Source organism: Pasteurella oralis, assembly GCF_002850605.1.
GTDB classification, from domain to species: domain Bacteria; phylum Pseudomonadota; class Gammaproteobacteria; order Enterobacterales; family Pasteurellaceae; genus Pasteurella; species Pasteurella oralis.
Genome location: NZ_NXGB01000010.1, coordinates 1 through 44398 on the forward strand (window position 1 = coordinate 1; position 44398 = coordinate 44398).

The window sequence follows — 44398 nt, forward strand, 5'->3', positions numbered from 1 at the left end:
AGGCTTGTAGGCTTGTAGGCTTGTAGGCTTGTAGGCTTGTAGGCTTGTAGGCTTGTAGGCTCATTTTTCGTCCTTAATTATGGTTGTCAAGAGTTATTTAATTATTTCTAATCTAATTAAATTGTTTGATTAAATTCTTTGGTTTGAGAGAGTGCCTGAATATTTAATTCAGCTGCTTTTTTCCCTAATGAATTACATTGTCTGAAATGGGAAAGTAATTGTTTTTCCTGATCGGCTAATTCAATGGCATCTTGGGTAAACATTTCACCTACACCACTTACTAACCAATTCAAGTTAATACCGACTTTCGCAATCGCAGTCATACCTTCGGCATTCGGCTCACGTTCGCCACCGATATATCCTTGCATGGTGCGGTAGGGTAATTCTGTCATTTCAGCAAAATCCTTGATCCGCCAATGTTTCAACTCACAGATTTGTTTCAATCTCTCTGATATACGCATTTGCACGTTCCTTATCAAAATTAAGATTGACAATTATCGCATTTGAGCGTATAATTGCAAATTATGGTCATCATTATATCGCATTTGAGCATAAGCTAGGTAGTGGTATTTATTCGATGAGTTTATTTTTTATTGTGCGTTTTATGTACATTTTTTCATTTTGGGTTTATGACACAGCACTTTTTACTGAGTTCAAAATCTCGTCAGTTATCGCCACTTCAGATAGCACAACTCTCTGATGACGAAGCTCACGATTTGCTTTGTCAAGCCAGATGGCAAAGCATTGATGAGCAGATTTGCCCGAAGTGTGGTATCAAGCATAAATGCTATATTTATAAAACCAGACGGCAATTCCGCTGCCGCCACTGTAAACATCAGTTTTCAGTGACATCTAGCACCATTTTTGCCAATCGAAAATTACCTATTCAAACCTACTTATTCGCTATTGCGTTATTTGTGAATGCGGTAAAAGGCATTTCCGCTTGCCAGCTTTCTCGTGATTTGAATGTACAGTATAAAACCGCTTTTACTTTATCACATAAAATCCGAGAAAGCCTGATTGTACAGCGTGAGCTTTTTCCCTTGTCAGGCGAAATCCATATTGATGGTACTTACGTGCATTCCGCTCCACGTCCAAAGAATAAGAAAGCAGACCGAGTAGATAGACGCTTAAAAGAAAATGCCAATCCAAATAAACGTGGCGTACTGGTAATGCGTGAACGTTACACTGAACAGGACACTTTATCTAATCCGCAACTAGTCGGTGCAAAGAGAACCATCACGTTTCCTATTTTGTCAGAAAATTCAGAAACCGTGAAGAAATTAGCCACTGCATATATTGAGCCAAACAGCCGTATTCATGCAGACGAAAACTCAGCTTATGATGAATTGATAGTGGATTACGACTTACAACGTGTGAACCATCAAAAAGAATATCGTAGCGATGAAGGGATTACCAACAACCTTGCCGAAAGTTACTTTGCACGTTTCAAACGAATGTATTACGGACAAGTCCACAAGATGAGTAACATCTATCTTGATAATTATGCGAACGAAGTCGCCTATCGTGAAGATACTCGTAAACTGGATAATTTAACCATTTTCAATGATATCACCAGTAAATGCCTCAGCACGTCATCAGATAATGTTTGGAAAGGCTATTGGCAAGGTAATCATCGACAAGTAGAACGGCTGGTAATGTAATGGCAAAGAAAATTTATTTAAGCCAAATTCAGGCAAAAATTGACCGCTTGCAACGTGAACGAAAACAAGTGCTAGAACATCTTGCTTTGGTGGAGAGTAAGCTTGATAAACTACAAGCAGCCCTTGAGGTTATGCAATCAGAAGCCCTAACTGATGAATATAATACAGAGCTTTATACCTACCGCACTTATCAGCATCGTTTCAAGGGAAAACTACGCCAAATGGTGCTTGCTGAAATGAAAGTAAAACCAAATCATTACTTTACTGTTAATGAATTAACGGAACTTGTCCTTATGCGAGATGGACAAGAGCCAATTATTCAACCGCAGCATACCGTTTCCGTGCGTGGTGCATTGAAGCATTGGCTTAATAAAGGTGTGGTAGAACGAATAGCATTAAAAGCAAATGATGTGCGGTGGAGATTGAAAGCGTAACTGTTAATTAGTTTTCAAGGTTTTTAAACGCCAATGAAACCCTGTACGCTCAATCAATCCTTTTTTCTCCAACCGCAACAACATTCTTTTGACTGCTTTATAATGGTTATCCCCCACATCAACAAATTGTAGCTGCCCCACTAATCGTAATGCCTGTTCTGCTATATCTCCACATACCAACCACGTACCCTGATTTTCCTTTAATACTTGTGCGATTAAACGAGCGGTAATCACAGACTGGCTTTTCGGTGTTTTCGGCATAAATGGATCTGCCAACTCGCTAATCTCTTGAGCTAAAAGCTGCATTTGCACCGTTAATAAATCTTGTTTTTCTTTCAGTTGAAGCAACCGTTCAACTAACTCGTGTTTGAGTAACTTTTGTGTCATAATAAAAATCCCTATTGAGTGAAAATTTCAATAGGGATGTTAATGTTTTCAAGCGGTTAAATCTTTGTGCAACTGCTACATAATACCTAAAATTTCTTGTAATTATGCAGCAACCATTACCATTGCAGGACGAATAACACGACCATTCAATAAATAGCCTTTTTGTAGCACAACCGTAATTTGATTTGTTTCAAATCCTTCCATCGGCTGCATAGAAATTGCTTGATGTAATTCAGGATTAAAGGTTTCACCAACAACACCGACAGGTTCAACACCGAAACGAGCAACGGTCGAAAGCAGTTCTTTCAAAGTTAGTTCAACGCCATCAAACAATGCTTTCACACTTTCATCTTCTAAATTTGCAGGCGTCGCTAAAGCACGTTCTAAATTATCGATCGTATTTAAAATATCTTTAGAAAATTTTTCTAATGCAAACTTATGTGCTTTTTCAACATCTTGTTCTGTACGGCGGCGGATATTATCAATTTCAGCACGTGTACGTAACAATAAATCTTGTTCTTTCTTTACTGTTTGCTCTAACTGAGCCTCTAATTCTTGAACACGAGCAATAGCTTCTTCTAAAGGATCTTCTTCTATTACTTCTTCGATTGGTTGCTCTAACTCAACTTCTTCTTGAATAACTTCTTCATTTTCAATTTGTTGTTCTTTTGCTGACATTGCATTCTCCGTTAATAATAAAATTTTGATTGATTCTAGCAAAAAATATAAAAGTTAGCACATCTATAGATACTTGCTGACAAATAAAAGGTTTTGTGTGTAATATAGTGGTTGATTTTTTGAATTCAAGTGCGGTCAGTTTTTTCGCCAAATGGAACATGCAATGAAATACCAAAATGCGGTTGATATTAAAGCGCTACAATCCTCATTTCAAATCATCGGATTATTAGGTAAACCTCGCCATGATTTGACCTTACAAATGCATAAAAATCTTTTTCAATGGCTCATCGAAAAAGGCTATCAAGTATTGGTTGAACGCCCAATAGGTGAACAGCTTGGTTTAAACGAAGACTATTTAGCTTCCGTTGAAGATATTGGACAAAAAGCACAATTAGGGATTGTGATTGGTGGTGATGGTAATATGTTAGGGCGTGCGCGTATCCTCGCAAAATATGACATTGCCCTAATCGGTATTAATAGAGGCAACTTGGGCTTCTTAACAGATATCGACCCTAAAAATGCTTACGCGCAGTTGCAAGCTTGTTTAGAGCAAGGCGAGTTTTTTGTTGAAGAACGTTTTATCCTAGAAGCTAGTGTAGAACGCGATGGACAAATTATTGCCAGTGGCAATGCAGTCAATGAAGCCGTTATTCACCCTGCCAAAATTGCTCATATGATAGATTTCCATGTTTATATTAATGATAAATTCGCTTTTTCACAACGTTCTGATGGCTTAATCATTTCTACACCAACAGGTTCAACCGCTTATTCACTCTCCGCTGGCGGTCCTATTTTAACGCCTCAGTTAAATGCAATTGCCTTAGTGCCAATGTTTCCGCATACGCTTTCCTCACGTCCTTTAGTCATTGACGGCGACAGCAAAATTTCTATCCGTTTTGCAGAATACAATACTGCACAATTAGAGGTAGGTTGTGATAGCCAGATTGCGCTAGAATTTTCGCCTGATGATATTGTACATATCCAGAAAAGCCAGTATAAATTACGATTGTTACATCTAAAAAATTATAATTATTACAAAGTACTGAGCTCAAAATTGGGTTGGCTTAGAAATCTAGTCTAAAAAACACAAAAAATGAACAAAAATCGCTTTACTGTATATAAAAACAGTTATAAACTGATAAATATACAGTAAAGAGGGTTTATTATGCTTATTCAACTGACAATTAATAATTTCGCTATCGTTCGCCACCTCAATATTGAACTCACTGAAGGTATGTCTGTCATCACTGGAGAAACTGGTGCTGGAAAGTCAATTGCGATTGATGCACTAGGCGTTTGTCTTGGTCAGCGCACTGAAATCAATATGTTACGAGAAGGGCAAGAACGTGCTGATATTTGCGCCACATTTTCACTCGAAAAAAACACTCCTGCTTTCCAATGGCTGCAAATGCAAGAACTACAAGATATAGAAAATCCTAATGAATGTATCTTACGCCGTATTATTAATCATGACGGGCGTTCAAAAGCCTTTATCAATAGTATTCCTGTTTCAGCAGCTCAACTCAAAGAACTGGGACAATATTTAGTGCATATCAATGGACAACATGCCTCACAATTATTGCTCAAGACAGACTATCAATTACGATTGCTCGATAATTTTTGTGCCCACACAAACTTATTGGCACAAATGCGAGCTGATCACCAAACATGGCAAGCTCTGCAATACCAAGTTGAAACTTTTCAACAAAAAGTCACTGAAAATGAAGCAAGAAAACAACTTTTACAATATCAAGTAGAAGAATTAGATGAATTTAATTTACGCCCAGATGAATACCTCGCATTAGAAGAAGAGCAAAAGCGCTTATCAAGTAGTGAACAATTAACCACGCTTTCACAGTCAACTTTACAGTTATTAAGTGAAAATGAAACGGTAAGTATTGACTCACTACTCTATAAAGCCACCCAATATTTAGACGAGCTTTGTGAATTAGATTCTCGTTACAATAATGTATCAAGTTTATTACAAGAAGCATTAATTCAAGTGCAAGAAGCAACAAGTGAAATACAGCAGCTTGCTAGTGATATAGAACAAGACCCAACATCACTCTATGAAATAGAACAACGCTTAGGGCAAGCATTACAACTGGCACGTAAACATCATGTGAAACCTGAAAACTTAGTAGAATTACATCGCTGTTTAAAACAAGAATTGGCGCAATTGATTGACTTTTCCGATAGTGAAGAAATGTTAATTGCCCAAGAAAAAGCAGCATATGCACAAATGCAAGCAACGGCACTAGCATTACATCAAAGTCGCCAAATCGGCGCCACAAAATTAGCCCAACAAGTCACACAATCAATTAAAAAACTCGCTATGGAAAATGGTGAGTTTTTCATCGAATTAAATGCAGATTACAATAAGATCAACCAGCATGGTGCAGATAATTTGGTCTTTATGTTACGTAGTAATTTAGGTCAGATGACACAACCATTAACTAAAATTGCTTCTGGTGGTGAACTTTCACGTATTTCTTTAGCAATTCAAGTATTAACTTCTGATAGATCAGCGATTCCTACCTTAATTTTTGATGAAGTTGACGTTGGAATTAGCGGAGCAACTGCGAGTGTTGTTGGTAAATTACTACGTAAATTAGGACAACGTTGTCAAGTGATTTGTGTGACACATTTACCACAAGTCGCTTGCCATGGCCATCGACATTTCACTGTCGAAAAACAAACAGTAGAAGGCAAAACTGAAACAAAAATGACAGCACTTTCGCCACAACAGAGAGTAAAAGCCTTAGCTAAACTATTAGGTGGTAGCAAAGTAACAGATAGCGCATTAGCAAATGCACAAGAAATGCTCGATTTGGTTTCTTAACTCTGAAATGATTAGCGCACAAATGGGCAATGTATTTGCCCATTTGTGTAAATAAGAAATGAAAAATTACATTGAATTAAAAGCGATAACCCAATCCCAAAAAGAATACTGTAGGATCTAATTTTACATCGACTTTATGTTCATCATTACCTAATTTAAATGTAGCTTTTGATTTAATTTTTGCATACCAAACAGCTGTATTTAAAAATAAATTATCGGCTAATTTAATATCAACGCCAGCATTGAATGCCATGCCCCAAGAATCTTTTAATTTGAGGTCGGTCACACCATTTAATACTGCTTTTTCACTAAAAAACGTGGTGTAATTAACGCCCGCGCCAACATAAGGACGCGCACTTGAGTCCTTATTTAGGAAATAATACTGCGCATAAAGGCTCGGTGGTAAATGTTTTGTTTTACCAACAAGTGTATTACCTAATGTAATCTCATGACTAAATGGCGTTGCGGCTAAAAGCTCAATACCAATATTATCAGTTGCCATATAAGTCGCGGTTAAACCCAATTGTGCATTGGAATTCACCTCAAATTTGAACGTATCACTGTTAGTTGATGTTTTTGGAACGACAACAATTGGACCACCACGAACAATAATGTTACCCGCTTCATGCGCTACAGCAGAAGTTGCCACTAATGATGCAACTATACTTAATGCCAATATTGCTTTTTTCATAAAAAATACCTCATCTGTCTATTACCTAAAGGAGAATATCCCCCTAAAAAACGATGTCTTTTTAGACGCTGGGCAGAATACCACCTTCAAGGTACTATTTTTCTGATCTTTATCAAGTTTTTAAAATTTCGTTAAAAAAATTAATATAGACTTAACGCATTTTTACATTTAATTCTCAAACAAAGTAAAAATGATATAGATCAAAGTAATGGTTTTTATGAATTTCACGCCAAAAAGCAGTATAATATTTCCATCTTTTTTGAGTCCAAATCTGAGTCTTAATCAATGCCTATAAATTTTACGAAAATTTTGCAAGATAGTTGGAATTTTATTCAAAACCAGCGTCAACTTGTCTTAACATTTGTACTTGCTTTTTTTATAAGCGATTTATTCATCAATGTATTGTTAGGTCTAATGACCCCAATAGAAGCTGTTACAAATAATAATGAAGAATTAACGCAAATATTTGGAATGGATTCTGCAACCCCAAATATTGCAATACTTTTATTAGTCCACCAATTAATTTACTTATTTATCGCCACGTGGTGCTTACTTTCCATTCATCAAGTGAGCCAAAATCACTCATTTTCACTTAGTATCAGTATTACTATTGTATTGAAGCGATTCATTGGAGTACTTCTAATCAATATTATTTTATTAGCGCCAATAATTATTGGGGTTTCTGAAATTTTCCTCGCTTTAGTCGTGAATAAAACACAGCCATCGATTTTTTCTTCGCTGTCAATGGGATTAGGTCTTTATTTATTTATCCGTTTTTGTCTCACTTCTGTACATTATATAACTAATCACATCACGATTAGCCAAGCTTTTCAGACTACATGGCAAGCAGGAGTCAAACGTGTTACGCCTTTATTTTTATACTATTTAATTATTCATTTTCTATTGCCATTATTGATGCGACATATTTCTATCTTCAATATCAATTTAATTTTTGAAACGATTATTGATGGTATAAGAGCATTTTTAACCCTATTCTCATTAGTCTTTACTTACCGTTTTTACACTATTTTTATGCAAAAGGCGTAATTTACTATGAAACAATTACTCGAATTTATCCCACTTATTTTATTTTTCGCTGTTTACAAATTAGTCGGTATTCGCGAAGCCGCTTTAACTTTAATGATTGCCACTGTCATCCAGTTACTTATCCTAAAAATTAAGTATGGCAGAATTGAAAAACAGCAACTGATCATGGGAATTGCAGTCGTTTTCTTTGGCGCATTAACTGCTTACTTTAACCAACTCGAATACTTAAAATGGAAAGTCACTATCGTTTATGCCATCTTTGCGTTAGTCCTGCTCGTTAGTCAATATGGTTTTAACAAAAACTTGATTAAACTAATGTTAAGTAAAGATCAAAGCCTTGAATTGCCTGAACAGGTTTGGCATAAACTCAATCTTGGCTGGGCTGTTTTTTTTATTCTATGTATGCTAATTAACATTTATATTAGCCAATACCTCTCCGATGATATTTGGGTTGATTTTAAAACCTTTGGCATTATTGGTATGACGTTAATTGCCACGCTAATTACGGGTATTTATATTTATCGCTATCTTCCACAAATCAATAGCAATAATAAGGAATGATTATGACAACGATGATTGATACATCAAAAAGCTGTGATGTAAGAGGCACTCTTTTATTGCGTACGCTTGCAATGCCTTCTGATACGAATGCTAATGGCGATATTTTTGGTGGCTGGATCATGTCACAAATGGATATGGGTGGTGCAATTTTAGCCAAAGAAATTGCACATGGGCGAGTTGTCACTATTGCCGTAGACAGTATGACATTTATACGACCTATCTCAGTTGGTGATGTTGTTTGTTGTTATGGTAAATGTCTCCATATTGGACGTTCATCAATAAAAATAAAAATGGAGGTTTGGGTCAAAAAAGTATCAAGCGAGCCAATAGGTGAGCGTTATTGTGTCACAGAAGCTGTTTTTACTTTTGTTGCAGTCGATAAAGACGGGCGACCTCGCTCAGTACCAAGAGAAAATAACCCTGAATTAGAAAAAGCATTATCCCAAGTTAACTCATGAGGAAAAAACTATGATGTACTACGTTATTTTTGCACAAGATAAACCCAATACATTAGCACAACGTTTAGCTGTACGTGATAAGCACCTTGCACGTTTAACACAACTTCAAACAGAAGATCGATTATTGGTCGCAGGTCCAAATCCTGCTATTGATGATGAAAACCCTGGTGAAGCTGGTTTTACTGGCTCAACTGTAATTGCGAAATTTGCAAATCTAGAAGATGCCAAACGATGGGCAAGCCAAGATCCTTATATTGAAGCTGGCGTTTATGCTGACGTAATGGTTAAACCGTTCAAACGTGTCTTCTAACCTCTTTCTTTTCATCACATGTTTGGGCGAAATTGAACTTTCGCCCATTTTTGCGTAAATAGGGCAAGAAACATCAAATGCACTTTTAGTTAAAACTGCGGTCTAAACTGTATAATAATTAAACTTTAACAATTTTAGAGAACTTCATGAAATTCCCTGCTTTGACATTCGGTTGCTTATTTACGTTGCTTTCAATTTCGATATTGGCTAAAAATCAGCCTTCCCAAAATTCAGAACAAGTAATAGAAAATACGATATTGGAGCAACATTCCAAAGTAGTTTCACAACAACAAAAAGCACGCCAAATCTATCAAAAAATCCAACAATTGCTCAGTCGCTCACAAAGTGAAGCAACATTAACACTTGTTAATGCGCTATTAGTTCAAATTGAGGACTATCCACTTTATCCTTATGCACAATATCAATATTTAAAAGCCACACAAGATAAATTAACCTTAGAACAAATCGATGCTTACCAACAACGCTATTCGGCACTTCCTTTTGCCATCGAATTAAAAAAACAATGGCTACAACAAGCTCAAGCCAAGTCAGATTGGCAGAACATTATTGAGAATGTATCAAATCTACCTCAAGATGTTGTTTCCCGTTGTATCATTCTGCAAGCAGAATACGAAACTTTGCCAAAATCGACCGCACTTTCAACAGAAAAATGGCAAAAAAAAGTGGCTCAATTATGGCTAACTGGCGCTAGCTTACCTAAACAATGTGATCCTGTACTAGCAATATGGATTGAAAAAGGTTATCTCAGTAATGAATCCCTTAAAGAGCGTGCAGTTTTCGCTTTTGAACAAAAAAATCAAGGGTTGTTGACCTATTTACAGCAACAAGCCAAAGAAACAGAATTAAAACAATGGTTAATTGCACTTACACAGCTAGCACAAACACCACAACAGTTACAAAATCCGAATACTGTATTTTACCCACCCAACATTTCCGCACAGGATACGTTTGCTAAACGTATTGTATTAAGCCATTTCCCAAGCTTTGTCAAAACACTTAAAGAAGGTGCAATACAAAACAATCAAGATCCATTTGCCCTTTATGAAGCTTGGGCAAGCGCACTGGCTCTTAGTCAGTCACAAAAAAATCAGTGGAAAAAGAACTTAATTAGTCATTTATTTGATAGTGAGAATTCCTCAATCCAAGAGTGGCGCGATCAAACCATTATCACATTAAAAGATGATGCATTAACTGAACGTCGAATTCGTACTGCTATTCGTGAAAAAACAGATCTCCATCCATGGTTAGCATTGTTATCTGAAAGTGCAAAAAATAAGGAAGAATGGCGTTATTGGCAAGCAAAGAGGTTAGCACAAGATAAGAATACGCAAGCTCAAGCTGAAAAAATATTCACATCTCTTGCTAAACAGCGAGGTTTTTATCCCATGTTAGCTAGTGCTGAACTTGGGCTTGAATATCAACCTGAAATGCGTACATTTATACCAAACGTCAAGCAAAAGATACAAGATACTTTTCCTGATGCACTGGCTCGTATTACTGAATTACGTTGGCTTAATGATTTAGCTAACATGAATTTAGAGTGGAAAACATTACTTGATAATGCTGCTTTTGAGCAAAAACTCGCTCTCGCCCATTATGCCAACATGCAAGAATGGTTTGACCTTGCCGTTGAAGCCACAATTCAAGCAAAAGCTTGGGGACATATCGCGCTTCGACTGCCAAATGCCTATCTTGATTGGTTTGATTTACACTTAAAAAATAAAAATATCGACCGCACTTTTGCTATGGCAATCGTGCGACAAGAAAGTGCATGGAAACATAATGTTTCCTCTCATGCTAATGCACGTGGATTAATGCAATTGTTACCAACGACAGCCAAACAAACAGCACAAAAAGCAGGGCTGCCTTATACTCATAAAAGCCAATTATTCGATCCTTTTGATAACATCATGCTTGGCACCGCACATTTACAAGAATTGTATGAAAAATATGGAAACAATCGAATTCTCATTGCGGCGGCCTATAATGCAGGTGCAAGCCGAGTAGATCGTTGGCTAGCCAAAGCGGATGGTAAACTCACTATGGCAGAATTTATTGCGAGTATTCCTTTTTATGAAACACGTGGTTATGTACAAAATGTATTAACTTACGACTTCTATTATCAAATTTTACAACAACGTTCACAGCAAAAATTTAGCACAGAAGAATATAATCGATTATACTAGTGTAACAGTCCAAACAGGAGGATAAATTATGTATCTCAGTCGCAACCTTGAACAATGGCATGCTTTTGTTGAAATGTTACGCACCGCATTCGAACAGGGTAAAGAGCAAGAAATTCTAACCTTATTACTCACCCCTGATGAGCGAGATTCCGTAGGCTTACGCTTACAGATTATTGCACAATTATTAGATAAAAACATACCACAACGTGAAATCCAACAAAATCTCAATACCAGTGCAGCTACTATCACTCGTGGTTCAAATATGATTAAAACAATGCCACCAGAATTTATGGCTTGGGTTAAAACACAGTTAGATGAGCAAGCAGAAAAAGATTAAACGCACATTTCCTTTCTTAAGTTGTTGGCAGCAAATTAAACCTTTTATCTACCGCATTTTTGCGTTTTTTCTGTTTGGATTAGTAACATGTACGTTACTATTTCGAGTCGTTCCTGTTCCCTTTTCAGCTTATATGGTGCAAAAGAAACTAGGACATCTACTACAAGGTAACTTTGATTATCAACTGAACTATCAATGGATTAGTCTAGATAATATTGCATGGCAAATGCAGCTTGCTGTCATTGCGAGTGAGGATCAGCTTTTTCCTGCCCATAATGGTTTTGATTGGCATGCTATTCAAACTGCACTACAACATAATAAATCGGGTAAAACTGTTCGCGGAGGTTCAACAATTAGCCAACAAACTGCTAAAAATTTATATTTATGGCACGGACAAAGCTGGCTGCGCAAAGGTATCGAAGTGCCCACTACATTTGTATTAGAAACGCTTTGGTCAAAAAAGCGAATACTTGAAGTTTATTTAAATATCGCGGAATTTGGACAAGGTATTTTTGGCGTAGAAGCCGCAAGCCAGCATTACTTTGCTAAACCAGCTAAATATCTTACTCAAACAGAAGCGGCTTTACTCGCTGCCGTTCTCCCAAATCCAATCATCTTTAAAGTAGATAAGCCCAGTGCTTATGTTAAACGCAAACAAATGCGAATTTTGCGACAAATGAATTTATTAGGAAAACGCTATTTAGATAAGTTAGATTAAAGTGCGGTCTGTTTTGATAAAGTTTAGAAGGCAAAAGGCTCAACATCGGTTGAGCCTTTTGTTTACTCTTCACGAGCATGATTAATAGTATATTTTGGGATCTCTACCACGAGATCTTCTTTGCCTACCAAACATTGGCAGCTCAAACGGCTATCAACTTCAAGACCCCAAGCCTTATCTAACATATCATCTTCATCTTCACTACTTTCATTTAGGCTATCAAAACCTTCCCGAATAATGACATGACAAGTTGTACAAGCACAAGATTTATCGCAGGCATGCTCAATATCAATTCCAGCATCCAGCGCAACATCTAATAAGTTCTCCCCTTCTGTAACATCTAAAGCCAGACCTTCTGGACACAGATCATCATGGGGTAAAAAAACGACTTTTGGCATTTTCTATCCTATTTCTTCATACTATTTCTGACTAACGACATCATCAACTGCTTTACCAGCTAATGCTGAACGAATTGATTTATCCATTCTACGTGAAGCAAACTCTTGGGTAGCCAAATCAAGTGCTTTAATCCCTTGCTTAATTGCTTGCGTATCCCCTTCTTTTTGCAATCTTTCTAAAGAAACTATCGCATTTTTAACCGTGCTTAATTCTTCATCATTCAATAAATCTTGGTCATAACTTAATGCGGAACGTACACTTTCTAATACACGTTCAGCTTCAACACGTTGCTCTGCTAATAAACGCACTTGAATATCTTCTTTTGCATTCAGCATAGAAGCTTTCAGCATATTAGCAATCTCATCATCTGTCAGTCCATAAGAAGGTTTGACTTGAATTGACGATTGCACACCAGTAGATTTTTCCATCGCGGTCACACTCAATAAACCGTCCGCATCGACTTGATATGTTACACGAACGTGCGCAGCACCAGCTGCCATTGCAGGAATACCGCGTAAAGTAAAACGTGCAAGCGAGCGACAGTCACCAACCATTTCACGTTCACCCTGTACAACATGTACCGACATAGCTGTTTGACCATCTTTAAAAGTGGTAAACTCTTGTGCTCGTGCTACTGGGATTGTGGTATTACGTGGAATAATTTTTTCCACTAATCCCCCCATAGTCTCAATTCCTAATGAAAGCGGAATGACATCTAACAATAACATATCCGTATCGGGTTTATTACCCACTAAAATATCAGCTTGAATCCCCGCACCTAAAGCCACAACTTTATCGGGATCAATTGAAGTTAATGGCTGTTTTTGGAAAAAGTTTGCCACTTGCTCACGCACAAAAGGCACACGTGTTGATCCACCAACCATAACGACTTCACACACATCATCAATACTGACATTTGCATCTTTTAATGCGCGACGACAGGCTAATAAAGAGCGTTTAACCAATGTTTCAATTAACTGATTAAACTGCTCACGGCTAATATTCCCTTTCCAATCTTGATAGACAATTTCCGCATTAGTATTAGTCGTCAAAGTAATTTTGATCTGAGTCGCTAACTCCACTAACAGGCGTTGTTGCTGTGCTGTTTGTGGTTGAGTTCCCGATTGTTGTACGATCCAATCCATTAATTGATGATCAAAATCATCACCACCAAGCGACGTATCACCACCAGTTGCAAGCACCTCAAATACGCCTTTAGATAAGCGCAAAATTGAAATATCAAAAGTGCCACCACCTAGATCATAAACAGCAATCACACCTTCTTGCCCACTATCCAATCCATAAGCAATCGCCGCAGCTGTAGGTTCATTTAATAAACGTAATACATTAATACCAGCAAGTTTTGCTGCATCTTTAGTGCTTTGGCGCTGTGCATCATCAAAATAAGCAGGCACGGTAATCACCGCACCAGAAAGCTTGCCAGCTAAGCGTTGCTCAGCAAGTGCGGTCAGTTTTTTTAAAATTTCAGCAGACACTTCGACCGGACTGACTAATCCTTTCACTGTTTTAATCAAGGGTAAGCCGTTCTCACTTGCTTCAAATTGATAAGGTAAATTCGGATAACGCTGCTTTACATCAGCCAAACTACGGCCAATTAAACGTTTAACCGAAATAATTGTATTATTTGGCGCCTTACTTGCGAGTTCACTCGCCTCATAGCCAACAAGCACGTTATCTCGTTGAAAATGCACGACTGATGGCACTAATGCACGATCTTTTTCATCTAATAAAATATCAGCTGTACCGCTACGTACTGTCGCAATCAAAGAATTTGTTGTCCCCAGATCAATACCCACTGCTAATTTATGCTGATGCGGTGCTGCACTTTGACCCGGTTCTGCAATTTGGAGTAATGCCATTATTTATCTCTTGTTCAAATGATATTATTTTTATTATAGCTTGTTTTGCTCTTTTTATTTAATTATCTATGCCACTAAGCAGGTTACATCTGAATGAATCAATTTTCTTTATTCTTACTTAAGCGCTTAAGTGCAGTTAGAAAAAATGGCGCTAAACTTAAATTTCTAATAGTGACTCTTCTACTCGCTCAACTTCAACTAAAAGTTTTTTAATAAAACGCAATTTATCGTTAATTGCTTTTGCTTGCGACCATTGACATTCCGCAAGTGCGCTAGATAATTCAGCTAAAATAACTTTTCGTGTTTGTTCAATTTCTGCCGAAAAAGCCAAAAGTTTATCGCAACTGCGTTGATTCTCAATCTCTTCCAAACACTCACGCCACTGCATTTGTTGCATTAGAAACGCCATATCATGGTTACTCTTTTCTTCAAGATTTTGTTGTTCACCAGTATGAATAGCAATAATACTGTCTGCACGTAGAATCGGATCTTTTAAAATCTGTAATGCATCATTGACTTCTGCTGATTTTTGTATTGCAAGACGTTGTTCCTGTGCTGAATGCGTAGTGTAATTATCGGGATGCAACGATTTTTGCAAAGCAAGGTAGCGGCTTGATAATGTGGCTTGATCAATATGAAAATCAACGGGTAAATCAAAAATTTTAAATGGGTTCATCTTTAACTCAAGTTAAGAATAAAATAAAAAATGCGATCAATATTTAAACATGAAAACTTTCACCACAACCACATTGTTCTTTAACATTAGGATTATTAAATTTGAAACCTTCATTTAATCCTTCTTTGACGAAATCTAACTCTGTACCATCGAGATAGACTAAACTTTTAGTATCAACAATAATCTTTACACCATACTGCTCAAATACGTGATCATCTTCATGTAATTCATCGACAAATTCTAATACATAAGCCAAACCAGAACAGCCTGAGGTCTTAATTCCTAAACGCAAGCCTATTCCTTTACCACGATTTGTCAGAAATGTTCTGACACGATCCGCCGCAGTTTCAGTGAGAGAAATACCCATTAAATTATTTACTCCATATTCTTTTTTAATACTAAGGGGGCAAATATTTGCCCCACTTAATTTTCCATTATTTGGCTTCTTTTTTCGCTTTGTAATCAGCAATTGCTGCTTTAATTGCATCTTCTGCCAGAATTGAACAATGTACTTTTACTGGCGGTAATTCTAATTCTTCAGCGATCTGGCTGTTCTTAATCGCCTGTGCTTCATCTAAGGATTTACCTTTTACCCATTCTGTAATTAATGAGCTTGACGCAATAGCAGAACCACAACCATAAGTCTTAAATTTTGCATCTTCAATAATGCCTTCATCATTGACTTTAATTTGAAGCTGCATCACATCACCACAAGCAGGCGCACCTACCATACCTGTACCTACATTAGTATCTTTTTTATCTAAAGAACCCACATTACGCGGATTCTCATAATGATCAATCACTTTTTCACTGTATGCCATGTTTGTATTCCTTTAAGTTTTTTAAAGAATTTCAAGAACCTAAATTAGCATCCTACGGTATGTATTTCACCAAAATGAGTAAAAAAACAACCGCACTTTTCATTCTTTATATTCATAATTTTGTTTATAAACGCCTATGTGAAGTTTTATCTATCATTTTTAATTTGTGATATCTTTTCAACAGTCACAAGGCATGCTGTTAAAGACAGTGCAAAGTGCACAGTAAAACAGCATAACGCCGCCAATATGGTGAAATATTCACAAATTTAGTGGTGGGTCCACTCAATCGTACTTAAATCAATCCCTTCTTTATACATATCCCAAAGTGGAGATAATTCACGCAATTTTTGTACTGCATTTTTGACTAAGTCAATAGTGTAATCAATTTCTTCTTCTGTTGTATAACGCCCTAATGTAAAACGAATGGAACTATGTGCTAATTCATCGTTCAAACCTAAAGCACGTAAAACATAAGAAGGCTCTAAACTTGCTGAAGTACAGGCAGACCCTGAGGAAACAGCAATATCACGTAATGCCATCATTAGTGATTCACCTTCTACATAGTTAAAACTAATATTTAAATTACTGTCTAAACGATGTGTCATTGAACCATTCACATAAGTTTCTTCGATATCTTTTAAACCATTATAGAGACGATCACGTAATGCTTTTAAACGCGGCATTTCAGTTGCCATTTCTTCTTTACAAATACGATAAGCTTCACCCATGCCGACAATTTGATGTACAGGCAATGTACCTGAACGCATACCACGTTCATGACCACCACCGTGAATAATAGCTTCTAGACGCACACGAGGTTTACGGCTCACATACAACGCGCCAATCCCTTTTGGTCCATATAACTTATGGCTTGACATTGACATCAAGTCCACTTTTAACTCAGCTAAATTAATGGGTAACTTACCGACGCTTTGCGTCGCATCAACATGGAATAAAATTTTACGTGCACGACAAAGTTCACCTATTGCTGCGATATCTTGAATCACGCCGATTTCATTATTCACATGCATAATCGAAACTAAGATCGTATCATCACGCATAGTATTTTTTAATTCTGCTAGATCAATCAAACCATCAGATTTTGGATTTAAATAAGTCACTTCAAATCCTTCACGTTCAAGTTGGCGACAAGTATCTAATACGGCTTTATGTTCTGTCTTACAGGTAATAATGTGTTTGCCTTTAGTTTGGTAAAAATGAGCAGCACCCTTAATCGCTAAATTATCAGATTCCGTTGCGCCTGAAGTAAAAACAATTTCACGTGAATCTGCACCGATTAAATCAGCAATATGATTGCGCGCGATATCTACAGCTTCTTCTGCCTGCCAGCCAAATTTATGTGAACGTGATGCAGGGTTACCAAAGTTTCCCTCAACGGTTAAGTATTCCATCATTTTTTGGGCAACACGTTCATCCACTGGACAAGTCGCTGCATAATCAAGATAAATAGGTAATTTCATTTGTTTCTCACTCCTAAAAAATTCATTTTTTAACCGCACTTTTCATCAATCGGTTTAATTATCTAATATGATCAAATTATCAAAGTCACCGTGAAACTCAATTGGCGCGCATTTCTGACGATTTTGTTCAACCAATTCAGCTAACGTAATTTCATTTAAAAAGTCTTCAATACGTTGGCTTAATTCTTTCCATAAAGAATGGGTCAAACATTCTGCACCTTCTTGGCAATCACCACGTCCTAAACAACGTGTTACATCAATATTCTCATTTACTGCATTAATTACCATACCTACTGAAATTTGATCAGTCGGTAATCCCAATTGATATCCCCCACCCGGTCCACGGACACTTTTTACTAATCCACGTCGACGCAATTTCGCAAATAACTGTTCTAAATAAGAAAGCGAAATATGCTGTCTTTCAGAAATATCAGATAAACTCACAGGGCCTCTGTTTGAATGTAATGCAATATCAAGAATCGCAGTTACTGCATAGCGTCCTTTAGAGGTTAATTTCATCTTTTTTTCCTTTAATTAATCAACAATTTTGGAATATTTACATATCATACTAAATTAGTCAACTATTCAAAAACACTATTTGAGTCGTTTTTTGACCGCAGTTAACATACCTTGCAAAATATTCAGTTCATTTTTTTCTAAACCTGCTCGCTGATATAACCGCCTTAATTTAGGCATAACTCCTTGATTTTGAATAAAACCGAGTTCTGTATAAAGCTGTTCTGTATGAGTAAAAAAATGTTCAATTTCCGCACTATTTGGATAGATATTTTCTATTGTTGAAAATGGCGCTGGCTTTTCTTGCTCAGCTAAATATGTCATACGGAATTCATAACATATAAGCTGTACTGCCATCGCTAAATTCAACGAGGAATATTCTGGATTGGCAGGAATGGTAAGATGATAACGACATTTTAATAACTCCTCGTTAGTTAAACCTATCCGCTCACGCCCAAAAACAATAGCTATCTGTCCATTTGCACTATGTGCAATTGCTTTTGCCGCGCATTCTCGAGGTTCAATCAGGGTATTTTGTAAATGGCGTAATCTCGCACTGGTTCCGATCACTAAAGAACAATCCGCAATAGCCTCATCAAAATCAACAACAGTAATTGCATTTTTAACCACATCTTCTGCCCCAGCAGCAAGTGCGATAGCTTGTTCATCAACTGATTGTTTTGGTGACACAAGATACAAACGCTGTAATCCCATCGTTTTCATCGCTCTCGCAGTAGAACCAATATTGCCACTGTGTGAGGTTTCCACTAAAACAATTCGAATATTTTCCAACATACACTACACATCCATTTAAAAGAGGGGGCTATTCTAACATAATACCCATGATTTTTAGTCAAGAATTTGGTGCTTTTTTATTAGAATACATATAAAAAAAGTGGATGTTACGGCATCCACTTTCTTTGTTATCTTTACTTTAATTATCATGTATTACTTATCGTCTTTTTTACCTTTTAAGGCATGTTGAACAGTAAAAGCATTAATCCAGTCCAAATTGCAATTCCCAATGTATATTCCATTATTCCTCCATTGAAAAATAAGATTTGTTTTTCCTAATTTTGCTTGGCTATCACTAATGTTACATAAGCACCAATTGTTAATACGCCTGAATTTACAAATTTGAATAATAATCCATAATGCCCAAATACTACCACAGGTATTGCAACAACAGCAGCTTTGGCAATATCTTCAAGCCATTTGGCCCATGAATTTAAAGTTTCTACCTCCATAGGACACGCAAGTAAATTTCACATTATCGTTCCTGTTTCTTTCACTACTTTAGGTGATTAAAATTAAAATTGTAAAAGAATGCCGTTTTGTTGATGTAATGTAATGAAAATTTCTCGATCTTAATCGAAAAATCATCCTTATTTAAATTTATCAATACACTCAGTTTAAATTTTTCTCGCTATCTTGACTAAAATTACCTATAATGCCAGTCCTTTTTATGTTCTTTAAAATCTGGTGGAAACAATGAATCCAATGTTAAATATCGCTATTCGTGCGGCACGAAAAGCGGGCAATGTAATTGCTAAAGGTTATGAGCGCCGCGATGATATTCAAATGACGTTGAAAAATACAAACGATTATGTCACAAATATCGATAAGGTATCTGAGCAAGCTATCATTGAAGTAATTAAAAAATCTTATCCTGAACATACTATTATTACTGAAGAAAGCGGTGCATTAGAAGGAAAAGATAGTGATGTACAATGGGTAATTGATCCACTAGATGGCACAACAAACTTTGTAAAAGGTTTACCTCATTTCTCTGTTTCTATCGCTATTCGAGTGAAAGGTCGCACTGAAGTCGGCGTAGTTTATGATCCAATTCGTAATGAATTATTCACTGCAGTTCGTGGTGAAGGCGCTAAAGTCAATGATACGCGTTTACGCGTCGATAATAAACGTGAGCTAACAGGTACTGTCATTGCAACAGGTTTCCCATTTAAACAAACTCGTTTAATGCCAATTCAATTTGCTGTGATGAATAGCTTAATCACACAAGCAGCAGATTTTCGTCGCACTGGTTCCGCTGCATTAGATTTATGCTACGTTGCAGCAGGTCGTGTTGATGCTTACTTTGAAATGGACATTAAAGCTTGGGATGTTGCTGCTGGCGATTTAATCGTACGTGAGGCAGGTGGTTTAGTCTGTGACCTCCATGCTGGTCATCATTACTTAACCGCGGGGCATATTGTCGCAGCACCGCCACGTGTAATGAAAGAAATGCTTAATAAAATTCAGCCTTGTTTAGGTGATGTATTCAAAAAATAACTAAAATAGACCGCACTTAGCACAATAGAATTGAGATAAAAATACCCCAACAACTTGGGGTATTTTACTTTATAAATCTCTCAATAAGGTACGACGCTGTGGTCGCTCTTCTAATTTCTGTTCAAGAAGCAATAACTCAGGTGCAGAATAAATAATTTCTGCGGGTTGACGAATATCATTATAAGTTAGTAAAGTCAAAGCAACCGTCCCTTTAGCAAACTGATGAGTATCCAAAAGAGCTGTTTCATTTTTCTTACGTCGTTTGATCTTGCCTTGTAGCAAATCTTCTTCAATTAAATCACGTTGCTCGACATGCATAGGCTTACCATACTTTTCTTGTAATACATGTAATAACAATTCTGCAGGATATTTTGGATACTCTGGCATGCGCAACTCAATTGCTTTTAGCTGCCCACCGATGAAACGTAATCTAGCTAATGCATAGCCATCATCAAAACGAAATTTATCACAAATCCAGTACCCACGTACAACACGTCGCCAATCATCAGTATCAGGTAAACGCCATTCCGTTTCACATAATTTGGTCTCTCTTGCTTGTTCAATTGTCATGCCAAACTTAAGTTCTTTATAACCGTCAATAGGAGAACTCGGTACAACGAAAGGCATTAGAAATGCCGATAATACAGCGAACACTTTCATAATAGGTCCTTAAAATGATTGATAATTGTGCAATAGAATAGCATTCATTTCCACATAATTAAAATGGTTAATATGCTGTTTTACACTAAATTAAATGATATTGTTAATAAAAATGCCACCGCTCAAATAGTTTAAAAAAGATGTAGTTAAATTTATTTTAAACGGCCTAAATACTGTTCTAATTCTTCGACATCTAATAACCAAAGTTGTGCTAATTGCTGGGTCCAGCCCTCAATCTTACATTCCCATTTTTCATGATCAGGATCCTGTGCTTGAGCTGCAATTTGTTGTAAGCGCTTCAATCCCACCGAAGCTGCGGCACCCTTTATTTTATGCGCAATAGAAAGTACCTCTGATTTCTTTGCTGCATCTTGTTGATAAGCCGAAAAAGCGAGTAATAACTCATTAATATAACTAGGCATCGTTTCTTTAAATAGCACTAAATTTTTTTGTGCAAAACTAACACCGAGCATCTCAATCAATTCATTTAACATTTTCACATCAAAATGTGATGCAATAGAATCATCTTTATTTTTCACTGGCACATCTATCTTGATCGTACTTTCATTACCAAAATAGTCTATTAAACAGGCTGTTAGCTCTTCTAGCGAAAGCGGCTTACGTAATACATCATCCATCCCGTTTTGTTGATAGTCTTTTTTGTTATGCATGACATTTGCCGTCAATGCAATTAATGGCGGTAGGAAGTCATAATCACCATTTTCATACCCCAGACGAAGATGTTGTGCCACATCAAAACCAGACATATCAGGCAGTTGGATATCTAAAAGCAATAAATCATAATAATTTTGCTCAAATTTTTCTATCGCTTGTTGCCCTGTCATTGCTACATCTACAGCATAACCTAATTTCTCTAACATAGATCTAGCGACAACAACATTCACTTCAATATCTTCAACTAATAAAATTTTTAACGTTTTTGGGATCTGATTTTTTGCAGCTATCGGTTTATCAACCTCATTAATAGGCAAAATCAAAGTAAAACAGGACCCTTTACCAATTTCGCTGGTGGCATATAAATCTCCTCCCATTAATTGTGCAATCGTTTTTGAAAGCGCCAAACCAATCCCGCTACCTAGTGGCTTATGCTCATTAGATTGTACTTGATAATACATTTCAAATACGCGTAGCAATTCATTCGCTGGAATACCAATCCCTGTATCTGTCACACTAAACGCAATTTGATAAGCTGAAACACGTCGAACATTTAAACTCACATTACCTGTAGGAGTAAACTTCACTGCATTACTAATCAAATTCCACAGAATTTGGCTTAAACGAGCATAGTCTCCCATCAGCCAACTAGGCAAATCATTATCCGTAATTAATTGAAAATTGAGCTTTTTTTGTTGTGCCATCAAACTGGCAAAATTACTGATATCATTTAAAAAACTATTCAATTCAACTTCTTTTAAATTTAGCTCAATCCTACGTGCATCAATTTTTTCAAGATCAATAATGTCACTAAAAATATGCCCTAAAGAAATAGCACTAACATTAATCGTTTTTAGATAATTACGTTGTTGCTCAGTTAACTCCTCATCTAACAAAATACGACTTAAACCGATAATGCCATTTAGGGGGGTACGTAATTCATGACTAATGGTCGCCATTAAATGGGTTTTATCACGGCTTGTTTTTTCAATATTATCTAGTGCAATAGACAATTTTTTCTCAGCAATGACTCTTTCTGAAACTTCATTGCGTAAATTGTTAACTAACTGCGATAATCCTTGCCGCGAATGTTCCAATTTTTCCACTAAAACGGTAAAAAAATAAATCACAAATGGCGCAGAAATTAAGCCAAAAGTGATAGAACGAATTAAATCGCTCCAATACACTTCACCAATAATGAAAAAACTGAGTAGCGCTTGAGTACATAAAGCCAAGATAGCCAACACAATAAGCCCAAGAATAGAAAATTTTACGCGACCTAAACGAATCACCCAATCGACATATTTTTGAGTAAAATATCTTATATTTTTCATTTTATTGGTTTACTTTAGCTTGATGAAATTAACGGCGCCTATTGTATCATCAAGTCAATAATTGCAGAAGTGAGCTATTTCTCAAATTCAATATTTTGTGCCATATAAAACAACACCCTATTAGGCAAACTAATAGGGTGCATACAAACGAAAATATCAAAAATGTCGTTAAACTAAATTGATCAGCCAACAATTATGAATATGCTTATTGCGTTCAAAATCCAATGGTAACGTTTTTGTTGAAATTTCAACCGCACTTAAACCCAGTTCAGCAAGACCAGTAAAGTCCATTTTAAATCCTCGCTTATTATTAGAAAAAACGATAGTACCATTTGCACGTAAAATACGTTTTAAATGGGTCATCAATTTAATATGATCACGTTGTACATCCCAACTCTCTTCCATACGCTTTGAGTTAGAAAACGTTGGTGGATCAACAAAAATAAGATCAAATTGACGTTCACATCCTGCAAGCCACTGTAAACAATCTGCTTGAATTAATTTATGCTGCTTACCTTCTAAATCATTTAACAATAGATTTTGTTCTGCCCAATTTAAATAGGTATTTGACATATCAACTGTCGTCGTCGATTTTGCACCACCTAATGCAGCATGAACAGTAGCTGAACCAGTATAAGCAAATAGATTCAAGAAATCCTTCCCTTTTGCCATTTCACCCAGCATTTTGCGAGTCAAACGATGATCAAGGAATAATCCCGTATCCAAATAATCGGTTAAATTCACCCACAACTTCGCCCCATATTCATTCACATAGAAATACTCACCTTTGTTTGCTAATTTTTCATATTGATTAGTACCTTTCTGTTTTTGACGTACTTTTAAAATCAACTTATTAGTCTCAACACCTGTTACTTGCAAAGTTGCAGTGACAGCATCTAACAAGCGTTGACGAGCTTTATTTTCATCAATATTTTTTGGTGCAGCATATTCTTGTACAACAATATGATCATCGTAGCGATCCACTGCTAAATTATATTCTGGCAAATCTGCATCATATAAACGATAAGCATTAAGTCCTTGCTGTTTTGCCCACTTCTCTATTTTTTTACAATTTTTCTGTAATCGGTTAGCAAAATCTTGTGCGACTTGCACAGCTAGAGTGCGGTCAGTTTCTAAAGCATTTTCAATCATCCCTTCGTGCTCTACTATGCGTGAACGAGGGCTAATATGATAATTTTTTTGCACACAATCCAAAGGACCGTTCTTAGCTTTAAATTGACGGTGTGAACGTAAACGTAAACAATCTAATAGCGCAGGTTCAGCACTAAATACGGAAACATTCCAATCTGCAAACTGCGCTTTCAAACGCTGACCAAATACCGAATACAACGCAATCAATGCTGGTGTTGTCCCTAAACGCTCACCATAGGGTGGATTACAAATTACAGTGCCTTTTAATTCTGTAAATGGATTTTTTAACACTGCCACATCACCTTGCTGCCATTGAATTAAATGTGCAACACCTGCATTTTGTGCATTACGTTTTGCTTTTTGTAAAACTCGATGATCTAAATCTACACCATAAAAATTTGCTTTATGTTCTTGGTTAAATGCTTTCTCTGCTAAGGCGATTGCCTCACTTTTTACTTTCTCCCAAATCGCTTGATTATGCGCCTGCCAAAAATCAAACCCCCAGTGTAGGCGATGCAATTGTGGGGCAATCTTAGCTTGCATTTGTGCGGCTTCAATGAGTAATGTGCCAGAACCACACATAGGATCGACTAATGGCGTACTAATTTGCCAGCCTGAACGTAACACAATAGCGGCGGCTAAGGTTTCACGTAAAGGTGCTTTACCTGTATCTTCACGATAACCACGCATATGTAAAGCTTCGCCACTTAAATCCAAAGAGATCACCAATTCTTCACGATTTAAATAAGCATGCACTCGAATATCAGGATAGTCTTTATCTACATTCGGACGAGTTTTACCATGACGTTCAAAATAATCGACTATCCCATCTTTAACGCGCATTGCCCCAAATTGAGTATGGCGAATTTCACGGTTTGTACCATTAAAATCCACCATAAAACGCACTTTCTCATCAAAATACGCTAGCCAATTTTGACTAGTGACCGTCGAATATAAATCTAAATCACTGTAAATTTTAGCCTGTACAATCGGTAATAAAATACGTGAAGCTAGACGCGTCCAAAGTAATACACGATATTGGGTTTCATCATCAGCATAAAAATGTACACCGCCCTGTGCAACTTGGCATTTTGTTGCGCCAAGCTCCGTTAATTCGACTTTTAATAATTCTTCAAAACCACGCGCAGTGGTGGCGAAAAGTTGTTTCATAGGTGATCTCTATCAGTAAAATGAGGAGGAATTATAGCAGGTTTAACCAGCAAAAACGTAGTAAACACAAAGTGCGGTCAAAATTCTAAAAATTTGCACCGCACTTTATGTTATAAACATAGTATAAATACTTTATTTCACTTGCATACCCGCTTTCGCACCTTGATCCACATCTAACAAGAACAAATCCGCGCCACCAGTACCCGCACTTAAAATCATTCCCTCAGACAAACCAAATTTCATTTTACGGGGTGCGAGGTTGGCAATCACAATCACAAAGCGCCCTTCTAATTCTTCCGGTTTACTATAAGCAGCTTTAATTCCAGAGAACACTTGGCGAGTATGATCGCCAAGATCTAATTCAAAACGTAATAATTTATTCGCTTCAGGTACAGCTTCACATTTGATCACCTTCGCCACACGTAAATCTAATTTCGCAAAATCATCGATACTAATAGTTTCAGCAATCGGCTCAACATCACTTGTGCTCGGTGTTTCTACTTTCTGTTGTGCAGCTTGCATTTGTGCAAACTGTTCTTTGGTTTCATTCACAATTGCCTCAATTTGTTTTGCCTCTAACCGTTGAGCTAAAGCTTTAAATGGTAAAATTTGATGATTTAATAATGGGTTAGCTAATTTTTCCCACGTTAATTCATCTTGTAAAAATGCTTCTGCACGTTCGATAATCTGTGGAATAATCGGCTTCAAATAAATAGATAACACACGGAATAAGTTCAATGCCATAGAACATACATCCTGTAATTCCGCGTGACGAATTTCATCTTTCGCAATGACCCAAGGCGCTTTATCATCAATATATTTATTCGCTTTATCTGCTAATTGCATCACTTCTCGTACCACTTTGCCAAATTCGCGTTCTTCATAATAAGCCGCAATTTGCGTTGCTTTTCCTATAAATTCATTAAACAGCTCAATATCATCAACTTGCGCAGCAAGCTTGCCATCAAAACGTTTTGTAATAAAACTCGCGCTACGAGAAGCCAGATTAACAAATTTATTCACCACATCAGCATTTAAACGTTGAACAAAATCTTCTAGATTGAGATCTAAATCTTCAATGCGATTATTTAATTTTGCCGCATAGTAATAACGTAAATATTCTGGTGCTAAATGACGTAAATACGTAGCGGCTTGAATAAAAGTACCACGTGATTTCGACATTTTGACCCCATTTACTGTCACATAACCATGTGCAAACACATTTGTTGGTTTGCGTAAATCACACCCTTCTAACATGGCTGGCCAAAATAAACTATGGAAATACACAATGTCTTTGCCGATAAAATGATAAAGCTCGGCAGCGCTGTCTTTTTTCCAAAAATCGTCAAAATTTAACCCATTCTTATCACATAAATTCTTGAACGATGCCATATAGCCAATTGGTGCATCCAACCAAACATAAAAATATTTATCTTCTGTATCTGGAATTTTGAAACCAAAATAAGGCGCATCACGTGAAATATCCCATTGCTGTAAGCCAGATTCAAACCATTCTTGCATTTTATTCGCAATTTCAGGCTGTAATGAACCTGACTTAGTCCATTCTTTCAACATATTCTCAAACGCAGGTAAATCAAAGAAAAAATGCTCTGACTCTTTTAAGACAGGTGTGGCACCAGATACGACTGAACGAGGGTTAATCAGTTCTGTTGGACTATAAGTCGAAGAACATACTTCACAATTATCACCATATTGATCTTCTGCCTTACATTTTGGGCAAGTACCTTTGACAAAACGATCAGGCAAAAACATGCCTTTTTCTGGGTCAAATAATTGTGAAATAATACGGCTTTTAATAAAACCATTAGCACGCAATTTTTTATACATCTGCGCAGTTAACTGCTCATTTTCAGGGCTGTGAGTAGAATGATAATTATCATAACTAATATTAAATCCTTCAAAATCAGCAACATGATCTGCTTTTGAGCGAGCGATCAATTCCTCGGGCGTAATCCCTAATTTATCTGCATTCAGCATAATTGGCGTACCATGTGCATCATCAGCGCAAATAAAATGCACATCATGACCACGCATGCGTTGGAAACGAACCCAGATATCTGCTTGAATATGTTCAAGTAAATGTCCTAAATGAATTGCACCATTTGCATAAGGTAAGGCGCAGGTAACTAAAATATTGCGTGCTGAATTCGCCATTGATTATTCCTATATTTTCACCAAAAAAATTGGCGTTTATGTTACCTTATCAGCGGTATTTTTTCCAGTTTAACCGCACTTTTCCACTTTTCTGCTTAACAGTTGCCAAGGTTCATGGTTAAATATTGTTGAGTGATTAACTAGGGCTTTAACTAGCTTCAAATATAACAGGATAAAATCAATGGGAATTTTATTTTCTGATAACTTAACAGACAACCAAAAACAAGCCATTCAAAAGCAATTTGAACAATTCCAGCATCCAAGTTTACAAAAAGATTTAATCGCTTTAAATGCGGTAAAAAAAATTGAAAAAGGTGGGGAGATATTACGCATTGAAATCACAATGCCATTTGCTTGGAATAGTGCATTTGAACAATTAAAAGAAACGCTTTCTGCTAATTTATTAGCATACAGTGAAAGCAGAGCTATTAAATGGCAATTAAATTATCAAATTGCAACATTAAAACGTGCCAATAACCACCCCGCAGTCAAGGGAGTCAAGAATATTATTGCAGTTACCTCAGGTAAAGGTGGTGTGGGTAAATCCACTGTTTCAGTCAATCTTGCGCTTGCTTTACAACAGCAAGGTGCCAGAGTCGGTATTTTAGATGCCGATATTTACGGTCCATCTATCCCACATATGCTTGGTGTCGCAGATCAACGCCCAACTTCACCAGACAATAAACACATTACACCAATTCAAGCACATCAATTATTTGCCAACTCTATTGGTTTTCTTATGGATGCTGATAGTGCAACAATTTGGCGCGGTCCAATGGCAAGTAGCGCATTAAGTCAGCTACTCCAAGAGACCTTATGGCCAGATTTAGACTATTTAGTTATCGATATGCCGCCAGGTACAGGTGATATTCAACTGACACTTTCACAGCAAATCCCTGTTACTGGTGCTATTGTTGTCACTACCCCACAAGATATCGCTTTACTTGATGCAATTAAAGGCGTAGCAATGTTTGAACGTGTTTCAGTGCCGGTGCTAGGTATTGTTGAAAATATGTCTATGCACATTTGTAGCCATTGTGGTCACCACGAAGCGATTTTTGGTACAGGTGGTGCTGAAAAAATTGCACAAAAATACAATGTGAAAGTCTTGGGTCAACAACCATTACATATTCGTTTACGTGAAGATCTCGACAAAGGTACACCAACAGTAGCTGCTGCGCCAGACAGTGAAATTGCGCAATCATTCATACAACTTGCAGAGAAAGTAGCAACCGAACTTTACTGGCAAGGTTCGGTGATCCCAAGTGAGATCATGTTCAAAGAAGTGAAATAATAAAATTTTACTAAAATCGACCGCACTTAAACCTAATCAGTTAAAAGAGCGGTCACTTTTGTATAAATTTTTTCAATAATATGCGATTACTAAAAAAGCCCTCAATATTGAGGGCTTTCTTTTGGAATATATCGTAATAAAAATTAGCGACGTAAACCTAAACGAGCGATAGTTGAAGTGTAAAGCTCAAGATTAGTACGTTTTAAGTAATCTAAAAGTTTACGACGACGAGAAACCATACGCAATAAACCACGACGACCGTGGTGATCTTTTTTATGTTCAGCAAAGTGAGCTTGTAAGTGGTTGATTTGTGCAGTCAATAATGCGATTTGCACTTCTGAAGAACCCGTATCTTTTGCATCACGACCAAACTCAGCAACGATTGCTGCTTTTTTTTCTGTACTTAGAGACATTCGATAACTCCTAAAAGTTAAGTTAAAAATACATCGTTAGCCGATCTCTAATCCAGCTACGACAAAGAATTGTGAATTTTAGCATTGATTAGGATAAAAGCAATAAAATCTTTATAAAAACTCACCGCACTTTGAATCAAAAAGAAAGCCTGTATAAACAGGCTTTCTCTCGTTTAATTAAAAAGTAATTTCTGCACTTAGCTTATAATTTCTACCAGGTGAATAAAAACGATTGATACCTGCACCTGTTTTTTGATTAATCAAGTTACTTGTTCCAAATGGCTTAATTGAACGAGCAGATTCCCAAGTTAAATATTTACGATCAGTCAAGTTATAAACACCAAACTGTAAAGTGACATTTTTAACTGGTTTCACATAAGTCACAAAATCAACTAATGTATAATCATCACTACGCCATCTCACGGCACTATCGGTATAACCTTGTTCTTTATAGAACATATTATAAGTATCTTTCGCTTTCTTCGCACTTACATGAGTCACATACAAATCTGCTCCAAATTTATGCGCTTTATGATCATAACCAACACCAATAATTGAGGTCTTTGGTTGGATCGCATTCATCGGTCTATCATCAGCTAAACGCCCTCTTTGATAAGTAAATTTATAGCTTAAATTAAAGCCCTCTAACTTCTCAAAGAAATAACCAATATTCAGACGAGAGTTAATCTCAATACCTTTCACTTTAGCACGATCAACATTTATATTTTGATACACTTGGAAATCTCTCGCTTGTGCTTTACCACCAACAGAATTTGATAGATTTCTTGAACCTAAATAAGCTAAATCAATAAAATTGCGATATTTGGTTTGGAATACACTCGTACTCACAAAACCCCACTCATGATGGAAAGTCAATGCAATTTCTTGGTTTTTAGCTTCTTCTGGCTTCATCGTTGGATTTGGTAAAATCGTGAAATCAGGATGTTTAAAGGTAAAATACAATTCATCCGATGTTGGCGCTCTAAAACCTTTTGAGTATTTCACTTGCAATCTTAAGAAATCAAGCGGATCAAAAGTCGCACCTAAAGAATAAGAGTGTTTTTTAAATTTTTTCTCTTGGGCGATATAAGCGATATTATCTTCTGCGTTTTTACGAATTTGTTCTGGTGTGTAAATAGGATTACCACGCCAATCTTTTTTGTCTGTTGGAGGAAGCGGGATAAATAATTCCTTTACCATATCATCCGCAATCTTAGGCGTTACACCTGGAATATACTCTGGTTGATATTTAATATCATCATAACGATATCCCAAATCCACACTCAACATATTATGTAACTTCACCGTATCGGCAAAATACAACGATTTCGTTGTAGCTTCTACTGGGATCAAGAAAGAAGTTTTAGGTTCATGGCGTGGACAAAGCAAACCATTAAAAGACGAGCTAGTTTTGCAATCCCTTAATTTTCCAGAAAAATCTTGACCTAATGTTCTTTCCGCCCACCAAGTAGGATTGCTACCTGTATAACCTGATTTATTCACCATTTCCTTACGGGTTTTAGAGTAAACACCACCGTAAGAAACATTATTTTCTATATCAAATACAGAAAATGCTTTTGTTAAGTCCAAATTCACTTGTTTTGTATTAGTATTTAAATCACGTTCTTTATAATCAAATGGACGATAACCTTGGGAATTAGGCAAAATGATATAATAGCGTCCTTTACTAGGATCATCATAAGTTGCAAATTTTTTACCATCTATCTCCATTGTTTTATTTAACGTAATTTCTTCTTTAGTTGGAGCTTCAGATGAATAACGATATTTATAGGCAGTAAGGGGCTTAGTACAATCAAAAACAGAACAATCTAACCAAAAACCTGACGTTCCTAGCTGTTTGCCATTAAACGCGGCATTATTGGTTCCTTTATCTGCAACAAAAGGATTACCATTCTTATCAATGATTTGATGTTTACCATCTCTTAATTCTAATTTAATCGGATTTCCTTCACGATCGACAATTTTCCCATCTTTAAGTTGCAATCCTAAAGGATTTTTATAAGTATCGCATTTCTCATTCCCATCACAATAATCTTCTGTTCTGGCTCTTGTTGTAATTTTTTGTTGCGAATAACTTAACTTCAAAGTGTCCCAAAGTGGCGTAACTGTATAATTCTCATAAGTGAACGAGATATTACTACGTTTGACTCTATCATTTGCATGACGAGATTCTTTTTCATCATAAGTCAAATAATTAGACTGCGGTTGCAGCGTATAAGAACGGTCATGTCCACGTGTATGGGTTTGATATAGATCAGAAGCAATCGTAAAACGGTGGTTCTCATTTGGAGAAAAAGAAAACTTAACTAACGTACTTTCTTTAGTAATCGTATAAGGATCCGTTTTCTCTCTTTCTTTGCCTTGAATATCCGCAGCATATTTATAATCAAAGTTTTCTAGCTCATGACCATGACGTTTAGTATGCATAAATAACACATCAAAATATTTATAGCGTCCCGCAGCAGTAATAGAATTTAAACTCTGATTATCGGCAGTACTATAGCCCGTTTTATAGCCAAGATGCCAATCTTTTTCAGTTAAAAAATCCCTTGCATCTTTGGTTTCAAACAGTACCGCTCCCCCTAATGAACCGCTACCGACTTTAACTGAATCTGCTCCTTTAGCAATTTTAGCGACTTTCAAAGTTTCAATTTCAACACTATTTCTTGTGTTATTAAAATTACCGTAGCCTTCAAAAAGTTCTTTAAAACCTTGTGATGAAAGCGTCTCTGCTTGATGAAGCCCGTCTACAGTAATCGCAACACGGTTTTCATCAACACCACGAATCGCATAGCCACTTGAACCAAAGCGTCCTGCTTCTACAACACTGATACCTGTTTCATAACGCACCAAATCACGACTATCTTGAACTTGTTGACGTTTTAAAATTGAAGATGTTTTTACTGTCTCGCCGATTTTTTTCTCTTTGATTTCGATTGCATCTTGTTGAGAAGTGACGGTAATTGTATCTAATTCAGCCACCTCCTCTGTATCTGCCAAAACAAAACCGCAATAATTAAATAAAGCTAAAGTAATCAATGAAAGCTTTACTTTTCTATTCGCTACAATTGCCATAATCTTTTCCTAAAATAAAACTGCTACACCTTAAAGTTGTATATTATTAATCTTCTAAATGACCTTCATCTAAATGAACAAAGCTGACTAAATCATCATTACTCACTTGAAATGCCTGACCAAAGCCCTTTACAAATAAACCTTGCGTTGGTTTAAAACTAAATAAATGAAAATCTCTCATTTTTGATAATTCATCAATTAAATTTCCTTGTCTTGCTTTTAATGCTGCAATACTGTCTTTCCACTCGTCTGTTTCACGTTCAATAATCCGTACCGTGGCGTCAAAGGAAAGGCGGCGGCGCGCAAAAATCTGACGACTTTTACTTTCATCTTCAATTAACATTAATGATACTTTTGGCACTTCTTGTAAATTACGCGCATGGCGTGCAATTGTTGAAATGAAAACTTGATACTCACCATTAGTAATCGCGAAAGGTGCATAACTCACATTAGGATAACCATCTTCTCCTACTGTTGCTAACATGATCGTTTTACATTGTGCTTTTAATTCTTGAATCTCTGGTCCTAAACGGTTTTGTAATACTTCTTGACGATTTGTTGTCATTATCTTTCCTTAGTTTACTGCTTAAATAAATTGTTTAAATTTTTCCACTTGTTCTGGAAACAATTGACGCTCTTCATCACGCCCTAAATAAATTTTAAAAATGGTTTGTCCATTATCAGCAATAAATGCGATGTTATAACTTTCTTTGCCACGGAAAGGCAAACTGACAAAAGCAATTTTCGCAATATTATCTAGCTTCAAATGTCCATGTAATGCGCCTTCATTTCCCTTCATATTTAAATTGTAATAACCTCGCCCAATCATGCCTGTTGGAAAACGATCTTTGATTTCAAAAATAGAACCTTCTTTTTCAATGATAGTCGTAAAAGTTCCCCATTGACTCACTTCAGTCAAAATTTCGTCTGTTCTTGCTCCCGAAAAAATACGTACAAATGCTTCAGGTAATGCACATAAGATCTCGCCTTCTGGCTGATTAAAATGGGCAGCCATGTCCAATGTAATTGCCATCGGATTCTGCGCGATATAATCCGCAATTTGTTGTTTTAACGTCATCGCCTTTTTCATCCTCAATCAAAATATCTATGATACAAATAAATTAAAAAAAATAGTATTGATAATAGTTATTAATTATATTTGTGATTAACTTTTTTTTCAAAAAAAATTACATTTTTTTGCAAGAAATGTGATAAATATCGAATAGTTAGTATAAAAATCGCAATAAATAAAACCTTATTTTTTATAAGACTTTAGTTTAGAAAGTCTGTAACATGAGAATAAAAAATAGAAATGATGAAAATAAATACAATTAATCTTAAAGCCAGATTTTTTACTTGTAACCTGCCATTGAATGGGTATAATACTTCCCACGTTTTACTACTGCTTATTATTGCTGCCTGGGTGGCGAAATTGGTAGACGCAGTTGATTCAAAATCAACCGCCTTCGGGTGTGTCGGTTCGAGTCCGACCCTAGGCACCACTAATAAACAGTATGAGAAAACAAAAGCCGACAATAATGTCGGCTTTTTCTATATTTATATTTATTACACGCAAAACAATACAAAGCGTCCTAAAGATCACTCCCCTTTAAATCACGGGTGTACACTTTCGGGAGTACGTCTTCTAGATTTGTTGTTATTCTATTTGCTAAGATAATATCTGCACATTGCTTAAATTCCGTTAAATCTCTCACTAACTCTGCATCAAAAAACTTGTCTTCTTTATATTTTGGTTCATAAACAACAAGCTTAACTCCCGCTTCGCTCAATCTACGCATAATACCCTTAATACTCGAGCTTCTAAAGTTATCCGAACCCGCTTTCATCGTTAAACGATACACGCCTACTACCGTTGGTTTCTTACTCAAAATATCATTAGCAATAAAATCTTTACGCGTGACATTCGACTGAACAACAGCACTAATCAAGTTCTGTGGGATATTTTGGAAGTTGGCAAGTAATTGTTTCGTATCTTTAGGTAAACAATATCCACCATAACCAAAAGAAGGATTGTTATAATGCGTGCCAATACGTGGGTCCAATGACACTCCGTCAATGATTTGCTGCGCATCTAGACCAAATGTTAAGGCAAACGAATCTAATTCATTAAAGAAAGCCACGCGTAATGCCAAATAAGTATTTGCAAATAATTTAATTGACTCTGCTTCTGTTGGATTAGTCAACAAAATAGGGGCATTCGGCTCAAGACTACAATCACGTAATAGCTGTGCAAATGTTTTTGCAGCCTCACTATGATCACCTACTACAATACGAGAAGGATGTAAATTATCATACAGTGCTTTACTCTCTCGTAAAAATTCAGGCGAGAAAAAAATGCGCTCATTGTTAAAATATTGACGCATTCTTAAGGTAAATCCGACAGGGATTGTTGACTTTATTACTAAATATGCTCGTGAGTTTTGCGCGATAGCCGTTTCTAACACAGATTCGACTGAGCTTGTATCAAAATAATCAGTAACGGGATCATAATCTGTTGGTGTAGCAATAATGATATATTCAGCTTCAGTATAAGCCTCCGTACTATCAAGAGTTGCATGCAAATTTAGTGTTTTTGTCATCAAATAATCACTAATTTCAGCATCTTGAATCGGCGAAATTTTACTATTAATTAGATTTACTTTTTCAGAAGATACATCCAACAATGTCACTTCATGCTGTTGAGCAAGCAAAATCGCATTTGATAGCCCAACATAACCTGCTCCTACAATAGTGATTTTCATACTTTTTCTCCTATGTTAAATCCAATCTCTTGTTAAATGAGAATTCAATTTTTCCTCACATAATGAAATTAAAGTTTCTGTCGTATGTTGACGATCTGGAAATTGAGTACTGAGATAAATATGACGAGCTAAAGACAATATTGTATAAACCTCAATATCTTGTGCTGTAGCGGTTGAATTATTCGTTAAAAAAGTATTAATAAATGCTTGTTGATGTGCAGATAACGCGTGAGGGTTTGCATACTGACGAATAGCAAACTCTTGAATATGAGCTAAGTAATTTCCCGCATCTAAGGCAGCATGTCCCTGACAAACTAAATCAAGATCAAGTAGCACCATATATCCCGGATACCCACTACGTTCTAATATCTGATCTTGATAAAAATCTCTGTGTACAGAAACAACAGGTAATTTTGAAAGTAAGCTCACTATTTTTTCACAATCAGAAAGCAGCTTTGCAATACGAATAGAAAATGCAGGTAACAGAAGTTGTACTTGCATTAGGCGATCACGCAAAATTTGTAATTCCTGCTCAGCCGTCCAAACAGGCAAATCTACCCATTTTTCGACCGCACTTTGATGTAATGCTCGTAGTGCTTGTGCCACTGCACAACCCAAAAAAGCTAAACGTTGGTTTTGAGGTATTAGCATATCACCGATACAACGTCCACTCACTTTAACTTGTAGCCATGTTCTTTGTGCAGGCAATATACTTAATGGTTGTGGGACACTCACAGGCATACTTTGATCAAATCCATTTTGCCACAATGCTTTTTGAATTTGAAAAGAACGCTTATCTAATCCTTTACTCCGATACTTTCCTATCACACATTGCTTTGTTTTTTTAGACTCAATTTGGTATTCAATCAAGGCACGTCGTTGAATTTTATAACGGATAAGCTGCGCAGATTCTAATACTCCTTGAAACTGTTCAGGCAATACCTGCTTCAATAAATCTTGCATTTGCGTAATATCAATTAGCGTAAATAAGATTGAATCAAAAGATAAATCTACCTGTTGTTTCTCTGCTGAAACGACAGATTGAGTAACTGTTTTACTTAGGATATTTTCAACACGTTGTAATAACAATAACGTATGCTGTTCCCATTCTGGGCTCCGTTTACGGAAAGGTTCGATAGCCAAACGCAACATAGCTGAAGCCACAAACCAAGATAATCCTTCTAGACTAAATTGTGTTTTAGCTTGATAAACACTTAAAAACTTAGTGATTAAATCCTCTGTCTGCCATACAGGTAAAACCCCTTCAATTACTTGCAATTCTAGCCTTGCTTGTAGAGTAGCCAAATCTAACAGTGGATTTCCATGCGCTGAGCGATCCCAATCTAAAAGATATAATTCATCAATGTCTTGTTTATCTTGGCTTTTCACAACTTGATCTAATGAAAAATCACCATGAATCAGCGTGAATAGTTCTGATGACTGTGCGGATAATCCTTTAGAGATACGCGCAGCTAATTGAGTAAACCAAGAAACATACTCTGGCAAAATATGTTGAAATGCTTGCTGAACACCTTTTAAGGACTGAATTTCATCACTAATTTGATAAGTAATAGGATGACTATAACTCGTACTATGTACTTGCGCTAATAAGGTTGCTAGCTGGTAGATATCTTCAGTAGAGCAAATAAAACCTGTTTCAGGACATAAACTCTCGCCCTCTTGCCAACTTGTGATCACGGAACAAAAATGTCCATTACTACCAAGCAGTTTTACATAGCCTTGAGCCATACCAAAAGCAGCACCAGTTAATACTCGACTAAAATCAGAGGCTTTGATTGTACGTACAACTAATGTTTGCTTATTCTGAGTAATCTTTGCGACTAATCTACGCTCTGGTTTGTAACGCAAAATATCAATATTTACATATTGTTGAACCATCTCAGATATAGGACAGCAATCGAATAGCTGATGGCGTAGTTTATTATTGATTAACCAACCTAAATAGCGTATACCTCGATCATAGGCGGGATGCAAAAGCATAACGTATAAATCAAACAAGGCTAAAGGCGCATTAGGATCTGCCTCTCGAATGAGTTTTTGTCGCTTCGGATTAGCCCAAGACTCGGCAAACCGTGCTGGCGTTAATGCTTTAGCATAGTAATAATTCACACTGCCATCTTGCAATACAATTCGTAAAGTACCAGCACAACTGTTATTTGGTTTGTAACGCAAATATTGGATATCAACCCGCCTTATCGCGTAAAACTGAGGCAGCTTTCGCAATCTGTCCAATAATAAGTCATTATCTAACAAGGCAATTAAACCTGGTAAATCCGTATCTCTTGCAATGATTCTTTTATCCGCATCTGTAAGCATATTGATACCTTTGTTTAATTCTAGGCAAATACTTATATACAAAAATTAAGCAAGTTGCATTTTCCACCAAGCGGCATAATTTCCTTCTGCCTTTAATAATTGCAAGTGTTCTCCCTGTTCAACAACTGCACCTTTATCTACGAATAAAATACGATCAGTTCTCGCAGCAAGCGCAAGATTATGCGTGATTATAATTGTAGTTCGTCCCTTCATCAGATTATCTAGTGCTAGAATCACTTGTGTTTCACTTTCTTGATCCAATCCAACTGTAGGTTCATCTAGAATTAAAATCGCACTTTTATTCATCGCTGCTCGCGCAATAGCAATTCTTTGTCTTTGACCACCTGATAAAGATCCTCCTCGTTCACTTAACACCGTATCGTAACCATCTGGTAATCTAAGAATAAAATCATGTGCTTGTGCTAATTTCGCGGCAGCAATGATTTCTTCATCACTTATTTTCTCTGCACGATTAATCGCTCCTAACGCAATGTTTTCACGGATGGGCAATCCAAACAATAAGTTGTCTTGTGGCACAATCGCAATTTGACTACGTACACTGGCTATTTGATAATCTCGAATATCTTTTCCATCAATACGAATAACGCCACTATCTGCTTCATACAATCTTAATAATAAGCTAGTGATTGTGGATTTACCTGCGCCAGACGGACCGATGATCGCCACGCTTTCGCCAGCATTAATGACAAAATCCATATTTCTAAGTACGGCTGGTGCATCTTTATCTGTTCCATGATAGCCAAACTCAACATGCTCAAAACGAATTTCCCCGCGCACATCAGCTAATGGCAGTGCATCTGGTTTATCTTGAATATCTGGTTGCTCATCTAACAAATTCACAACACGTTCACCTGCTGCCAGCGCTTTTGAAAGGCGACCAGTATACTTAGCATATTCTCTAACAGGTCTAAACGCATTGTTTAAATAAGACATAAAAATAATCAGCTCACCAGGCGTCATCTCTCCACCTAAAACGGAATAAGCACCTTTGAGCAATACTGCAGCAGACACTAATGCCACGATAATATCGACTCGACGCTCAAGACCTGCTGATAATTTCTTTGACTGCACATTCTGCTTGCGACTTTCTGTATCATCACCAACAAAACTACGAATAGTTTCATTTTCTAATGAAAGAGATTGGACAGTACGAATTGAACCAATAAATTCTGCTGCTTTAGAAGCCAATGCACCTTCTCTTTTCCGTTGAGCACGGCTAACTTCATGGATACGTTTACTTGAACGGACAGTACTCCACCAAATTAACGGTATAGCAAGCAATGTAATCGAAGTAAGTTGCCAATTGATATATATCATCATTGCAAACATCCCTGCTAATATCAGGATATTTGCCAGCATAGGCATCAACGCAGTAATTACTGCTTCACGCAGCATGCCTATGTCATTAATCAGGCGCATAGTTAAATCACCTGTTCTTGCTTGCGAATGAAAACGCAGTGATAAACGTTGTAAATGTGCAAACAGGTCATTACGAACTCGGCTTAAAATCCGACTGCCAGCTAAAGCAAGCCCAACTGTACTGACATAACTAGAGCCTGCCATAAATAAAGCAATCAACACGACTGCAGCTGCACAACCGAATAACAAATGTGCGGTGTCTACAGAAGTGAGTAATGATGCGATAAAGCCATTTAATGCTTTGGTATCTTTAGCAGACTCTGCGGAAACCTCTACAGCATCTAACAATACATAATCGACCACAAATGCTAAAGGCAATGGCTTAAGCAGGCGCATTGCAGTCGCAAGCAATAATGCACATAAAGCACCAAAGACTAACATTCGCTCAGGATAAATATATTCTTTTAAACGATAAGCTACTGACCACCATGCGTTTTTATTGACTGTCTTTTTGCTCATGCAGTTGAATCCTATTCAAATCATTAGTTTTTCTCGTTTTTACAAGAACGAGCGATATCTAAAATACGCTCAACGACGGATAACCAACTATGATATTGTTCAGCAGTAAACCGTGCATTCTGTCCCAGTTGCTGTGCTGTTGACGGTGAAACAAATAGTTCTGCGATACTGTTCGCCATTTTTGAAGGTTCATCAGGCACAACAAGAATGCCATTGTAATTATTCTCAATAACTGAATCTAAATGCCCCACTCGAGTAGCAATGATTGGTAACCCTGCTGCCATATATTCATAAATTTTTAAAGGTGAAAAATAGAACTTATCTATTGTAGGATAAGGGGCAACAGCAATATCCATTTTAGCTAACCACATAGGTACAGTTTCTGGCGCAACAGCACCAGTAAACTGTACATACTCTAACAGCCCTAATTTTTCAATCTCATCACTAAGTGCTTGATATTGAGGACCATCACCAACAATTAATAAACGCGTGTTATATCCTCGTTCTCTCAATAAAGACCAAGCCTGAACTAAAATAGACACCCCATGCCAAGGCTTCAGTGTTCCTAAAAAGCCTATCGTTGGTATGGTCATTTCACCTTGCTCAACAAATTGTTTCAAACGTTGAGCATTTTCTGTAGCCGCTTGTGCAAAGCGAGAAAGATCAACACCATTGGCAATAACATGTATTTTTCCCTTCGCTTTATCAAAAGTTTCTAAATAATGTTTTACACCAGGTGAAACAGCAATCATCGCATCTGCATTAGCAAAAACACTTTCTGCAACAATTTGTGCCTCTTTTTCTAAAGGTAATTCACGATGTTTTTTCTGTTCTTCAATTAAAGGCGCATTGACTTCTAAGATTCCAATACAACCATGCTTTTTAGCAAAATGCATACCTGCTTGACTCCAAAGAGAATAGCGCTCATAAATAAGATCAAATTTCTCTGTATCTTCCAATATTTTTTCTACCTCAGCATTCGCCACTAATGCTGCTAATGCTCGCTCTTTATTAGAAGAATTTGGTAAGGCAGGCAAAACATGAACAGGAATATGCTTCAATTCTTCAGGTGGCTCACCACCTAAACGTTGTGCAAATAATGTGACATCTAAACCATTTTGAAGCATTCCTTTGATGACTTCTTGGACATGGACGGAAGCACCTTTGGTGCCAAATACAGGAATACCAGGATCAGCACAAATATACGCGACTCGCATAACTTTTCCTTCTATTTGATACTTGTTTTAACTTACAAAAATCATTTAAAAATAAATTAGTTATCAATTGCAGTACGAAACAACGCTTGTAATAGCGCTACATTTTTATCTTCATCATACTCACGCTCAATCAAAGCTCGAGCCTGATAAGAAAGTGTTTTACAAAGCTCAACATCTGCTAATAGGCACTGTATCGCATCAGCTAATGCTGTAGGGTCATTTGGCTGCACACATAACCCTGTAATGCCATCTTGGACTAATTCAGGGATACCCGCGACATGAGTAGAAATGACAGGTGTTCCTAATGCCATAGATTCTAAAAGTACAGTTGGTAAACCATCTCTATCTCCGTCTTCACTAATGACACTTGGCGCAATCATCATATTCGCGGACCTCATAAATTTGATGATTTCTGGTTGTGGCATTGGGCCAACCATTTGTACAATATCGCTAATATTTAAGGCATCAATTTGCGCTTGTAACTGTTCACGCAAAGTTCCATCTCCAACTAAAGTGCATCGCATATCAATATTACGTTGTTTTAATATCGCAAGCGCATCTAATAAAACACTAAAGCCTTTCTTTGGCACCAAACGACCCACTGCGAGAATCTGACGGTTAGGAGAATGAAAAGATTGATAAGGGAATTTACTGAGATCCATTCCGTTATAAATTCGGACCGCACTTGCTGCATCACTACCATATTTTTCACGCAAATAAGTCAGGTTATAGTCAGAAACAGTCACGGTTGCTGATGCATCATGCATTTTCTGCCCTAGTTCAGTGGACTGCTCATATTGGTAATAAATATCTTTAGCATGTGCTGTAAAGGTATAAGTAATATCTGCAAAAATCGCAGCTTGTCTAGCAACTGTAGTCGCCTGAGTGCCAAAGTGCGCATGTAAATGCTGAATACCTCTTTTCTTAATCTCTAATGCTAACAGTATACTTTGAGCAATTTCATGTATTGTGCCTTTTGCACTCTCTAATTTAATTGCGAAATCAGACAACTGACTAAATCCTTGTGTCATTATTCCCCACAAGGTTTCAGTATTACGCTGTTTATCTACTAAACGGGTTACTGGTGCTCTAACTTGTGAAATACCATCTTGAAAATGGGTTTCCATTACTGGTCCTAAAGCAAAAATATCAATTTTTGTACCCGCCCTTTCATGTGCCAGAATCTCATTTACAACAAAAGTTTCAGAAAAACGAGGATAACGTTTTAGCACATAACCAATATACATTGGCTTTAATTCACTTAAAGTCATGGTGTTCATGATTAACTCCACAGAAAAATATGTAGATAAATTAAGAATTAGTCGCTAACTTACTTACAATCGATTGAATTTGTATAACTACATTATCCAACCCATTAAAACGCAATACATTTCTAGCATTAAGCTGCTCTTTTTTCTCTGCTATCCAGGAAGACAGCGCATCAGGCGAAAGAGAGTTAGGATGTAAACAATCGACAATGCCCATTTCAGCTAATCTGGAAGCACGTATACATTGTTCCTTTCTTGGTGTAATTCGCGGTACAATTAATGCTCTTTCATTAAATGATAAAATTTCAGTGACAGTATTGTATCCGCCCATTGAAATGATGCATTCAGCATCCTGCATCAATTTGAGAGGCTCAGCAACAAAATCAACAACATGAATTTCAGGACGTTGTTCAATCATATCGTGAATTTGTTTGCGTTGTTCTTCTGGCATTAAAGCACCAGTAATGAGCAAGCCATTCCAACCCTCTGGGAGGTCTGCCTGCATAAAAGTTTTTGCTAGTTGAAAACCATCTTGCCCGCCGCCAACAACACAAAGCGCATAAGGCGCTTCAACACTTGATGAAATCACTGTATCCAGTCCTTGAACTTCCATACGGCGAGTTTGATCTAAATAGCCCACATATTGCAATTTCTCACGAATATCTTGATCAAGCCCATATTCTTTTGCTAAATCAAAAAAATGAGGATCACCATATACCCAGATACTATTAAAATACAAACGAATAATTTCTAAATTCTTTAGTTTTTTCCATTGTTGACGAACCACATCGGGCTCATCAATAATATCTCGTAACCCTAATACAATATGAGTTCCTCGACTTGCTAATACAGGCAAAACACTATCTAACTCATTCATTGCCCCACGCGGTACATTATCAATAACCACGATATCTGGTTTAAATGAATCTAAAGTTGCATAGATGATTTGTCTGCGCACCTCAACTAGGCGATCAATATCAGTGCCTAAAGAACTAGGAATATATTTGCCTTCTGCCGTTTTAAAATAGCTCGGCATAGTGACAGTATCTGCTCCTTTTGGTAACTTAAACGCACCAGATTCTCTGACACCTGAAAGTAATAGAATTTCTGTATTTGGACATGCTTGTAGCACTGATTGAGCTAACAACATATTTCGACGAATATGCCCTAATCCCATAGTATCGTGAGAATAAAAGGCAATTCGAGATGGGAATAAACAATCACACTTTTCTAATAGATTTTGCATAATTGATTTTCTCTCAAGTTCCTAAAATAGCTAAACACCACTCATATAAAATATAAAAAATTTAAATAAAATCACTTCTTTTGACAGATACTACCTTAATAAAGTATAAAATAAAAGCAATAAAACCTATTAAAGCACAAATTTTAACCAAGCAATACCACATTGATTTTATTAATAAAACAGAAAGAAATATAAATATAACTTTTAATAACAAAGAAGTTAAAAAAAGAAAGAAAAACATCAAATGGAGAAAAACTATCTTTACTAGAAAAAATCAAGCACTATTGACAGTATGTCCAAACTAACTTATGAACTATCCCTTAGAAATTCACACTTATTTCTTCCTTTTTATTTCTTAAAAGCGTATTGAATAAAAAATCTCCCGCATACAAGGTCAAAATATTTCCCTCAGTTATAAAATGAAATTCGCGAAAAATAGACCGCACTTAGCAAGTAAAGTGAGCTAACGCCTAAAAGTTGGACTTACTCACCAATAGATTAAGATGCAGATTTTTATAGGTAAATATTATTTAATTAAATGTTGTCAACAGAGTGTTAAATGACCAATTAGGGGCACATAAAATAGCTGAACACTATCATTTCTATCGCCCGTCTTCTGATTGCAACAATTTCAGAAACAAAGTATTACTGGACTGATTCCTTAACTTAACAAAGGGCATGTATGAAAAATGAAAAAATACGATGAGACTAAAAAAACTTAAAAAGACCAACTGGTATTCAGGTATTTTTGAAGCGCACGACCTATCCTGAAGCGGAAAACGACATTTTAAAAAAGCTCAAAGAGCTGGACGAGAGAAAACCCAAGCCAAAAACCAAGTCATCTACAAGTTGAAAGATAAGCATCAGCTATCCTTATTATTACAACTCGTATCCTTATCCCCTTCAACTTGTTACTATAAAGCAACTATCAAAGAAAAGACGACTGCTCGTCTATAGATAACAGGTTAAGATTTGGTTGCTGATAAATCAACGTTATCTTCTCTACCCAGAAATCAATAAGTGGTTGTTTGAACGATATATGATATTTAATCATAAAAACCTGCATCTTAATCTATTGGTGAATAAATCCAACTTTTTGGGACATAACACAGATTAGGGCGCTATTTTTTATGACACAAATAACCAAAAATTACGATTCTTTCTCTGACAAAATCTATTAAATATTTTTCTACGGCATTTAACTATCTTAATTACCGTCAAAAATTTAACTCATTGCCTTTCATTCCAAATGAACAAGTTAAACATTTTCTATAATTCATCATATTTTAACGATTGGC

The 44398-nt window shown here is 36.6% G+C and carries 40 protein-coding genes and 1 tRNA gene; 14 read left to right on the forward strand and 27 right to left on the reverse strand.

The genetic code is table 11. From position 1 onward, the window contains the following. Positions 1-116 precede the first annotated feature (116 nt). Complete coding sequence (locus C0975_RS10470) at positions 117-461, reverse strand: helix-turn-helix domain-containing protein (RefSeq protein WP_101776326.1); 345 nt, start codon at positions 459-461, stop codon at positions 117-119. A gap of 168 nt (positions 462-629) precedes the next feature. On the opposite strand from C0975_RS10470, the gene C0975_RS10475 reads away from it, so the two are divergent. After that, the gene (locus C0975_RS10475; protein WP_101776327.1) at positions 630-1664 is read left to right on the forward strand and encodes an IS1595 family transposase; all 1035 of its coding nucleotides are present in this window, start codon (positions 630-632) and stop codon (positions 1662-1664) included. Then, positions 1664-2098, forward strand: a complete 435-nt coding sequence (locus C0975_RS10480) for a DNA repair protein (RefSeq protein ID WP_101776328.1) — start codon at positions 1664-1666, stop codon at positions 2096-2098. Before C0975_RS10475 ends, C0975_RS10480 begins: the two co-directional genes overlap by 1 nt. A 3-nt stretch (positions 2099-2101) precedes the next feature. Here the strand turns inward: C0975_RS10480 and C0975_RS10485 are convergent, their stop codons facing one another. After that, complete coding sequence (locus C0975_RS10485; RefSeq protein ID WP_101776329.1) at positions 2102-2485, reverse strand: hypothetical protein; 384 nt, start codon at positions 2483-2485, stop codon at positions 2102-2104. Positions 2486-2587: 102 nt separating this feature from the next. After that, a complete protein-coding gene (gene grpE, locus C0975_RS10490; RefSeq protein ID WP_101776330.1) occupies positions 2588-3163 on the reverse strand; it encodes a nucleotide exchange factor GrpE in 576 nt (191 codons plus the stop codon). 163 nt (positions 3164-3326) lie between these two features. On the opposite strand from grpE, the gene C0975_RS10495 reads away from it, so the two are divergent. Together C0975_RS10495 and recN are read left to right on the forward strand one after the other, a co-directional pair. Beyond that, positions 3327-4244, forward strand: a complete 918-nt coding sequence (locus C0975_RS10495; protein WP_101776331.1) for an NAD(+) kinase — start codon at positions 3327-3329, stop codon at positions 4242-4244. An 84-nt stretch (positions 4245-4328) separates the two neighbouring features. After that, positions 4329-6005: a DNA repair protein RecN gene (gene recN / locus C0975_RS10500; protein WP_101776332.1), complete on the forward strand. Its 1677-nt coding sequence runs from the start codon at positions 4329-4331 to the stop codon at positions 6003-6005. A gap of 76 nt (positions 6006-6081) precedes the next feature. Here recN and C0975_RS10505 read toward each other — a convergent pair whose 3' ends face one another. Then, on the reverse strand, positions 6082-6696 hold the full coding sequence (locus C0975_RS10505; RefSeq protein WP_101776333.1) for an OmpW family outer membrane protein: 615 nt from the start codon (positions 6694-6696) through the stop codon (positions 6082-6084). Between the two features lie 285 nt (positions 6697-6981). On the opposite strand from C0975_RS10505, the gene C0975_RS10510 reads away from it, so the two are divergent. From C0975_RS10510 to mtgA, 7 genes are all read left to right on the forward strand, one after another. Next, entirely contained in the window at positions 6982-7743 is a 762-nt protein-coding gene (locus tag C0975_RS10510) for a hypothetical protein (protein ID WP_101776334.1), read from the forward strand. Positions 7744-7749: 6 nt separating this feature from the next. Further along, positions 7750-8304 (forward strand): septation protein A, encoded by a 555-nt coding sequence (locus C0975_RS10515; protein ID WP_101776335.1) that lies wholly within the window; start codon positions 7750-7752, stop codon positions 8302-8304. Between the two features lie 2 nt (positions 8305-8306). Then, on the forward strand, positions 8307-8762 hold the full coding sequence (gene yciA, locus C0975_RS10520) for an acyl-CoA thioester hydrolase YciA (protein ID WP_101776336.1): 456 nt from the start codon (positions 8307-8309) through the stop codon (positions 8760-8762). A gap of 13 nt (positions 8763-8775) precedes the next feature. Then, a complete protein-coding gene (locus C0975_RS10525; protein WP_101776360.1) occupies positions 8776-9072 on the forward strand; it encodes a YciI family protein in 297 nt (98 codons plus the stop codon). Between the two features lie 146 nt (positions 9073-9218). Continuing rightward, positions 9219-11279: a transglycosylase SLT domain-containing protein gene (locus C0975_RS10530; protein ID WP_101776337.1), complete on the forward strand. Its 2061-nt coding sequence runs from the start codon at positions 9219-9221 to the stop codon at positions 11277-11279. Between the two features lie 28 nt (positions 11280-11307). After that, complete coding sequence (trpR, locus tag C0975_RS10535; RefSeq protein WP_101776338.1) at positions 11308-11616, forward strand: trp operon repressor; 309 nt, start codon at positions 11308-11310, stop codon at positions 11614-11616. Continuing rightward, positions 11594-12334: a monofunctional biosynthetic peptidoglycan transglycosylase gene (mtgA, locus tag C0975_RS10540; protein WP_101776339.1), complete on the forward strand. Its 741-nt coding sequence runs from the start codon at positions 11594-11596 to the stop codon at positions 12332-12334. The genes trpR and mtgA overlap by 23 nt, the downstream gene beginning before the upstream one ends. Before the next feature lie 62 nt (positions 12335-12396). On the opposite strand, the gene fdx is transcribed toward mtgA, so the two are convergent. From fdx to C0975_RS10580, 9 genes are all read right to left on the reverse strand, one after another. Further along, positions 12397-12732 carry an ISC system 2Fe-2S type ferredoxin gene (gene fdx / locus C0975_RS11495; protein WP_174674058.1) on the reverse strand — a complete coding sequence of 112 codons (336 nt, stop codon included), beginning with the start codon at positions 12730-12732 and terminating at the stop codon, positions 12397-12399. 21 nt (positions 12733-12753) lie between these two features. Further along, positions 12754-14613, reverse strand: a complete 1860-nt coding sequence (gene hscA / locus C0975_RS10545; protein ID WP_174674059.1) for a Fe-S protein assembly chaperone HscA — start codon at positions 14611-14613, stop codon at positions 12754-12756. A gap of 157 nt (positions 14614-14770) precedes the next feature. Further along, entirely contained in the window at positions 14771-15289 is a 519-nt protein-coding gene (hscB, locus tag C0975_RS10550) for a Fe-S protein assembly co-chaperone HscB (RefSeq protein ID WP_101776340.1), read from the reverse strand. A gap of 43 nt (positions 15290-15332) precedes the next feature. Continuing rightward, entirely contained in the window at positions 15333-15656 is a 324-nt protein-coding gene (gene iscA / locus C0975_RS10555; RefSeq protein WP_101776341.1) for an iron-sulfur cluster assembly protein IscA, read from the reverse strand. A 67-nt stretch (positions 15657-15723) separates the two neighbouring features. After that, positions 15724-16110, reverse strand: a complete 387-nt coding sequence (gene iscU, locus C0975_RS10560) for a Fe-S cluster assembly scaffold IscU (protein WP_101776342.1) — start codon at positions 16108-16110, stop codon at positions 15724-15726. 266 nt (positions 16111-16376) lie between these two features. Next, the gene (locus C0975_RS10565) at positions 16377-17591 is read right to left on the reverse strand and encodes an IscS subfamily cysteine desulfurase (protein WP_101776343.1); all 1215 of its coding nucleotides are present in this window, start codon (positions 17589-17591) and stop codon (positions 16377-16379) included. A 54-nt stretch (positions 17592-17645) separates the two neighbouring features. After that, on the reverse strand, positions 17646-18110 hold the full coding sequence (iscR, locus tag C0975_RS10570; protein ID WP_101776344.1) for a Fe-S cluster assembly transcriptional regulator IscR: 465 nt from the start codon (positions 18108-18110) through the stop codon (positions 17646-17648). A 75-nt stretch (positions 18111-18185) separates the two neighbouring features. Beyond that, complete coding sequence (trmJ, locus tag C0975_RS10575) at positions 18186-18902, reverse strand: tRNA (cytosine(32)/uridine(32)-2'-O)-methyltransferase TrmJ (RefSeq protein ID WP_101776345.1); 717 nt, start codon at positions 18900-18902, stop codon at positions 18186-18188. Between the two features lie 275 nt (positions 18903-19177). Further along, a complete protein-coding gene (locus C0975_RS10580; RefSeq protein ID WP_245853376.1) occupies positions 19178-19354 on the reverse strand; it encodes a hypothetical protein in 177 nt (58 codons plus the stop codon). Positions 19355-19598: 244 nt separating this feature from the next. On the opposite strand from C0975_RS10580, the gene suhB reads away from it, so the two are divergent. Next, entirely contained in the window at positions 19599-20402 is an 804-nt protein-coding gene (gene suhB / locus C0975_RS10585; protein ID WP_101776346.1) for an inositol-1-monophosphatase, read from the forward strand. A 69-nt stretch (positions 20403-20471) separates the two neighbouring features. Here suhB and C0975_RS10590 read toward each other — a convergent pair whose 3' ends face one another. From C0975_RS10590 to metG, 4 genes are all read right to left on the reverse strand, one after another. Beyond that, the gene (locus tag C0975_RS10590; RefSeq protein WP_101776347.1) at positions 20472-21062 is read right to left on the reverse strand and encodes a hypothetical protein; all 591 of its coding nucleotides are present in this window, start codon (positions 21060-21062) and stop codon (positions 20472-20474) included. 152 nt (positions 21063-21214) lie between these two features. Beyond that, positions 21215-23071: an ATP-binding protein gene (locus C0975_RS10595; protein WP_101776348.1), complete on the reverse strand. Its 1857-nt coding sequence runs from the start codon at positions 23069-23071 to the stop codon at positions 21215-21217. A gap of 168 nt (positions 23072-23239) precedes the next feature. Further along, entirely contained in the window at positions 23240-25393 is a 2154-nt protein-coding gene (gene rlmKL, locus C0975_RS10600) for a bifunctional 23S rRNA (guanine(2069)-N(7))-methyltransferase RlmK/23S rRNA (guanine(2445)-N(2))-methyltransferase RlmL (protein WP_101776349.1), read from the reverse strand. 132 nt (positions 25394-25525) lie between these two features. Beyond that, positions 25526-27568, reverse strand: coding sequence for a methionine--tRNA ligase (gene metG / locus C0975_RS10605; RefSeq protein ID WP_101776350.1), 2043 nt, complete (start codon positions 27566-27568; stop codon positions 25526-25528). A gap of 181 nt (positions 27569-27749) precedes the next feature. Here metG and apbC point away from each other — a divergent pair, with 181 nt between their 5' ends. After that, complete coding sequence (apbC, locus tag C0975_RS10610) at positions 27750-28862, forward strand: iron-sulfur cluster carrier protein ApbC (RefSeq protein ID WP_101776351.1); 1113 nt, start codon at positions 27750-27752, stop codon at positions 28860-28862. 143 nt (positions 28863-29005) lie between these two features. Here the strand turns inward: apbC and rpsO are convergent, their stop codons facing one another. The 4 genes from rpsO to hutX form a co-directional block, all read right to left on the reverse strand. Next, positions 29006-29275 carry a 30S ribosomal protein S15 gene (gene rpsO / locus C0975_RS10615; protein WP_021035622.1) on the reverse strand — a complete coding sequence of 90 codons (270 nt, stop codon included), beginning with the start codon at positions 29273-29275 and terminating at the stop codon, positions 29006-29008. 177 nt (positions 29276-29452) lie between these two features. Further along, a complete protein-coding gene (locus tag C0975_RS10620) occupies positions 29453-32371 on the reverse strand; it encodes a TonB-dependent hemoglobin/transferrin/lactoferrin family receptor (RefSeq protein WP_101776352.1) in 2919 nt (972 codons plus the stop codon). 46 nt (positions 32372-32417) lie between these two features. Next, entirely contained in the window at positions 32418-32936 is a 519-nt protein-coding gene (gene hutZ, locus C0975_RS10625; RefSeq protein ID WP_174674060.1) for a heme utilization protein HutZ, read from the reverse strand. Between the two features lie 21 nt (positions 32937-32957). After that, a complete protein-coding gene (gene hutX / locus C0975_RS10630; protein WP_101776354.1) occupies positions 32958-33449 on the reverse strand; it encodes a heme utilization cystosolic carrier protein HutX in 492 nt (163 codons plus the stop codon). 339 nt (positions 33450-33788) lie between these two features. Between hutX and C0975_RS10635 the strand changes: the two genes are divergently transcribed. After that, a tRNA-Leu gene (locus C0975_RS10635) sits at positions 33789-33873 on the forward strand. 90 nt (positions 33874-33963) lie between these two features. Here the strand turns inward: C0975_RS10635 and C0975_RS10640 are convergent. Genes C0975_RS10640 through C0975_RS10665 form a run of 6 tightly spaced genes read right to left on the reverse strand, consistent with a single transcriptional unit; the run spans position 33964 to position 43100 of the window. Then, positions 33964-35133: a nucleotide sugar dehydrogenase gene (locus C0975_RS10640; protein ID WP_101776355.1), complete on the reverse strand. Its 1170-nt coding sequence runs from the start codon at positions 35131-35133 to the stop codon at positions 33964-33966. A 15-nt stretch (positions 35134-35148) separates the two neighbouring features. Then, a complete protein-coding gene (locus C0975_RS10645; RefSeq protein ID WP_101776356.1) occupies positions 35149-37470 on the reverse strand; it encodes a phosphotransferase in 2322 nt (773 codons plus the stop codon). Between the two features lie 45 nt (positions 37471-37515). Beyond that, positions 37516-39369 carry an ABC transporter ATP-binding protein gene (locus C0975_RS10650; RefSeq protein ID WP_101776357.1) on the reverse strand — a complete coding sequence of 618 codons (1854 nt, stop codon included), beginning with the start codon at positions 39367-39369 and terminating at the stop codon, positions 37516-37518. Positions 39370-39392: 23 nt separating this feature from the next. Continuing rightward, positions 39393-40586: a glycosyltransferase family 4 protein gene (locus C0975_RS10655; RefSeq protein ID WP_101776358.1), complete on the reverse strand. Its 1194-nt coding sequence runs from the start codon at positions 40584-40586 to the stop codon at positions 39393-39395. 56 nt (positions 40587-40642) lie between these two features. Beyond that, positions 40643-41866 (reverse strand): glycosyltransferase family 4 protein, encoded by a 1224-nt coding sequence (locus C0975_RS10660; RefSeq protein ID WP_101776359.1) that lies wholly within the window; start codon positions 41864-41866, stop codon positions 40643-40645. 31 nt (positions 41867-41897) lie between these two features. Further along, positions 41898-43100 carry a glycosyltransferase family protein gene (locus C0975_RS10665; protein ID WP_245853378.1) on the reverse strand — a complete coding sequence of 401 codons (1203 nt, stop codon included), beginning with the start codon at positions 43098-43100 and terminating at the stop codon, positions 41898-41900. Positions 43101-44398 lie beyond the last annotated feature (1298 nt).

Coding starts and splice junctions, on each gene's coding strand:
- hscB (WP_101776340.1), bottom strand. CDS start 15,289: ATGAACCCATTTAAAATTTTTGATTTACCCGTTGATTTTCATATTGAT.
- mtgA (WP_101776339.1), top strand. CDS start 11,594: ATGAGCAAGCAGAAAAAGATTAAACGCACATTTCCTTTCTTAAGTTGT.
- apbC (WP_101776351.1), top strand. CDS start 27,750: ATGGGAATTTTATTTTCTGATAACTTAACAGACAACCAAAAACAAGCC.
- C0975_RS10510 (WP_101776334.1), top strand. CDS start 6,982: ATGCCTATAAATTTTACGAAAATTTTGCAAGATAGTTGGAATTTTATT.
- C0975_RS10595 (WP_101776348.1), bottom strand. CDS start 23,071: ATGAAAAATATAAGATATTTTACTCAAAAATATGTCGATTGGGTGATT.
- C0975_RS10530 (WP_101776337.1), top strand. CDS start 9,219: ATGAAATTCCCTGCTTTGACATTCGGTTGCTTATTTACGTTGCTTTCA.
- rlmKL (WP_101776349.1), bottom strand. CDS start 25,393: ATGAAACAACTTTTCGCCACCACTGCGCGTGGTTTTGAAGAATTATTA.
- trmJ (WP_101776345.1), bottom strand. CDS start 18,902: ATGTTGGAAAATATTCGAATTGTTTTAGTGGAAACCTCACACAGTGGC.
- metG (WP_101776350.1), bottom strand. CDS start 27,568: ATGGCGAATTCAGCACGCAATATTTTAGTTACCTGCGCCTTACCTTAT.
- yciA (WP_101776336.1), top strand. CDS start 8,307: ATGACAACGATGATTGATACATCAAAAAGCTGTGATGTAAGAGGCACT.
- trpR (WP_101776338.1), top strand. CDS start 11,308: ATGTATCTCAGTCGCAACCTTGAACAATGGCATGCTTTTGTTGAAATG.
- C0975_RS10565 (WP_101776343.1), bottom strand. CDS start 17,591: ATGAAATTACCTATTTATCTTGATTATGCAGCGACTTGTCCAGTGGAT.
- C0975_RS10640 (WP_101776355.1), bottom strand. CDS start 35,133: ATGAAAATCACTATTGTAGGAGCAGGTTATGTTGGGCTATCAAATGCG.
- C0975_RS10590 (WP_101776347.1), bottom strand. CDS start 21,062: ATGAAAGTGTTCGCTGTATTATCGGCATTTCTAATGCCTTTCGTTGTA.
- C0975_RS10650 (WP_101776357.1), bottom strand. CDS start 39,369: ATGAGCAAAAAGACAGTCAATAAAAACGCATGGTGGTCAGTAGCTTAT.
- hscA (WP_174674059.1), bottom strand. CDS start 14,613: ATGGCATTACTCCAAATTGCAGAACCGGGTCAAAGTGCAGCACCGCAT.
- iscR (WP_101776344.1), bottom strand. CDS start 18,110: ATGAAATTAACCTCTAAAGGACGCTATGCAGTAACTGCGATTCTTGAT.
- fdx (WP_174674058.1), bottom strand. CDS start 12,732: ATGCCAAAAGTCGTTTTTTTACCCCATGATGATCTGTGTCCAGAAGGT.
- C0975_RS10515 (WP_101776335.1), top strand. CDS start 7,750: ATGAAACAATTACTCGAATTTATCCCACTTATTTTATTTTTCGCTGTT.
- C0975_RS10665 (WP_245853378.1), bottom strand. CDS start 43,100: ATGCAAAATCTATTAGAAAAGTGTGATTGTTTATTCCCATCTCGAATT.
- C0975_RS10655 (WP_101776358.1), bottom strand. CDS start 40,586: ATGCGAGTCGCGTATATTTGTGCTGATCCTGGTATTCCTGTATTTGGC.
- C0975_RS10495 (WP_101776331.1), top strand. CDS start 3,327: ATGAAATACCAAAATGCGGTTGATATTAAAGCGCTACAATCCTCATTT.
- hutZ (WP_174674060.1), bottom strand. CDS start 32,936: ATGACAACAAATCGTCAAGAAGTATTACAAAACCGTTTAGGACCAGAG.
- C0975_RS10475 (WP_101776327.1), top strand. CDS start 630: ATGACACAGCACTTTTTACTGAGTTCAAAATCTCGTCAGTTATCGCCA.
- C0975_RS10620 (WP_101776352.1), bottom strand. CDS start 32,371: ATGGCAATTGTAGCGAATAGAAAAGTAAAGCTTTCATTGATTACTTTA.
- C0975_RS10645 (WP_101776356.1), bottom strand. CDS start 37,470: ATGCTTACAGATGCGGATAAAAGAATCATTGCAAGAGATACGGATTTA.
- suhB (WP_101776346.1), top strand. CDS start 19,599: ATGAATCCAATGTTAAATATCGCTATTCGTGCGGCACGAAAAGCGGGC.
- C0975_RS10525 (WP_101776360.1), top strand. CDS start 8,776: ATGTACTACGTTATTTTTGCACAAGATAAACCCAATACATTAGCACAA.
- C0975_RS10580 (WP_245853376.1), bottom strand. CDS start 19,354: ATGGAGGTAGAAACTTTAAATTCATGGGCCAAATGGCTTGAAGATATT.
- C0975_RS10480 (WP_101776328.1), top strand. CDS start 1,664: ATGGCAAAGAAAATTTATTTAAGCCAAATTCAGGCAAAAATTGACCGC.
- grpE (WP_101776330.1), bottom strand. CDS start 3,163: ATGTCAGCAAAAGAACAACAAATTGAAAATGAAGAAGTTATTCAAGAA.
- hutX (WP_101776354.1), bottom strand. CDS start 33,449: ATGACGTTAAAACAACAAATTGCGGATTATATCGCGCAGAATCCGATG.
- iscA (WP_101776341.1), bottom strand. CDS start 15,656: ATGGGTATTTCTCTCACTGAAACTGCGGCGGATCGTGTCAGAACATTT.
- rpsO (WP_021035622.1), bottom strand. CDS start 29,275: ATGTCTCTAAGTACAGAAAAAAAAGCAGCAATCGTTGCTGAGTTTGGT.
- recN (WP_101776332.1), top strand. CDS start 4,329: ATGCTTATTCAACTGACAATTAATAATTTCGCTATCGTTCGCCACCTC.
- C0975_RS10505 (WP_101776333.1), bottom strand. CDS start 6,696: ATGAAAAAAGCAATATTGGCATTAAGTATAGTTGCATCATTAGTGGCA.
- C0975_RS10485 (WP_101776329.1), bottom strand. CDS start 2,485: ATGACACAAAAGTTACTCAAACACGAGTTAGTTGAACGGTTGCTTCAA.
- C0975_RS10660 (WP_101776359.1), bottom strand. CDS start 41,866: ATGAACACCATGACTTTAAGTGAATTAAAGCCAATGTATATTGGTTAT.
- C0975_RS10470 (WP_101776326.1), bottom strand. CDS start 461: ATGCGTATATCAGAGAGATTGAAACAAATCTGTGAGTTGAAACATTGG.
- iscU (WP_101776342.1), bottom strand. CDS start 16,110: ATGGCATACAGTGAAAAAGTGATTGATCATTATGAGAATCCGCGTAAT.